Origin of the sequence: Caulobacter endophyticus, assembly GCF_003116815.1 — a bacterium.
Taxonomy (GTDB): domain Bacteria; phylum Pseudomonadota; class Alphaproteobacteria; order Caulobacterales; family Caulobacteraceae; genus Caulobacter; species Caulobacter endophyticus.
Genome location: NZ_QDKQ01000067.1, coordinates 1 through 55,171, shown reverse-complemented (window position 1 = coordinate 55,171; position 55,171 = coordinate 1). Strand labels below are relative to the sequence as shown.

56 protein-coding genes and 1 other RNA gene (1 of these 57 cut by a window edge) are annotated in these 55,171 nt (G+C 69.5%); 30 read left to right on the top strand and 27 right to left on the bottom strand.

The window, feature by feature from the left end; genetic code table 11:
* On the bottom strand, window positions 1-1,029 hold the beginning of the coding sequence (locus DDF67_RS20225; RefSeq protein ID WP_199229289.1) for a TonB-dependent receptor. It extends 1,818 nt beyond the left edge of the window; only the first 1,029 of its 2,847 coding nucleotides appear in the window; its start codon is at window positions 1,027-1,029; the stop codon falls past the left edge of the window.
* Between the two features lie 476 nt (window positions 1,030-1,505).
* Between DDF67_RS20225 and DDF67_RS20220 the strand changes: the two genes are divergently transcribed.
* Window positions 1,506-2,630, top strand: a complete 1,125-nt coding sequence (locus tag DDF67_RS20220; RefSeq protein WP_109102633.1) for an NADH:flavin oxidoreductase/NADH oxidase — start codon at window positions 1,506-1,508, stop codon at window positions 2,628-2,630.
* 170 nt (window positions 2,631-2,800) lie between these two features.
* On the opposite strand, the gene DDF67_RS20215 is transcribed toward DDF67_RS20220, so the two are convergent.
* Window positions 2,801-3,124 carry a DUF6881 domain-containing protein gene (locus DDF67_RS20215; protein ID WP_058349169.1) on the bottom strand — a complete coding sequence of 108 codons (324 nt, stop codon included), beginning with the start codon at window positions 3,122-3,124 and terminating at the stop codon, window positions 2,801-2,803.
* 81 nt (window positions 3,125-3,205) lie between these two features.
* Between DDF67_RS20215 and DDF67_RS25805 the strand changes: the two genes are divergently transcribed.
* Entirely contained in the window at window positions 3,206-3,751 is a 546-nt protein-coding gene (locus DDF67_RS25805; protein WP_199229291.1) for a TetR family transcriptional regulator, read from the top strand.
* A 30-nt stretch (window positions 3,752-3,781) separates the two neighbouring features.
* On the opposite strand, the gene DDF67_RS20210 is transcribed toward DDF67_RS25805, so the two are convergent.
* The 4 genes from DDF67_RS20210 to DDF67_RS20195 form a co-directional block, all read right to left on the bottom strand.
* Window positions 3,782-4,510 carry an NlpC/P60 family protein gene (locus DDF67_RS20210; RefSeq protein ID WP_109102632.1) on the bottom strand — a complete coding sequence of 243 codons (729 nt, stop codon included), beginning with the start codon at window positions 4,508-4,510 and terminating at the stop codon, window positions 3,782-3,784.
* Between the two features lie 125 nt (window positions 4,511-4,635).
* Window positions 4,636-5,979, bottom strand: a complete 1,344-nt coding sequence (locus DDF67_RS20205) for an ATP-binding protein (RefSeq protein ID WP_109102631.1) — start codon at window positions 5,977-5,979, stop codon at window positions 4,636-4,638.
* A gap of 158 nt (window positions 5,980-6,137) precedes the next feature.
* Entirely contained in the window at window positions 6,138-6,839 is a 702-nt protein-coding gene (locus tag DDF67_RS20200) for a response regulator (protein WP_109102630.1), read from the bottom strand.
* The gene (locus DDF67_RS20195; protein ID WP_109102629.1) at window positions 6,836-7,327 is read right to left on the bottom strand and encodes a MarR family winged helix-turn-helix transcriptional regulator; all 492 of its coding nucleotides are present in this window, start codon (window positions 7,325-7,327) and stop codon (window positions 6,836-6,838) included. Before DDF67_RS20195 ends, DDF67_RS20200 begins: the two co-directional genes overlap by 4 nt.
* 80 nt (window positions 7,328-7,407) lie before the next feature.
* Here DDF67_RS20195 and DDF67_RS20190 point away from each other — a divergent pair, with 80 nt between their 5' ends.
* Window positions 7,408-8,298 carry a branched-chain amino acid aminotransferase gene (locus DDF67_RS20190; protein WP_109102628.1) on the top strand — a complete coding sequence of 297 codons (891 nt, stop codon included), beginning with the start codon at window positions 7,408-7,410 and terminating at the stop codon, window positions 8,296-8,298.
* Window positions 8,299-8,515: 217 nt separating this feature from the next.
* On the opposite strand, the gene DDF67_RS20185 is transcribed toward DDF67_RS20190, so the two are convergent.
* From DDF67_RS20185 to DDF67_RS20170, 4 genes are all read right to left on the bottom strand, one after another.
* The gene (locus DDF67_RS20185; RefSeq protein ID WP_109102627.1) at window positions 8,516-9,172 is read right to left on the bottom strand and encodes an SAM-dependent methyltransferase; all 657 of its coding nucleotides are present in this window, start codon (window positions 9,170-9,172) and stop codon (window positions 8,516-8,518) included.
* Between the two features lie 83 nt (window positions 9,173-9,255).
* On the bottom strand, window positions 9,256-10,230 hold the full coding sequence (locus DDF67_RS20180) for a tetratricopeptide repeat protein (protein WP_109102626.1): 975 nt from the start codon (window positions 10,228-10,230) through the stop codon (window positions 9,256-9,258).
* 139 nt (window positions 10,231-10,369) lie between these two features.
* On the bottom strand, window positions 10,370-10,774 hold the full coding sequence (locus DDF67_RS20175) for a DUF4870 family protein (protein WP_109102625.1): 405 nt from the start codon (window positions 10,772-10,774) through the stop codon (window positions 10,370-10,372).
* A gap of 5 nt (window positions 10,775-10,779) precedes the next feature.
* Window positions 10,780-11,151: a DUF4870 family protein gene (locus DDF67_RS20170; protein ID WP_109102624.1), complete on the bottom strand. Its 372-nt coding sequence runs from the start codon at window positions 11,149-11,151 to the stop codon at window positions 10,780-10,782.
* 181 nt (window positions 11,152-11,332) lie between these two features.
* Between DDF67_RS20170 and DDF67_RS20165 the strand changes: the two genes are divergently transcribed.
* Together DDF67_RS20165 and DDF67_RS20160 are read left to right on the top strand one after the other, a co-directional pair.
* Window positions 11,333-11,881: a hypothetical protein gene (locus DDF67_RS20165; protein ID WP_109102648.1), complete on the top strand. Its 549-nt coding sequence runs from the start codon at window positions 11,333-11,335 to the stop codon at window positions 11,879-11,881.
* The gene (locus DDF67_RS20160; protein WP_109102623.1) at window positions 11,881-12,507 is read left to right on the top strand and encodes a hypothetical protein; all 627 of its coding nucleotides are present in this window, start codon (window positions 11,881-11,883) and stop codon (window positions 12,505-12,507) included. The genes DDF67_RS20165 and DDF67_RS20160 overlap by 1 nt, the downstream gene beginning before the upstream one ends.
* Here DDF67_RS20160 and DDF67_RS20155 read toward each other — a convergent pair.
* From DDF67_RS20155 to DDF67_RS20140, 4 genes are read right to left on the bottom strand one after another with little or no spacing between them, the layout of a single operon-like run.
* Window positions 12,437-12,874 (bottom strand): acetyltransferase, encoded by a 438-nt coding sequence (locus DDF67_RS20155; protein WP_109102622.1) that lies wholly within the window; start codon window positions 12,872-12,874, stop codon window positions 12,437-12,439. The genes DDF67_RS20160 and DDF67_RS20155 overlap by 71 nt on opposite strands.
* Window positions 12,875-12,878: 4 nt before the next feature.
* Window positions 12,879-13,433 (bottom strand): hypothetical protein, encoded by a 555-nt coding sequence (locus DDF67_RS20150; RefSeq protein WP_109102621.1) that lies wholly within the window; start codon window positions 13,431-13,433, stop codon window positions 12,879-12,881.
* Window positions 13,430-13,837: a dihydroneopterin aldolase gene (folB, locus tag DDF67_RS20145; protein WP_109102620.1), complete on the bottom strand. Its 408-nt coding sequence runs from the start codon at window positions 13,835-13,837 to the stop codon at window positions 13,430-13,432. The genes DDF67_RS20150 and folB overlap by 4 nt, the downstream gene beginning before the upstream one ends.
* Before the next feature lie 12 nt (window positions 13,838-13,849).
* Window positions 13,850-14,626: an SDR family oxidoreductase gene (locus tag DDF67_RS20140; RefSeq protein WP_109102619.1), complete on the bottom strand. Its 777-nt coding sequence runs from the start codon at window positions 14,624-14,626 to the stop codon at window positions 13,850-13,852.
* A 479-nt stretch (window positions 14,627-15,105) separates the two neighbouring features.
* Here DDF67_RS20140 and DDF67_RS20135 point away from each other — a divergent pair, with 479 nt between their 5' ends.
* The 10 genes from DDF67_RS20135 (at window position 15,106) to DDF67_RS20090 (ending at window position 22,180) form a co-directional block, all read left to right on the top strand.
* On the top strand, window positions 15,106-15,525 hold the full coding sequence (locus DDF67_RS20135) for a GreA/GreB family elongation factor (RefSeq protein WP_158278076.1): 420 nt from the start codon (window positions 15,106-15,108) through the stop codon (window positions 15,523-15,525).
* Window positions 15,515-16,081: a hypothetical protein gene (locus DDF67_RS20130; protein WP_109102617.1), complete on the top strand. Its 567-nt coding sequence runs from the start codon at window positions 15,515-15,517 to the stop codon at window positions 16,079-16,081. Before DDF67_RS20135 ends, DDF67_RS20130 begins: the two co-directional genes overlap by 11 nt.
* A 227-nt stretch (window positions 16,082-16,308) precedes the next feature.
* A complete protein-coding gene (locus DDF67_RS20125; protein ID WP_109102616.1) occupies window positions 16,309-16,779 on the top strand; it encodes an NUDIX domain-containing protein in 471 nt (156 codons plus the stop codon).
* A gap of 94 nt (window positions 16,780-16,873) precedes the next feature.
* Window positions 16,874-17,974 carry a redox-regulated ATPase YchF gene (gene ychF / locus DDF67_RS20120; RefSeq protein ID WP_109102615.1) on the top strand — a complete coding sequence of 367 codons (1,101 nt, stop codon included), beginning with the start codon at window positions 16,874-16,876 and terminating at the stop codon, window positions 17,972-17,974.
* Between the two features lie 69 nt (window positions 17,975-18,043).
* Window positions 18,044-18,877 (top strand): hypothetical protein, encoded by an 834-nt coding sequence (locus DDF67_RS20115; protein WP_146198064.1) that lies wholly within the window; start codon window positions 18,044-18,046, stop codon window positions 18,875-18,877.
* A complete protein-coding gene (locus DDF67_RS20110; protein ID WP_109102613.1) occupies window positions 18,874-19,755 on the top strand; it encodes a hypothetical protein in 882 nt (293 codons plus the stop codon). The genes DDF67_RS20115 and DDF67_RS20110 overlap by 4 nt, the downstream gene beginning before the upstream one ends.
* Window positions 19,752-20,270, top strand: a complete 519-nt coding sequence (locus tag DDF67_RS20105) for a L,D-transpeptidase family protein (RefSeq protein ID WP_109102612.1) — start codon at window positions 19,752-19,754, stop codon at window positions 20,268-20,270. The genes DDF67_RS20110 and DDF67_RS20105 overlap by 4 nt, the downstream gene beginning before the upstream one ends.
* Complete coding sequence (locus DDF67_RS20100) at window positions 20,267-20,752, top strand: hypothetical protein (RefSeq protein WP_109102611.1); 486 nt, start codon at window positions 20,267-20,269, stop codon at window positions 20,750-20,752. Before DDF67_RS20105 ends, DDF67_RS20100 begins: the two co-directional genes overlap by 4 nt.
* Window positions 20,753-20,816: 64 nt before the next feature.
* Complete coding sequence (locus DDF67_RS20095) at window positions 20,817-21,500, top strand: dienelactone hydrolase family protein (protein ID WP_109102610.1); 684 nt, start codon at window positions 20,817-20,819, stop codon at window positions 21,498-21,500.
* Window positions 21,497-22,180 carry a dienelactone hydrolase family protein gene (locus DDF67_RS20090; protein WP_109102609.1) on the top strand — a complete coding sequence of 228 codons (684 nt, stop codon included), beginning with the start codon at window positions 21,497-21,499 and terminating at the stop codon, window positions 22,178-22,180. Before DDF67_RS20095 ends, DDF67_RS20090 begins: the two co-directional genes overlap by 4 nt.
* A gap of 4 nt (window positions 22,181-22,184) precedes the next feature.
* Here DDF67_RS20090 and DDF67_RS20085 read toward each other — a convergent pair whose 3' ends face one another.
* Together DDF67_RS20085 and DDF67_RS25600 are read right to left on the bottom strand one after the other, a co-directional pair.
* Complete coding sequence (locus DDF67_RS20085; RefSeq protein WP_109102608.1) at window positions 22,185-23,072, bottom strand: hypothetical protein; 888 nt, start codon at window positions 23,070-23,072, stop codon at window positions 22,185-22,187.
* Between the two features lie 89 nt (window positions 23,073-23,161).
* A complete protein-coding gene (locus tag DDF67_RS25600; protein WP_158278075.1) occupies window positions 23,162-23,323 on the bottom strand; it encodes a hypothetical protein in 162 nt (53 codons plus the stop codon).
* A gap of 271 nt (window positions 23,324-23,594) precedes the next feature.
* Between DDF67_RS25600 and paoA the strand changes: the two genes are divergently transcribed.
* From paoA to DDF67_RS20060, 5 genes are all read left to right on the top strand, one after another.
* Window positions 23,595-24,218, top strand: a complete 624-nt coding sequence (gene paoA / locus DDF67_RS20080; RefSeq protein ID WP_109102607.1) for an aldehyde dehydrogenase iron-sulfur subunit PaoA — start codon at window positions 23,595-23,597, stop codon at window positions 24,216-24,218.
* The gene (locus tag DDF67_RS20075) at window positions 24,215-25,165 is read left to right on the top strand and encodes an FAD binding domain-containing protein (protein ID WP_109102606.1); all 951 of its coding nucleotides are present in this window, start codon (window positions 24,215-24,217) and stop codon (window positions 25,163-25,165) included. Before paoA ends, DDF67_RS20075 begins: the two co-directional genes overlap by 4 nt.
* 3 nt (window positions 25,166-25,168) lie before the next feature.
* Window positions 25,169-27,367, top strand: coding sequence for an aldehyde oxidoreductase molybdenum-binding subunit PaoC (gene paoC, locus DDF67_RS20070; protein ID WP_109102605.1), 2,199 nt, complete (start codon window positions 25,169-25,171; stop codon window positions 27,365-27,367).
* A 323-nt stretch (window positions 27,368-27,690) separates the two neighbouring features.
* Complete coding sequence (locus DDF67_RS20065; protein WP_109102604.1) at window positions 27,691-30,027, top strand: TonB-dependent receptor; 2,337 nt, start codon at window positions 27,691-27,693, stop codon at window positions 30,025-30,027.
* Window positions 30,028-30,107: 80 nt separating this feature from the next.
* Entirely contained in the window at window positions 30,108-31,598 is a 1,491-nt protein-coding gene (locus DDF67_RS20060) for an esterase-like activity of phytase family protein (protein WP_109102603.1), read from the top strand.
* Window positions 31,599-31,801: 203 nt separating this feature from the next.
* Here DDF67_RS20060 and DDF67_RS20055 read toward each other — a convergent pair whose 3' ends face one another.
* Both DDF67_RS20055 and DDF67_RS20050 read right to left on the bottom strand, forming a co-directional pair.
* Entirely contained in the window at window positions 31,802-31,927 is a 126-nt protein-coding gene (locus DDF67_RS20055) for a hypothetical protein (RefSeq protein ID WP_058349058.1), read from the bottom strand.
* A 154-nt stretch (window positions 31,928-32,081) separates the two neighbouring features.
* Window positions 32,082-33,524: a protein adenylyltransferase SelO gene (locus DDF67_RS20050; RefSeq protein ID WP_109102602.1), complete on the bottom strand. Its 1,443-nt coding sequence runs from the start codon at window positions 33,522-33,524 to the stop codon at window positions 32,082-32,084.
* 265 nt (window positions 33,525-33,789) lie between these two features.
* Between DDF67_RS20050 and DDF67_RS20045 the strand changes: the two genes are divergently transcribed.
* Window positions 33,790-36,396 (top strand): TonB-dependent receptor, encoded by a 2,607-nt coding sequence (locus tag DDF67_RS20045; protein WP_109102601.1) that lies wholly within the window; start codon window positions 33,790-33,792, stop codon window positions 36,394-36,396.
* A gap of 131 nt (window positions 36,397-36,527) precedes the next feature.
* Here the strand turns inward: DDF67_RS20045 and DDF67_RS20040 are convergent, their stop codons facing one another.
* The 3 genes from DDF67_RS20040 to DDF67_RS20030 form a co-directional block, all read right to left on the bottom strand.
* Window positions 36,528-38,024, bottom strand: coding sequence for a hypothetical protein (locus DDF67_RS20040; RefSeq protein ID WP_146198062.1), 1,497 nt, complete (start codon window positions 38,022-38,024; stop codon window positions 36,528-36,530).
* 184 nt (window positions 38,025-38,208) lie between these two features.
* Complete coding sequence (locus tag DDF67_RS20035) at window positions 38,209-39,510, bottom strand: MFS transporter (protein WP_109102599.1); 1,302 nt, start codon at window positions 39,508-39,510, stop codon at window positions 38,209-38,211.
* 87 nt (window positions 39,511-39,597) lie between these two features.
* On the bottom strand, window positions 39,598-39,954 hold the full coding sequence (locus DDF67_RS20030) for a DUF3060 domain-containing protein (RefSeq protein ID WP_109102598.1): 357 nt from the start codon (window positions 39,952-39,954) through the stop codon (window positions 39,598-39,600).
* Window positions 39,955-40,151: 197 nt separating this feature from the next.
* Here DDF67_RS20030 and DDF67_RS20025 point away from each other — a divergent pair, with 197 nt between their 5' ends.
* Both DDF67_RS20025 and DDF67_RS25595 read left to right on the top strand, forming a co-directional pair.
* Window positions 40,152-42,578, top strand: coding sequence for a M20/M25/M40 family metallo-hydrolase (locus DDF67_RS20025; protein WP_109102597.1), 2,427 nt, complete (start codon window positions 40,152-40,154; stop codon window positions 42,576-42,578).
* A complete protein-coding gene (locus DDF67_RS25595; protein ID WP_158278074.1) occupies window positions 42,575-42,745 on the top strand; it encodes a hypothetical protein in 171 nt (56 codons plus the stop codon). Before DDF67_RS20025 ends, DDF67_RS25595 begins: the two co-directional genes overlap by 4 nt.
* 191 nt (window positions 42,746-42,936) lie before the next feature.
* Here DDF67_RS25595 and DDF67_RS20020 read toward each other — a convergent pair whose 3' ends face one another.
* Entirely contained in the window at window positions 42,937-44,376 is a 1,440-nt protein-coding gene (locus DDF67_RS20020; protein ID WP_109102596.1) for an aldehyde dehydrogenase family protein, read from the bottom strand.
* Window positions 44,377-44,599: 223 nt separating this feature from the next.
* Between DDF67_RS20020 and DDF67_RS20015 the strand changes: the two genes are divergently transcribed.
* On the top strand, window positions 44,600-46,003 hold the full coding sequence (locus tag DDF67_RS20015) for a glycoside hydrolase family 28 protein (protein WP_109102595.1): 1,404 nt from the start codon (window positions 44,600-44,602) through the stop codon (window positions 46,001-46,003).
* A gap of 154 nt (window positions 46,004-46,157) precedes the next feature.
* On the opposite strand, the gene DDF67_RS20010 is transcribed toward DDF67_RS20015, so the two are convergent.
* Both DDF67_RS20010 and DDF67_RS20005 read right to left on the bottom strand, forming a co-directional pair.
* Window positions 46,158-48,002, bottom strand: a complete 1,845-nt coding sequence (locus DDF67_RS20010) for an arginine--tRNA ligase (protein ID WP_109102594.1) — start codon at window positions 48,000-48,002, stop codon at window positions 46,158-46,160.
* On the bottom strand, window positions 47,999-48,700 hold the full coding sequence (locus DDF67_RS20005) for a Tat pathway signal sequence domain protein (RefSeq protein WP_109102593.1): 702 nt from the start codon (window positions 48,698-48,700) through the stop codon (window positions 47,999-48,001). Before DDF67_RS20005 ends, DDF67_RS20010 begins: the two co-directional genes overlap by 4 nt.
* 175 nt (window positions 48,701-48,875) lie before the next feature.
* On the opposite strand from DDF67_RS20005, the gene ispH reads away from it, so the two are divergent.
* Window positions 48,876-49,850 (top strand): 4-hydroxy-3-methylbut-2-enyl diphosphate reductase, encoded by a 975-nt coding sequence (gene ispH / locus DDF67_RS20000; protein ID WP_109102592.1) that lies wholly within the window; start codon window positions 48,876-48,878, stop codon window positions 49,848-49,850.
* Between the two features lie 3 nt (window positions 49,851-49,853).
* Here the strand turns inward: ispH and DDF67_RS19995 are convergent, their stop codons facing one another.
* On the bottom strand, window positions 49,854-50,246 hold the full coding sequence (locus tag DDF67_RS19995) for a type II toxin-antitoxin system death-on-curing family toxin (protein ID WP_109102591.1): 393 nt from the start codon (window positions 50,244-50,246) through the stop codon (window positions 49,854-49,856).
* Window positions 50,247-50,252: 6 nt separating this feature from the next.
* A complete protein-coding gene (locus tag DDF67_RS19990) occupies window positions 50,253-50,474 on the bottom strand; it encodes an AbrB/MazE/SpoVT family DNA-binding domain-containing protein (RefSeq protein WP_109102590.1) in 222 nt (73 codons plus the stop codon).
* 93 nt (window positions 50,475-50,567) lie between these two features.
* Here DDF67_RS19990 and thrB point away from each other — a divergent pair, with 93 nt between their 5' ends.
* The 3 genes from thrB to DDF67_RS19975 all read left to right on the top strand — a co-directional run bounded on the left by thrB (window position 50,568) and on the right by DDF67_RS19975 (window position 52,464).
* The gene (gene thrB, locus DDF67_RS19985; protein WP_109102589.1) at window positions 50,568-51,530 is read left to right on the top strand and encodes a homoserine kinase; all 963 of its coding nucleotides are present in this window, start codon (window positions 50,568-50,570) and stop codon (window positions 51,528-51,530) included.
* Window positions 51,527-51,973, top strand: a complete 447-nt coding sequence (gene rnhA, locus DDF67_RS19980; RefSeq protein WP_109102588.1) for a ribonuclease HI — start codon at window positions 51,527-51,529, stop codon at window positions 51,971-51,973. Before thrB ends, rnhA begins: the two co-directional genes overlap by 4 nt.
* Before the next feature lie 74 nt (window positions 51,974-52,047).
* The gene (locus DDF67_RS19975) at window positions 52,048-52,464 is read left to right on the top strand and encodes an MAPEG family protein (RefSeq protein WP_109102587.1); all 417 of its coding nucleotides are present in this window, start codon (window positions 52,048-52,050) and stop codon (window positions 52,462-52,464) included.
* Window positions 52,465-52,486: 22 nt separating this feature from the next.
* Here the strand turns inward: DDF67_RS19975 and nudC are convergent, their stop codons facing one another.
* Window positions 52,487-53,431 (bottom strand): NAD(+) diphosphatase, encoded by a 945-nt coding sequence (nudC, locus tag DDF67_RS19970; protein WP_109102586.1) that lies wholly within the window; start codon window positions 53,429-53,431, stop codon window positions 52,487-52,489.
* 145 nt (window positions 53,432-53,576) lie between these two features.
* On the opposite strand from nudC, the gene ffs reads away from it, so the two are divergent.
* An RNA gene (gene ffs / locus DDF67_RS19965) (signal recognition particle sRNA small type) lies at window positions 53,577-53,675 on the top strand.
* Between the two features lie 82 nt (window positions 53,676-53,757).
* The coding region (locus DDF67_RS19960; RefSeq protein WP_109102585.1) for a DNA polymerase III subunit gamma/tau at window positions 53,758-55,171 on the top strand (1,414 nt) is incomplete at its 3' end.

Genomic DNA, 55,171 nt, shown 5'->3' with positions numbered 1-55,171 from the left:
TTGCAGGTTGTTGAAGGTGGTGTTGCGGTAGCCGTCGTAGAAGAACTCGAAGGTGTATTCGGCGCGGTCGTTTGGCGCCCATTGCAGGGCGGCGTTGACGGCCGGACGCTTGCGATCGCCCAGCAGGTCCGACTGAAACACCGCGTCGCGCGACAGCAGATAGGGAACCTGCACGCCGTTGATGGTCAGGGTCGAGCCCGCCGCCGTCGGCAGGCCTTCGTTCAAGCCCGGCCGCCAGAGGGTCTGCAGGCTTCCGTCGGGATTGGGCGCGCGGCCGTCGGTGACCTGGATCCGCTCCAGCGGAACCCAGCCGGCCGGCGGGTTGTCGGCGGTGGCGAACGGCACCAGCGCCCCGGCGGTGACGCTCTGGTCCCGATAGCGGGTGCGGGCGTAGCTGACGTTCAGCAGGGCGCCGATCTCGCCGGCGCCGGTGTCCCAGCGGTTGGCGACCAGGGCGCTGACGTTCGGATTAAACCTGTCGGCCTGCTCGTGCCAGATGCCCCGGCTGGCCAGCGAGAAGGTCGGCCCCTTGAAGTCGAACGGCCGGCGCGTGAACACGTCGACCTGGCCGGCGATGCCCGTCTCGATCTGGTCGGCGCTACGCGTCTTGTAGACGTCGATACGCTTGACCAGGTTGGCCGGAATGTCCTGCAGGGCGAACTGCCGGCCCGAGGCGGTGAAGACGTTGCGACCGTTCCAGGTGGTGGTGATATCGGGCAGGCCGCGGATCGAGATGGCCGTGGCTTCGCCGCCGGAGCGGTTGGTCACCTGCACGCCGGTGACCCGTTGAAGGGCCTCAACGACGTTATTGTCCGGCAACTTGCCGATATCCTCGGCCACCACGCTCTCGACCACCTGGGTCGACTCGCGCTTGATCGCCAGGCTCTGGCCGACGCTGGCGCGAATGCCGCGAACCACCACCTCCTCGACGGTGTTGGGTTCGATGGTGTTTCCGGAAGCCGCTGAATTGTCTTGGGAAAAGGCCGGGGTCGAGAAGCTCGCGGCCAGGGCGGCCGTAGCCGCCGACACCAGCCAGAAACGCCGGGCGCGCCCGGACCTCGAAACGGTAGACGCCGTCTCCACGCGCATTCATCCCTCCATAAGTTCCGGCGCCGATGTGATCCCGGCTGCCATGGAGGAAATCTTGTCTGACAATTAATCGCCACGCAATGGGGTAACATCGGTGGGCGAACGCTTTTCGACGAATGCGCCGCTACTCGAAATCCTGGCCTTGCCTGGGAGATCGCGCCCAGCTTGCCAGAAGACACCGCTGCCATGGCCGCATAGCGCCGCGTCCGCCGCCCCGCCTCACCGGGTGGGAATCGCCAGAACTAGTCGGACAAATGAAGCTGCGCGCTTAGCGCCCGCTCGCGAGGACCGCTCGGATAACCGGCATTGTGCCTCCAAGGCACAGGTCTTGAGCCCCGGCGCCCCTTGAGCCCGGGGCGCCCAGCCTACACCTCTGCCGCCTCAGTTTCCTTTCCTCCCCGAAAGAGCCCGCCCTCATGTCCGCCCTGTTCACGCCCTTCCGCCTGAAGGACGCCCAGCTTCGCAACCGCATCGCCATTCCGCCGATGTGCCAGTACAGCGCCGAGGACGGCCTGGTCACCGACTGGCACCTGCCGCACTACGCCGGCCTGGCGCGCGGCGGCGCGGGCCTGGTGATCGTCGAGGCCACGGCCGTCTCGCCGGAAGGCCGCATCAGCCCCGGCTGCACCGGCATCTGGACCGACGAGCAGGCGCAGGGCCTGGCCAGGATCGCCGCGGCCATTAAGGCGGCCGGCGCCGTCCCCGGCATCCAGATCGCCCATGCCGGCCGCAAGGCCAGCGCCAACCGTCCGTGGGAAGGCGACGACCACATCGCCGACGGCGATCCGCGCGGCTGGGAGACCATCGCGCCCTCGGCCATCGCCTATGGCGCCGGCCTGCCCAAGGTTCCCCGCGAAATGACCCTGGCCGACATCGAGCGGGTCAAGGCCGATTTCGCCGCCGCGACCCGCCGCGCCCGCGAGGCCGGCTTCGAGTGGCTGGAGCTGCACTTCGCCCACGGCTACCTGGCCCAGAGCTTCTTCTCGCACCACTCCAACCATCGCACCGACCAGTACGGCGGCGACGCGCTGGCTCGCGGCCGGTTCATGGAAGAGACCCTGGCGGCTGTCCGCGCCGAATGGCCCGAGAACCTGCCGCTGACCGCCCGTTTCGGCGTTCTGGAATATGACGGCCACGACGAGGAGACCCTCGCCGAGTCGATCGACCTGACGCGTCGCATGAAGGCCGGAGGCCTTGACCTGCTGAACGTCAGCGTCGGCTTCACCATCCCTGGCACCAGCATCCCGTGGGGCACGCCGTTCCTTGGCCCCATCGCCAAGCGCGTGCGCGAGGAGGCCGGCCTGCCGGTCGCCTCGTCCTGGGGCCTGGACGCGCCGAAGCTGGCCGAAAGCCTGGTCGCCAGCGAGCAGATGGACCTGGTCATGATCGGCCGCGCCCACCTGGCCAATCCCCACTACCCTTACGAACTGGCCCAGGAACTGGGCGTCGACCGCCCCACCTGGACCACCCTGCCGGCGCCGTACGCGCACTGGCTGGAGCGATATCGCCCGGCGACCGAACTGGCGGCGGCGGCGGAGTAAGGAAAACCTTCTCCCATAGGGAAAAGGAGGGTCCCACGCCTTCTGCGTGGGACCCATGGCTGCGTGCTGATCGCGGTGACCGCCGCACTTCGCCTCGCTCTCGCCTGCCGATGCTGGCCGTGGCGCCGATCGGCTTCGTCGCGGCGGCCGGCTGCTGGGCTGAAACCCGATCAGGCGTCCAGCCGCCAGGCCGCCTCGAACACCGAGGCCTCCACGGGGGTCAGCGACAGGCGGTCCTCGCCCTCGACGACGTCTTCATCGTCGAGCAGGGCCTCGACCGAGTCGTGGAAGTCATCTTCCGACAGGCTGTCCACGCCAGGCAGTTCGTGTTCGCGCCCGACATAGTTGGCGACGGCGTCGCGCTCGCGGCTGCCATCGCGGAAAACGTCGATCAGGCGCAGCACCCGGCCCTCGTCGTCGACCTCGTAGAAGATCGACACGGGCTCTTCGGCGCTCTCGTGGGCCCAGTCGCAACGGAAATAGGAAAGGCTCATGGCCGCCCCTTTCCCCGAACTACGGCCGCGAGGCAAGCGCCGACCTTGCCAGGCGGACCTCGCACGGCCATGTCTTTGGCCATGACCACGCCCGCCGAAGACCTGCTCGACCGCGCGGCCGCAGCCGCCCTGTCCCTGGCCGCCGACCGTCCCTGGACCCAGATCGCCCTGCGCGACATCGCCGTGGCGGCGGGCGCGCCGTTCGCCGAGCTATACGTCCGGGCCGACAGCAAGGCCAAGGTGCTCTCCCACCTGTCGCGCCGCTTCGACCAAGCGGCGCTGAACGCCGACGCTGGCGCAGGCGCAGCCGCCCATGACCGCCTGTTCGACGCGGCCATGGCCCGGGTCGAGGCCATGGAGCCGCACCGCCACGCCCTGATCGCCATCGGCAAGTCGGAAGGCCTGCCGCGCGCGGCCGCCCGCTTCCCCCGGACCGCCCGGGCGATCCTGGAGGCCGCCGGCGTCGAAGCCACACCCGTGCGCCTGGCGGCCATGACCGCCGTCTGGGCCCGCACCCTGCAGGTCTGGCGCGACGACGAGGGCGCGCTGAACCGCACCATGGCCGAACTCGACAAGCGCCTGAAGCAGATGGCCGAGCAACTGGGCAAGGTCGGCGCGGGGTTCTGATCCTGCCGTTCCCAGCTGGGCGCGCGCTGCTCAGGCCTCGTTCCACGAAAGGCTGGAGGTTCGCGCGACCTTGATCGGGCGCGGCGAGGGCGGCGGGACGGTGGCGGGCCAGCGGGCGCCCAGGAAGCGGTCCTTGCCCAGCCAGGCCAGCGAGACGCTGTCGGACTGGTTGCCGCCCAGGATGCGGAACGCGCCGGCGTCGTCCTCGCCCGCATAGAAGCCCACATGGCCCAGGCCGCTGGTGCGCGAGCCGCGCCAGAACACCATCACCGCGCCCGGCGTCGGGGCGATCGGGATGCCGAAGCGCTCCCAGGCCCGGGCCGAGAGCAGGCTGGCCGGCGTGGCCTCGCGATCCAGGGTGCTGCTGATGCAGTGGCCGACGAAGAGTCCGCACCAGGGGATGTCGTCGCCGGTGTAGCTGTTCTTCAGGCCCTGGTCGCTGGCCCAGTCGAGAATCTCGGCGTTGTTGCCGCTGCCGGGTTTCTCGCGGGTGCCGATCAGGCGACGGGCCTCCTGGAACCAGACGAGGCTGGGATCGTCGAAGCCGGTCAGGGACGACGGCGCCGGGGCGACCGTGGCCGGGCCGCCCTGGAACAGCGCCGCCAGGGTCAGCGGGCCGACCACGCCGTCAGGCTCGAGTCCATGCTTGGCCTGGAAGCGGCGGACGGCGGCGATGGTTTGTCGCCCCCAGACTCCGTCGATCGGCCCCGGCGTATAGCCGCGCGCGGCCAGCTGCTGCTGGATGTCCTTGATCTTCATGGCCCGACCCTTTTGCAGAACGCCGGTATCGGAGACTCACGCGCAGCAGAGAGTCAACCGATAGTGGCATCTCGTGGATTTCGCGGCCATATTGCGTCGGCGGGACGACCGAAGCGGACGCCTCCCTAGCCCGGAAGCCTCATCACCGCTCGCAGCCCGCCCATCGGCGAGCGCTCCAGAACGAGGTCGCCGCCCAGGCCCCGCGCCATGTCGCGGGCCAGGGCCAGGCCCAGCCCGACCCCCTTCTCGTTCTGGTTCCGAGACTCGTCGAGGCGGTTGAAGGGCTTGAAGGCCTCTTCGTAGCGGTCCTCGGGAATGCCGGGGCCGTCGTCGTCGACGACGATGTTCACCCCACCGGTCAGCCGAGCCTCCAGTGTCACCCGCACCGTCTCGCCATGGGCGGCGGCGTTGTCGACCAGGTTGGCCAGGGCGCGCTTGAAGGCGCTGGGGCGCAGGTTGGCGACGAGGTCCTGCTCCAGAACGGTCTCGACCCGGGCCCCGCCGCGCTCGGCCGCGGTGCACACCCCCTCGATCAGCGGGGCCAGCTCGACCGCCTGCAGCGCCTCACCGCCCTCGCCCCTGGCGAAGGCAAGGTACTCGTCGATCATGTGCTCCATTTCGGAGAGGTCGCGCTTGATGGCCTCGACCTGCGGCCCCGGCTCGGAGAGGGCCATCTCCAGCTTCAGCCGGGTCAGCGGCGTGCGCAGGTCGTGGCTGACGCTGGCCAGCAGGGCCGTGCGTTGCTCGATGTGACGCTGGATGCGGGCCTTCATGGCCAGGAACGCCTGGGCCGCCTGGCGCACCTCGCGCGCGCCGTGCGGCTTGAACTCGGGATCCAGCCCCCGCCCGAAGGCGTCGGCGGCGTCGGCCAGGCGCTCGATGGCGCGCACCTGGTTGCGGATGAACAGGATGGCGATCGCCGTCAGCAGCATGGTCGCCACCACCATCCACAGGATGAAGATGTGCCCCTGGGTGGCGAAGGCGCGGTCGCGCGGGGCGAAGATCCGCAGCGTGCCTTCCTTGACCCGCACCCGGATCTCGACGTGGGCGGCGTAGCGGTTGGAGGCGTCGAACCAGAACGGCTCGTCCAGCCGCTCCTCCAGCGCCCGCTGCATCGAGCGGTCGAGCGAAGCGAACATGGCCGGCCGCTTGCCCGTGGGCAGCTCGCGTCCCTTCAGCAAGGCGATGGAGAGGTCCATCGTCTGCTCGGCCCGCTCGGCCATGCGCTCGACGGCGGCGGGGCTGGGATCGTCCTGATAGGTGGCCACGGCCCAGGCGATGTCGCCGGCCAGCCCCTCGGACAGGCGGCTGTTCACCGTCTCCCAGTGGGCGTCGAAGAACCCCCAGGTGACGGCGATCTGCATCACCGCCACGGGCAGCACGATGATCAGCAGGGACCGGCCGAACAGCGAGGTCGGCAGCCAGCGCTTGATCTGGCGCGGAATGAACAGGCGGGTGCGCAGGCGCATCTAGAGCAAACCTCTCCCTTTGGGGGAGGCGGCCGAAGGCCGGTGGGGGGGAATTGTCAGCTTACGCGGCGCTTGGCCGCCCCGGCAGCTACCCCCCCCTCCGATCGCTGCGCGATCGCCTCCCCCATGGGGGGAGGTTCCTTGATGCACGACACCCATCAATCCGGCGCCAGCCGATATCCCACCCCCCGCACGGTCTGCAGGTACCTTGGGTTCTTGGGGTCGGGCTCGATCTTGCGGCGCAGGCGGGTAACCTGGACGTCGACCGCGCGGCCGGTGGCGTCGGCGGTGTCGCGGGCCAGTTCCAGGCGATCGACGGGTTCGTGCAGGGCGCGGGCCAGGCGCCGCAGCAGGGCGACCTCGGCCTCGGTCAGGCGCACCGGCGCGCCGGCCCGGGTGAGTTCCCCCCGGTCGGGTAGGAAGGCGCAGTCGCCCATGACGATCTCCTGCGGCCCCATCGGCTTGGGCGCGGCGCGTCGCAGGATCGACTCGATGCGCAGCAGAAGCTCCTGCGGTTCGAACGGCTTGGCCAGATAGTCGTCGGCGCCATGCGTGAGACCTTCGATGCGGTCGCCAGTGGTGTCGCGCGCGGTCAGCATCAGGATCGGCATGCGGCCGACCTCGCCGCCCTTGGCCCGCACCCGCCGGGTGAAGGCAAAGCCGTCCTCGCCGGGCATCATCACGTCGAGCACCAGCAGGTCGAAGTCCATCACCCCGATCAGGCGGTCGGCGTGGGCGGCGTCGGCCGCGGCGCTGACCCGGAAGCCGGCGCGGCTGAGGAACTGCTTGAGCAGTTCGCGGATGCGGTCGTCGTCGTCGACCACCAGCAGGTGGCGGTCGCGTCTTTCCTCGGGGCTCACAGCGCCTCCCTTCGATTGACGCCCACCCCTTGGCGTGGTCCGGCCAGGGCCGCAAGGATCCGCCGCGCGCCGGGCACCCCGTCCAGCCCGCCGGTGCGATAGGCCCGGCCCAGCAGCGCCCGCAGCCGCTCGCTGACCCGCGCCTCGAAGGCCTTGCCCGCCTCGGTCAGCACGGCGGGCCGCCGCCGCGCGTCGAGATCGCCGGCGGCCTTTTCGGCCAGACCCAGCTTCTGGAGGTCGCTCAGGGTCTTGCTGGCCGCCTGTTTCGACAGGCTGGTGAGCTTGGAAAGGTCCTGCACGCCGATGCCCGGGCGCCGCCGCAGCAGGAAGGCCGCCCGCCAGTGCGAGCGCCCCAGGCCCAGCCCTTCGGTCTCCAGAACGCCGTCGACCGCCGCCCACAGCGCCGCCTCGGCCAGGAGAATCAACTCCAGGCCGCCATCGAGCTCCTCCTCGCGCAGGATCAGGCGGGGATCGGCGTGCGGCGTCATGCGGTCATGTCCATTTTGTTTGACCTTCGGGCTCCTCGGGCGTCTAAGGACCGGGTTCCAAATAAGGAGGTCTTGGACCGATGTCTCTCGTTCCCTTCGATGATCGCGACGGATGGATCTGGCTGGATGGCCAGTTCGTTCCCTGGCGCGAGGCGAAGGTGCACGTACTGACCCACGGCCTGCACTACGCCTCGTCGGTGTTCGAGGGCGAACGCATGTACGGCGGCGAGATCTTCAAGCTGACCGAGCATACCGAGCGCCTGTTCAAGTCGGCCCAAATCCTCGACTTCGAGATCCCCTACACGGTGGAGCAGATCGACGAGGCCTGCAAGGCGACCGCCGCCAAGAACGGACTGTCGGACTGCTATGTGCGCCCGATCGCCTGGCGCGGCAGCGAGATGATCGGCGTCTCGGCGCAACAGACCAAGATCCACGTGGCCATCGCCGTGTGGGACTGGCCCAGCTACTTCGACCCGGCCCTGAAGGCCAAGGGCATCCGCCTGACCTGGGCCAGGTACAACCGCCCCGATCCGAAGACGGCCCCCGTCGCCGCCAAGGCCGCCGGCCTCTACATGATCTGCACCATCTCCAAGCACGCCGCGGAGAAGGACGGCTATACCGACGCGATGATGCTGGACTACCGCGGCTACGTGGCCGAGGCGACCGGCGCCAACGTGTTCTTCGTCAAGGACGGCGTGCTGCACACGCCCAAGCCCGACTGCTTCCTGGACGGCATCACGCGCCGCACGGTGATCGAGATCGCCAAGGGCCAGGGGATCGAGGTGGTCGAGCGCCACATCGAGAAGCAGGAGCTGGCCGGCTTCAGCGAATGCTTCATCGTCGGCACCGCCGCCGAGGTCACCCCGGTTGCCGAGATCGGTGAGTTCACCTTCACGCCCGGCAAGCTGTCGCTGGGCCTGATGGACGCCTACGCCGCCCTGGTGCGCCGCGAGGAAGTCGTTCCGGCCTAAGGCCTGGTTCTGACTGTTGATCTGAAGAACCCCGGGGCGATGCTCCGGGGTTTTTCTTTGGAACCTCAGATCCTCCCCCTGAAGGGGGAGGTGGCCCGGAGGGCCGGAGGGGGAAGTCACTGATGAGGTCAGTGCGCCCCCAACGCCAGCAATCACTTCCCCCTCAGTCGGCTTCGCCGACAGCTCCCCCTTCAGGGGGAGCATCTCATGGCTCGCCTCAGCGAGGAGCCACCGTCGCCACCAGCCAGCCGCCGCCCCACGGGGTGTTGACCACCGCCTCGTCATAGACCTCGCCCATGGCCTTGAGCTCTCGCCACAGGCGCAACGGCTTCAGCGACAGCCACATGGTCAGGCCCACGGCCCCGCCAGGCGCCAGCATCGGCCGGTAGTTGTCGATCAGCGGGCCGACCGCGCCGAGGTGCTCGATGCACTCGGAAAACACCACCACGTCGAAGGTCTCGTCCGCCGCGAAGCTGCGGCCGTCGCCCAGCAGCATCTCGACCTGGCCCGAGGCGATCTCGGCCGACAGGCGCTTGCGCCCCATGACCACCGCCGGCTCGGAGAAGTCGACGCCCACATAGCGGGCCGGCCGGTGATTGCGCAGGGCCTCGAAGAACACCCCCTCGCCGGCCCCGATCTCGAGCACGCGGGGGCTGGGCCAGCGGTCGGCGATCATCGCGGCCAGCAGGCGGTGATGGTGGCGCTGGTCGGAGCGGTGCAGCCGGTCATAGACGCCGTCGCGATACTCCTGGTCCCAGCGCTCGACCGGGGCGGCGCGGAAGGCCTCGCCCTTGCGCTTCTCCATCAGGTCGCCCAGCCACGGACGATCCAGCGACGCCATCTCGATGAAGCGCCGCCAGCGCAGATAGACCATGACTTCCCCCAGGGCGGGGACGCAGCCCCGAAAGCGGCGGATGATGACGGGGAGGAAGCCTGGCTACAAGGCGCCGCTTCCTCCTACCCCGCGACCCGCGCCTCGATCTCTTCAAGCCGCGCACGGGTGGCCGCCAGGTCGAGACCGAACCGGGCCGGATCGGCGGCGGCGAGGCGGGCGGTGACGTCGTAGCTCTCGCGGTAGAGGTCCAGCGCCCGCATGCGGTGGCCGCGGTCCTCGCGCAGGTCGGCCAGCCGCTCCAGCGCCACCGACAGGGCCCGCTGCGCGCCGGGATCGGCGGCTTCGCGGCCGCCGGGCGAGCGGCGCAGGGCCAGGGCTTCCTCGAAGGCGGCCAGGGCTTCGTTCAGGCGCCCCTCGGCCTCGGCGGTGTCGCCGACCCCGGCCAGGGCGCCGGCCAGCAGTTCGTCCGCCGACGGATCGTGCGGCGCGGCCTTCCTGACCATGCGGGCGTAGGAGACGGCCTCCTCATAGGCCTCTGCCGCGTCGTCATGGCGGCCTTGCGCGGTCGCGAAGTCGCCCAGGTCGCGATAGGCGATCGTCCGTTCGCGGTCGCTCTCGGCGGCGCGAACCAGCCGGGCCAGCACCCGGGCGGCCGGGTTCCAGGCCTCCGAGCCGCACAGGGCCAGCATCTCGGCCCGCAGGCTCTCGAACTCGGTCGCCCCGACGGGAGCGGGGGCCGGGGCGGCTTGAACGGAAGGCGCGATGGTCATGACGGCGGGCGTCATAGCGGGAGTCGGCGCGGCCGGCTCGGATGCGTCCATGTCGAACGGCTTGGTCAGGGAACGCTCGCCCCCGCGAGCGCTCCCTTTCCTGCGTCGCATCCCCCGACGCGACATCCCCATGCGGGGTAGCAGGGCGGCGACGAGAAGGATTCCCCCCAACGTCATCGCCGCCCAACCGGCGGTCGTCCGATGCGGCTCGAACGGACCGAGATCCCAGCCTATGGCCCACGTCCCCAGCGTGCCCAGGCCTGAGATCACATATCCCGACGTCGTCAGGATCAGCCCCAGGATGATCCCTACGATGCGAGCCAGCATGTCGCCCCCTCCACGACTTACTTCCGCCAGGGGCGGAAAGTCATAGGACCGGGCGACCGGCGTCGAGCATACTCGCCTGTCAGGGGAACGTTGATAACCTGGAAGTCGCCGAGGCGGGCGCCGACGGCTCCTCCTGCCTCTAAATCAACCACGTGCGCGGCCTGGGATAGGCCTCGCCGCGCACGAGGAAGGCGATTCCCGCAATGCAGCGGACGACGAACCAGAGACTGATCGCCGAGATGATAACCACGCCCGCGATGATCATCGGCACGCCGATCAGCACCAGCGACAGCGGGATGCCGAACAGCACCAGCGCCCCGCCGACCAGGAACCAGGCGATCGACAGCCAGAAGGTGCGGATCGCGAAGGTGTAGTGGCTCTCGTTGATCGGCCCTGCCTGGCCGCGCTGCACATAGGCCACGATCAGGCCGATGAAGAAGGTCAGCCCGTTGCTGAAGCCGAGCAGATAGAGGCCGTAGACCACCGCCGGAACGATCTTGTCCTCGGAGTGGCGCTCGGCGACGGGGTGGGCGAGATCGGTCATCGGGGTCAGAGCATCCAGTTGCGGGGCGTCGGATAGGCCTCGCCCTTCAGGAGCCAGGACAGGCCGACGATCGCGCGCACGGTCACCCAGACGCCCACGGCGATCAGGATCAGCGCGCCGATGCCGATGATCAGGGTCAAGCAGCCGATCACCCCGCCCAGCAGCGACAGCCAGAAGGTGCGGATCGCGAAGACATAGTGGCTCTGCAGCCATTCCGGCGCGGACGCCTTCGACACATAGGCCAGGATCAGGCCGACGATCGACGAGACCCCGCCCGTCACCCAGCCGGCGATGTAGCAGGCATAGACGATGATCGGCATGGTCTTGTCGTCCTGCAGGGCGGGCGGGACGGCGGGATCGGGCGGAACGTCGGTCACGGGCTTCCTTGATCGAAAAGCGATGTTTCCACGATGCTCGCCAAAAACGGGCGGCGATGCAAATGAAGCTTCGGAAAGGCGCCCCGCGTCGCTTTTCAGCGCGCCCTCACCTTCCGCTCATGCCGCTCATCGCGCCGCTCGCCAGTCTGGCCGCCTCGCTATCAGGCAAGGAGGCATGGCGATGACGGGCACGACCCACGGAAGGATGCGGCGGGGAAGCCGCTGGACGCTGCTGGTCTGGGGCGGGGCTGCGGGCCTGCTGGCCCTGCCGGCGATCGCCATGCGCTTCACCGCCGAGGTGAACTGGACGGCCGGCGACTTCCTGGCCATGGGCGCGATGTTGCTGGTCGCCGCCGGCCTGGTCGAACTGGCCGTGCGGCTGTCGGGCGACATCGCCTATCGCCTGGGCGCCTGCGTGGCCGTCGCGGCCAGCTTCCTGCTGATCTGGATCAACCTGGCGGTCGGGATCGTCGGCTCGGAGGACAATCGGGCCAACCAGCTGTTCGCCGGCGTTCTGGCCACGGCGCTGCTGGGCGCGGTGCTGGCGGGCTTCAGGCCGGCCGGCATGGCCCGGGCGATGGTCGCCGCCGCCGTGGCCCAGGGCCTGGTCTGCCTGACGGTGTTCGCCATGGGCCAGGGCCTGATCCTGGCCGCGACGGGCGTGTTCGCGGGCCTGTGGCTGGCGGCCGCCGCGCTGTTCGCCCGCGCCGCCAGGAAGGACGCCGCCTGATGGACCCGTTCAAGGCCGTCTGCGCGGTCCTGCTGCTGGGTCCGCCGGGCGCGTGGCTGGCGCTGCTGGCCGTCCAGCGGCTGGGCGCGCGCTCAACGCGGACGACGCTGATCGCCGCCGCGATCCTGTTGGCGGCGATCGTGCTGGCAGGTCGGCTCGGGGTCGGCTTTCGCGATCCGGCCCTAAACATCCTGGCGATCTGCGCGGCTTATCTGGCCTATGCCCTGCTGGCCTTCGCCGCGCCGCTGGCAGGCCAGAGCCCCCGCCTTCGCCGCCGCCCCATGGTCCTGGCCGTGGGACTGTTGGCGGCCTTCACGCCGATGGTCCTGGGTTATTTCCTCGGCAGCGTCGGCCTGCTGGCCCTGGCCTTCACGATCGGCGACGCTGCCCGGGCGCCCGAACTGCGCCGGGTGCGCGCCGACGGCCTGACCTGCGAGATCCGCCGCTGGTCGGGCGGTCCCAGCCAGGACGGCTTCAGCTACGCCCTCTATCTGGAACGGACACCCCTGCCCTTGCGGCTGCGGACCGCCCATGGCCCGCTGTCCCAGGCCGAGGTCAGTCGCCTCTACGCAGGTGGATCAGCGGATAGCTGCGGCCCTGGCCGTCGGTCTCCGAACGGCCGGTAGGGACGAAACCCATCCGCGCGTAGAAGCCCACGGCCTGGCCGTTCTGCTCGTTGACGTCGGTGGTCAGCACCGGATGCCGTTCGAGGGCCAGGGTCACCAGGCCGCGTCCGACACCGGTTCCGCGCCGGTCCGGATCGACGAACAGCGCCTCCATGTGCGCGCCGTCCAGCAGCATGAACGCCGCCGCGACGTCGTTCTCGTCGACCGCCAGCCACAGCGGGGCGGTCGGCAGGAAGCCCTGCACCTCGGCCTCGATGGCGGCGCGATCTTCAGGTGACAGAAAGTCGTGGGTGGCGTCGACGGCGCGGCGCCAGATCTCGACGACTCGATCGCCGTCCGCGGGCGTGGATTGTCGGTAACGGGTCATGGCTCTAGGGCAACCAGCGGGCGGGCAGGTCGTGGGGGTCCAGCGCCTCGCCCCTGGGCAGCCAGGGCAGGGCCGCGAAGATCAGCAGCAGCAGGAAGATCATGCGGGCGGCCAGGTCTATGGCCATGCCGCGCATCGACGACGAGATCGCCAGCAGCAGCAGGGCCCCCGCGCCCACCGCAAGCAGGCCGGTGACCAGGGTGGTGGCGTCGCGCAGCTTGAAGCCGGCGGTCTCGAACCGGGCGTGGGGCGACAGGTCGGCGCCCACGGCGGCGATCGCCCGCGCCAGCAGGGAAAAGCTCTCCAGCCGGTCCTCGTAGACGCCCGGGCCGCGCCAGCTCTGCGAGGCGATGGCGACGCGCTGGCGGCCGAAGCTCAGCATCAGGGCCCGTCGGCGACCGCCGCCGCGCGGCATGGCCAGGCGGAAGCGGCGAAGATGGGCCAGGTCGAAGCGGCGTTCGCGCGCGCCGCGGCGCTCCACCAGCGTCCCGCCCTCCAGCGTCCAGGCCGTCTCGGGCTGGAACGGAGCCAGGCGGGCGCTGTGGGAAAGCCCGGTCACCCGCGGACGGCGGTGATCTCGACGCCGGCGGCGGCGGCGTGCGGGGCCAGGGCCAGGGGCTTTTCGACCCGCACCCGGGCGCGGGTGACGCGATGGTCGTCGAAACAGGCCTGGGCCAGGCGCTCGGCGAAGGTTTCGACCAGGTCGATGTGGCCGGCGGCGGCGATGTCCTGGGCGGCGGTGCGGATGGTCTCGTAGTTCACCGTATCGCCCAGCTGTTCGCAGTGGCTGGCCGCGACGTCGAGCTCGACATCGATGACCAGCGGCTGCACGCGGCCGTGCTCGTGACCATAGACGCCGATCTCGGCTTCGACCTTGAGGCCGCGCACGAAGACCTTCGTGACGATGATCTTGGCCAGGACAGGCGCCGGGAACGGCGTTTCGGAGAGGGGGGAGGCGGACAAGGGCGAGGGCCTTCAGGAACCAAGGACGTCGGGCGTGCGCCAGGCCAGATGCTGGCCGCCGTCGACCGCGATCATCTGGCCCGTGACCGACGGCGCGTCAATGAGATAGCGCATCGCGGCCGCCAGTTCGGACGGATCGACAGGGCCGCCCAGAGGCGTGGCGGCGGCCTCGGCCTCGAACTCGCCGGGCGCCTGGTGCACCGAGGCCAGCACCGGCCCGGGGCCGATCGCATTGACGCGAACGGCGGGCGCCAGGTCCTGGGCCAGGGTGCGCGTCGCCCACCACAGACCGGCCTTGGAAACGCTGTAGCTGAAGAACTGCGGGTTGGGCTTCAGCACTCGCTGGTCGACCAGATTGACCACCAGCCCCCTGGCGTCCGCCGGCAGGGCGGCGGCGAAGGCCTGGGCCAGCAGCACCGGCGCACGCAGGTTGGCGTCCATGTGGCGGTCCCAGCTGTCGGCGCTCAGCGTGGCGATCCGGTCGTCCTCGAAGGTCGAGGCCGAGTTGACCAGCAGGGTCAGCGGCCCGATCGCCGCCGACGCCGCCCCGACCAGGGCCGCGCCGATCTCCGCATCGGCCAGCTCGCCCGGGATCGCGACAGCCCGGCGGCCCAGGGCCGCGATCTCGGCGACCACCGCCTCGGCCTCGTCGCGCGCAGTGCGGTAGTGCACCGCCACGTCATGGCCCGACCGCGCCGCCTCCAGCGCCAGCACCCGCCCGATGCGACGGCCCGCGCCGGTGACGAGCGCGCCGCCGCGCGAGAGCTTGGGGTCGGAAGGCGTGGGCATGCGGGATCCTGGCGCGGTATGTCGCCGGTGTTCATAGCGAGGTATCCGCGCATTTACGACGCCGGAACGCCCTGCGTCCTTCGAGGCTCGCACTTCAGGATGACGAGCCAATGCACCGGTCCTCATCCTGAGGCGCCCGCGCGAGCGGGCCGCGCGCGAACGGCGCTCGCCGCCGATTGCCTGATTTGACAGCAGCGCTGCCTGACATATGATGCCGCCACCATGTATCGCATCGAATTCTTCAATCGCGAGCAGCATAGGGCGGGCCACCTCATCGCAGGAGCCTAGTCCCGAGCCCCTATCGACGCGCCTGCGCCGGGCTCGGGACGAAAACCACATCGACAACAGCGTTGCGCAAGACTTCGACACATAACCGGTCGAGGTCCAGAAAACTTGCGCCCCTATCCCCATTACTACGGCGCGCGGCCATGGCTGCGACGCCGCGCCATGCCGCATGGCAAAACGCCAGGAGCGCCCCGATGCCCGCCTCCCCGCCCCTTCCCGCGCGCACCGCCAAGCGCGACCCGCGCCCGCCGATCACCGTCAGCGCCGAGGACTACGACGCCCTCGCCGCCCTCGTGGCCCACCCCAGCGCCGCGCCCGGCCATGCCTTGCTGGCCGTCGAGCTCGAGCGCGCCGCCGTGGTCGAAGGCGCCCCGGCCGCCAACCGCGTGCGCCTGGGCTCGGAGGTCGACTATCACGACCTCGATCGCGACCGGCTGCGCACCATCCGCCTGTCGCTGCCGCGCGAGGCCAGCATCGACGAGCGCCGGGTGTCGGTCACCGCCCCGATCGGCGCGGCCCTGCTGGGCCTGAAGCCGCGCCAGCGCTTCACCTGGACCGAGCCCGGCGGCCGTACGCGGTCGATCCTGGTGCTGGCGGTGCGCAATGACGCCTGACGACGCGCTGGGGCCCTGCCCCAGCCCCGGCCACGGCCTGAGCACCGCCGCCGCCGCCGCCCTGCTGGCGGCCGCCGATCATGTGGAGCAGGCCTGGAGCGGCGTCTCGCCGCGCGAAGCCGCCACGCGTCTTTCGCTGCACGCCGAGGACCTGGCCCATTCGCCGGTGGCCCGCGACCAGCTGCTCAGCCGCGCCCTCGAGCTGGCGGCCGGCGACCTTTCGGAAGGACGCCGCCCCCTGGCGCACTGGCCGCTGTTCTTCGCCGAGGACCTGGCCCCGTCCGCCGAGGCCCGCGAGGACGTGCGCGCCTGGGTGCTGTCGGGGGGAGATCCGATGCTGGCCGACGGCGAGGCGGTGGCCGAGGCGGTAGAGGCCCGGGCCGTGCGCGAGCTGGGCGACGCCTTCGAGACGGCGCGCGGCCTCACCCGCCGCCTGCGCGTCGAGGCCTGGCTGCAACTGGCTCTGTGGGACGATCCCCGCATCCCGGCCAACGCCGAGACCCGCTTCCTGATGCGCGCCGGAGGCCGGCGGCTGATGGCGCGGGTGGGGGACTAGGAAAGGGCGCGGCGGGACGACCGCCGCGCGAGCCCTGTCAGTCGATGCGGCCGAATTCGAAGGCGTTGAGGCCGACGATGACGCCCAGGAAGATGGCGATGATCAGGATCGCGAGCATGTGAGCGCCGCTCCGGCTGTTGTTGTTTCCTCTCTTGCGGCTTTAGCGGCCAATGTTCGGTGGAGCAAGGCCCTGCCGCCGCCCGCCGAAGCAGCCTAGACTTTGTCCCATGCTCTGGCGCCGAAAAGTCGAACCCTACACCCGCCCCTTCGTCTACGCCTGGTTCCGCATGAGCCGGGGCCTGACCCTGGGCGTGCGCGGCCTCGTCACCGACGAGGAAGGCCGCGTGCTGATGATCCAGCACACCTACGTGCCCGGCTGGTACCTGCCCGGCGGCGGGGTCGAGCGCGGCGAGATCGCCGAGACCTCGCTGATCCGCGAGATGCAGGAAGAGGCCGGCGTGCGCGTCATCGGCCGCCCCACCCTGCTGTCGGTGCACAGCAACGAGCCGCGCCACCCCGGCGACCACGTGCTGTTCTATCGCGTTCACGCCTGGGAGCCGTGCGCGGCGGCCGAGCAGGGCGAGATCCACGAGATCGGCTGGTTCCACCCCGACGCCCTGCCCGACGACGTCACCGACGCCACCCGCCAGCGCATCGCCGAAGCCCTGCGGGGGGCCGAGATCGATCCGATGTGGTGAAGGTAAGGAAGCCCTCGCCGTCGCCTGACCCCAGCCCGCGACTTCCCGTCCGATCCGTGCTAAGCGCCCGGCCAACGAAATTCACGAGAGTTCCATGGCCCTGAAAGTCGCCATCGTCGGCCTGCCCAACGTCGGCAAGTCCACCCTGTTCAACGCCCTGACCCAGACGGCCTCGGCGCAAGCCGCCAACTATCCGTTCTGCACCATCGAGCCGAACACCGGCGACGTGGCCGTGCCCGAAGCGCGCCTGAACGCCCTGGCCGCCATCGCGGGCTCCAAGGAAATCATCCCGGCCCGCATCAACTTCGTCGACGTCGCCGGCCTGGTCCGCGGCGCTTCGAAGGGCGAAGGCCTGGGCAACCAGTTCCTGGCCAATATCCGCGACTGCGACGCCGTGGCCTTCGTGGCCCGCTGCTTCGAGGACGGCGACATCACCCACGTCGAGGGCCGCATCGACCCGATCGCCGATCTCGAGATCATCGAGATGGAGCTGATGCTGGCTGACCTGGAAAGCCTGGAAAAGCGCCTGCCCAACGTCGAAAAGCGCGCCAAGAGCGGCGGCGACAAGGAAATGATCGCCACCCTGCGCCTGATCAACCTGGCTTTGGAGCAACTGCGCGCCGGCCGTCCGGCTCGCGCCGCCCAGATCGACAAGGAAGACGCCAAGGCCTGGGCCATGCTGCAGCTGCTGACCTCGCTGCCGGCCCTCTATGTCTGCAACGTCGACGAGGCCAGCGCCGACAAGGGCAATAAGTTCTCCGACCTGGTGGCCGAGCGCGCCAAGACCGACAACGCCAAGAGCGTGGTCATCTCGGCCCAGATCGAGAGCGAGATCGCCCTGCTGGACGAAGCCGAGCGCACCGAGTTCCTCGAGACCCTGGGCCTCGAGGAGCCGGGCCTGAACCGGCTGATCCGCGAGGCCTACAAGCTCCTGGGCCTGCAGACCTACTTCACGGTGGGCCCCAAGGAAGCCCGCGCCTGGACGATCCCCGTGGGCGCCACCGGCCCGCAGGCGGCCGGCGTGATCCACACCGACTTCGAGAAGGGCTTCATCCGCGCCGAGACCATCGCCTACGAGGACTACGTCAAGCTCAACGGCGAAGCCGGCGCGAAGGAAGCCGGCAAGATGCGGTCGGAAGGCAAGGAGTACGTCGTCAAGGACGGCGACGTGATGCACTTCCGCTTCAACGTTTGATTGCGCACTTGAAATAGCACACCGCATGGCCGAGCTTGCCGCAGCGATGCGGGGGGGCTCGGCTTTAGCGTGACGATCAGAGTATTCGGTATAGCCGCCCTGGCGGGCGGCGCGCTTATCGCGGCGGCGTCGCCGTCCCTGGCGCAGAGCCAGACCCAGTCCATATCCACTTTCGTCATCCTGTCGGGCGAGGCGCCGACAGGCGAACAGACGGCCCGCCGCTTTGCGCCCCTTTGGCGGCAGACGGCCGTCGGCATGGAAGCCGCGCGCCTGGAGGAAAAGACCGCGACCGGAGCGGACGGCCTGCCGGCGGGCACGCCGATGTTCGCCGTCCGCTCATCCAGGGGCTGGGCCTATTGCGCCGCTCCGCCGGTCCAGGCCGAGAAGACCGAATGGTGGCGCGCCAAGGCCTTCACCTGCTTCGAGGACCATGACGGCGACGGCGCCTTCGACCACGCCGCCGTCGCGGACAAGCCATTCCTGGACTCGCCGCTGACGATCTATCTCGACCGCGAGGTCGAGCCGCTGCCCCGCCCCGTCCGCTACGCCCGCGTTCCCCGCCAGGACGGCCCGGCCATGGGCTTCGGCGTCAACTGGGGCCGCCACCCCGACCAGCCCGGCCCCGATGGGGCGCCGGCGGCGCACCTGGTGTTTCAGTCGGTTTTCCTGCGGGGCGACGGCGTCGAGACCATCGTGGGAAAAGGAAGCAACACCCACCTGCTGCTGTCGCCGGGCCAGACCGCCCAGGTGAAGTTCAACGGCGCGCTCATCACCGTGCTGGGCATCACGCCCGGCGGAGATCTGCGCTATCGCGTGGACAAGCCGCTTCCCACGCAGGTGATGACGCTCGAGGCCACGCATCCCTCCCTGCCGCCTCCCCTGACCCAGATCTACGCCCGATGATCCGCACCGTCCTCATCATCGCCTGCATCGCCGCTGTCGCTTCGCCGGTCCTGGCCCAGGACGCGCTGCAGATAATTCAGCGGCCAAGGGCCAGTCAGATCCTCAAGGACGCCCTCAAGGCGACGCCGCCGCCCCTGCAGTCCCTGATCACGGTCGACGCTCCAGTCAGCCGGGGTCCGGCGACGCGGGTGAAGAACGGCGTGGTTCTGGCCGTGCAGACCATCCGTCCCGCGCCCGGCGTCACCCTGGAGGCGGCCCCGCACAAGCAGCCGCGCTATGGCGCGGCCGGGGATGTGCTGTTTCCTGTCGTCGACGACGGCGCCGTTCAATATTGCCGCCGGGAGCCCAATCCCCGGAAACTGTCGAGTCCCCGGCACCGCAACGACGCCAAGGGCAAGCTGCATTGCTTCTCCGATCCCGACGGCGACGGACGGTTCGACCTCATGTCGGAGACCTATCTCAATCAGGCCCTGATCGGCGGCAGCCATTTCCTGGTGAAATGGCTCGCCGCACCCAAGCCCCTGGCCGCGCCGGTTCCCTATGCGCGCTCCGGCGCAGTCGCCCCGTACGCCGAGCAGATCGGCATACGCTACGGCGGCGTCCTGCGCGGCTTTCCGGAAGCGGACGGCGGCGTTCGGGGGGCGCTGGTGATGGTGGCCCTGAGCATCCGTGGCGACAGCGCTCCAGCGCGCGACGACATCGGCTACGCGATCGGGCTGCCGGACGGCGAATCCGGCGTGGTCGAACTGCCGACGGGCCACAGCCTGACCTTGGGCGCGGCGACCATGGAGGATATCCAGGTCGAGGTGACGAGCGCCCTTCCCGCCGGAGAAACCCTGCTGTTTCCAGGATCGCAGGGTCGCGAACCGGTTCAATGACGCGAACGATCCCGCATGGCGGCATCGCCGCGACGATCCTCCTGCTCGCCGGCTGGGGCGCCGCCACGGCCCAGCCGCCGGCCATCGAGGGCTCGGTCGACATGATCGTCGTCGAGAAGGCCGCCCATCGCATGACCCTCTACAAGGGCGACCGGCTGGTGCGGACCTATCGGATCTCGCTGGGCGGCGGCGGCCTGGCGCCCAAGGTCCGCGCTGGCGACCGGCGAACGCCCGAGGGCGACTACCGCATCACCGGCCGCAATCCGAACAGCCGCTTTCACCTGTCCTTGCGCATCGGCTATCCGACCCCGGCCCAGATCGCCGCCGCCCGCGCCAAGGGGATCGATCCCGGCGGCGACATCATGATCCACGGCCTGCCCAACGGGCGCGGCGCCCTGGCCGCGCTGTACCAGGGCCGCGACTGGACCGACGGCTGCATCGCGCTCACCGATCCCGAGATCGAGGAAGTCTGGAAGCTGGTGCGCGACGGCGCGCGGGTCAGGATCACGCCGTGAAGCACGACGCCGACTGGACGGATCCGCCCACTTCGCCGCCGGCCTTGCCGCTGGAGGTGCGGATCTCGATCGTCCAGACCTGGATCGGCGTGCTGGTCTTGCTGGCGCTGACCGCCTTCATGACGGCCAAGGCGCCGGAAGGACTGCGCGGCCTGGTGCTGGCGCTGACCGGCGGCATGACCGCCCTCTCGCTGCTCGGCGCGATCGGCGACACGCTGGACCGCCGCCGGCGGCTGGTGCTCGACCATGACGGCATCCGCTGGCGCTGCGGCTTCATGGGCCTGGTGCGCGGCCGGGCGGCCTGGAGCGAACTGCGCGCCGTCGCCCACAAGTCGATCTATCGGCGGCCCGACCGCCTGCTCCTGACGCTCGACGGCCGCCGCACCGTCAGCATCCCGGTCGACGGCCTGACCGTCGCCGGCGAGGACCTGCCCCGCCTGATCCGCGCCGTGGCTCCTCACGTGGAGATCTCTCTCCAATAGCCGCCTTGACCGCGAGGGCGGCGCGGTTCTTGGATGCCCGGCCATACCGAGCCGGGAGCCGTCCATGTCGCAGACCATCACCCTGACCTCCGCCATAGACGGCTTTGAGTTCACCGCCGGCCACGTCCAGCCGCAGGGCCCGCGCAAGGGCGGCGTGGTGGTGATCCAGGAGATCTTCGGCCTCGACCAGTACGTCCAGGCCGACCTCGCCCGCTGGTCCGAGCGCGGCTACGAGGCGATCGCGCCGTCGCTGTTCGATCGCGTCGAGCGCGGCTACGTCGCCGAACACGATCCGGAAGGCTTCCAGAACGGCGTCGCCGCCGTCGGCAAGGTGGGCATGCCGGCCATGCTGTCGGACATCCAGGCCTGTATCGACGCCCTGAAGGACAAGGGTCCGGTGTTCGCCGTCGGCTACTGCATGGGCGGTTCGCTGGTGTGGCTGGCGGCTTCGAAGCTGGAAGGCCTGGCGGCCGGCTCGGCCTATTACGGCAGCCAGATCGCCGCCAACGCCGCCCTGCCGCTGAACTGCCCGGTGATCGTCCACCTCGGCGCCAAGGACGCCCATATCCCGGCCGAGCAGGCCAAGGCCGCCATCTGGACGTCGCATCCCGAGCTGGGAGTCTATGTCTACGAGGCCAGCGGCCACGGCTTCAACAACGACGGCCGTCCCGACAGCGACCTGGCCGACGCCGAGCTGGCCCGCCAGCGCACGGTGGAGCTGTTCGAGGCGAATGGAGCCGGCGCATGACCACCGGAACCCGCATCGCGCTGTGCGACCGCGACGGCGGTCCGCTGTCGGCCTTCCATGTGCCGCCCGGCGAGGCGCGGCGCGGCGGGCTCGTCGTCCTGCACGCCATCTGGGGGATCACGCCCCACATCCGCGAGTTCAGCGAAAGCCTGGCCGAGCACGGCTACGAGGTGATCGCCCCCAACCTGCTGGACAGCGCCGACGCGCCCTGGCCTGAGCTCAACACCGAGCCGGCGATCCTCGACCAGCGCATGGCGCTCGGCGAACAGGCCGGCTGGGGGGCGGCGTGCGTGCCGCGCGTACAGGCGGCCATCGACGCCCTGGAGGGTCCGGTGTTCGTCATGGGCTTCTGCTTCGGCGGCACCACCGCCTGGCTGAGCGCGACCCGGGCCCACGGCGTGGCGGCGGTCTCATGCTTTTACGGCGGCGACATCGTACGCTACCGCGACGAGACCCCGAAAGTCCCGACCATCCTGCATTTCGGCAAGACCGACGAGATGATCCCGCCCGCCGACGTGGCGGCCATCGAGGCCGCTCACCCCGACCTGCCGATCCATCAGTACGACGCGGGCCACGCCTTCGTGGCGCCCAGCGGCCATCACGCCGACAGCGCCCGCCTGTCGATGCTGCGTACGCTTCAGCTCTTTCAGCGCTCGGGCGGAAGCAAGGGCGAGGCCTGAGCCTTCAGATCGCCAGCTTGGTCTTGAGCTGCTCCAGGCAGATCTCGCTCCGGCTGGCGATAAGCGCCTTGAGGCCCTCGGCGCCGTTGGCGAGCAGCGCCGTGCGCGAGACGTCGTCGGGCGTGTTATAGGCGTTCACCTTGCATTTGGCCTTGGCCACGACCTCGCCGCTGGAGGCGTCGAACACCCTCGCCTTGGCCCTATAGGCGAGATCGACACGGGAAGGGGCCAGATAGAAGCGCTGCATGTACATGGTGGGTTCTATTTCCACCACGTAGGCCGCGCTCCCCACCTGCGGGCCGCCGCTCGATAGGGACCGTCCATCCGGCCTTTGCGGCAGGGCCTGCCGAACGAGATGGCCATTGTTCGCCGCCGCGAAGGACACGGCGATCTTTCGGGCCATGGCGCCGGAAGAATCATCGATCCCGTAGTTCCGGACGACGTCCCGACCATGGGAGACGCCGATGAGGTGCGCGACGCTCACCCCCAGGACGCCGCCGTTGACCATTGCGATCATGGCCGTGCCGCTGCTCATGTCGTTCAGCTTGGGCGGCCCGGCCCGCAGTACGTAGGCGACGCCCGGCCCTTCCATGTTCTGGGGCGGCAGCACGTCGTCGTCGATGGCCATGAGCGATCCGGCGGACGCCGGAGACCATGCAGAATGGGGACGCATCACGCCCACGGGACCAGCCGCCGGCGAGGCGTAGAGTGAAGTCGTCCGCGCCAGCAGGGCCGCCGTCGACGCTTCCACCGGCCTCAGGGCCGAACACGGCGTCCCCGCCTCGCGGGCGTAGCGGATCTGATCGGCGCTGCAGGTCTCGGCCGCCACGGCCGTCCCGCATGCGGCGCTGCCTGCCAGCAGCGCCAGGACTGCGATCTTGATAGGCGTCATGGAATGGCTCTCTCGTTGCGCCGCGCGCAGAAGATGGGCCATCCCGGTAAACCCAAGGTATAGGTCGGAAGCCTAACTCTCGCTTCAGGCTAGGTCGCTTCCACCGCGTAGAAGGTGTTGAAGCCGATGAACATCGCCACGGCCAGCACGGCGATGACGAGGGCGACCAGGGCCAGCACCTTGACGTGCTTGCGCTTGACCGGCTTGGGCTGCTGGTCGGGGTGGGCGTCGGGCTTGGTGTCGAGGTCCATGGGGTCTCCGAAAGGGGGCTCGCCTCGACAACGCCCCGGCCCGACGATCCGCTCCACGCTTCCAGCCGCACGGGGCCGCCTAACGCGCAAAAGCCGATCTGGATTGTTGAGCAGGACTCAACACCCCATGCACCGCCAGGCGGCTAATCGCTCCTGGCCGGCGCTGCTACGCTTCATCTCTTTCGCTGGGCCGACACCCGCGACGAAACCGCCCGCGCGCCCGGCCGCTTTATCCGCGGACATGACGGCGCGTGGAGGACCGGAGGATGGGATGGCGATACTCGACGACCTTCAGCTTTCCAGGCGCGAAGTGATGGCGACCGGCGCCGCCATCGGCGTGGCGACCGTTCCGGCCGCCGCAGACGCCGCTTCCGGGCAGCCCTCGATCATGAAGGTCTCCTTCACGGTCAACGGCCAACGCCAGACCCTGGAGCTCGACACCCGCACCACCCTGCTGGACGCGCTGCGCGAACACCTGAAGCTGACCGGCAGCAAGAAGGGCTGCGATCATGGCCAGTGCGGAGCCTGCACTGTCATCGTCGACGGCCGGCGGATCAATTCGTGCCTGTCGCTGGCGGTGATGCACGAGGGCGACGAGGTCACCACCATCGAGGGCCTGGGCAGCCCGGAAAAGCTGCACCCGCTGCAGGCCGCCTTCGTCAGGCATGACGGCTACCAGTGCGGCTATTGCACGCCGGGCCAGATCTGCTCGGCCAAGGCGGTGCTCGACGAGATCAAGGCCGGCGTCCCCAGCCACGTCACTGCCGACCTGACGGCGAAGATCCAGTTCAGCGAGGACGAACTGCGCGAACGGATGAGCGGCAACATCTGTCGCTGCGGGGCCTATTCCAACATCGTCGCGGCCGTGGCTGAAGTGGCGGAGGGCAAGGCATGAGAGCCTTCAGCTACGAGCGCGCCAAGAGCCCGCGCGAGGCCGCCGCGGCCGTCGCCGCCGACCCGACCGCTCGCTTCATCGCCGGCGGCACCAATCTGCTCGACCTGATGAAGCTGGAGATCGAGACGCCCGCGCGGCTGGTCGACGTCAACGGCCTGAAGCTGGACGAGATCGCGCCGACCAAGGACGGCGGCCTGCGCATCGGCGCCCTGGTGCGCAACACCGACATGGCCGCCGACAAGCGGGTGCGCAAGGATTACGGCGTGCTGTCGCGGGCCCTGCTCGCCGGCGCCTCGGGCCAGCTGCGCAACAAGGCCACCACCGCCGGCAATCTCCTGCAGCGTACGCGGTGCCCGTACTTCTACGACACCAACATGCCCTGCAATAAGCGCACCCCCGGCGCGGGCTGCTCGGCGATCGGCGGCTTCACCCGCACCCTGGCCGTGCTGGGCGCGAGCGAGGCCTGCATCGCCACCCATCCCAGCGACATGGCCGTGGCCCTGCGACTGCTCGACGCCAAGGTCGAGACCGTCACCCCGGACGGGACCGAACGCTCGATCCCGATCGCCGACTTCCACCGCCTGCCGGGCGACACCCCGCAGGTGGAGACTGCCCTGGCGCGCGGCGAACTGATCACGGCGGTGACGCTGCCCAAGCCGATCGGCGGAACCCACGCCTATCGCAAGGTGCGCGACCGGGCCTCCTACGCCTTCGCGCTCGTCTCCGTCGCCAGCGTCATCCACAAGGACGGCTCGGGCCGCATCGCCCTGGGCGGCGTCGCCCACAAGCCCTGGCGGGTGGAGGCGGCGGAAAGCGCCCTGCCCCGTGGGGCCAGGGCGATCTCCGAGGGCCTGCTGGCCGGCGCCCGCACCACCTCCCAGAACGCGTTCAAGCTGACCCTGGCCGAGCGCGCCATCGGCGCGGCCTTGGCGCAAGCGAGGGCCTAAGCAATGAAGTTCGACACCCCCGCCACGACCAATCCGATCGACCAGCTGAAAGTGGTCGGCAAGCCGGTCGACCGCATCGACGGTCCGATGAAGACCACCGGCCGCGCCCCCTACGCCTATGAGCGCCACGACGCGATCCCCGATATCGCCTACGGCTACGTGGTCGGCGCCTCGATCGCCAAGGGCCGCATCGCGTCGATGGACCTCTCGCGCGCCAAGGCCGCGCCAGGCGTTCTGGCCATCGTCACCGCCGCCGAGGCCGGCAAGCTGACCAAGGGCGACTTCAACACCGCCATGCTGCTGGGCGGCCCGGAGATCCAGCACTACCATCAGGCCGTGGCCGTGGTGGTGGCGCAGACCTTCGAGCAGGCCCGCGCCGCGGCCAACCTGGTGAAGGTGGAGTACGTCCGCTCCAAGGGCAGTTTCGACCTGGCCTCGGCCAAGGACGGCGCAACCAAGCCAAAGGACGGCGGTCCAGACAGCGCGGTCGGCGACTTCGACGCCGCCTTCGCCGCCGCGCCGGTGACGCTGGACGAGACCTACACCACGCCCGATCACGGCCACGCCATGATGGAGCCGCACGCCAGCATCGCCGCCTGGAAGGGCGACAAGCTGAGCCTGTGGACCTCGAACCAGATGATCGCCTGGGGCGCCGGCGACGTCGCCAAGACCCTGGGCATCCCGCGCGAAAACGTGCGCCTGATGTCGCCCTTCATCGGCGGCGGCTTCGGCGGCAAGCTGTTCGTGCGCGCCGAGGCCATACTGGCGGCCCTGGGCGCCAAGGCGGCGGGACGGCCGGTGAAGGTGGCCCTGACCCGGCCGCTGATGTTCAACAACACCACCCACCGGCCGGCCACGATCCAGCGCATCCGCATCGGTACCGACCGCGACGGCAGGATCACCGCCATCGGCCACGAGAGCTGGTCGGGCGACCTGCCCGGCGGCGGTCCGGAAACCGCCGTGCAGCAGACCCGCCTGCTCTATGCCGGCGCCAACCGCATGACCAGAACCAGGCTGGCCGTGCTCGACCTGCCCGAGGGCAACGCCATGCGCGCGCCCGGCGAGGCCCCCGGCCTGATGGCGCTGGAAGTGGCCGTCGACGAAATGGCCGAGAAGCTGGGCATGGACCCCATCGACTTCCGGATCCTCAACGACACCCAGGTCGATCCGGAAAAGCCCAGTCGGCCGTTCTCGCAGCGGCGGCTGAACGAGTGCCTGCGCACCGGCGCCGACAAGTTCGGCTGGAGCCGGCGCTCCAGAACGCCCGGCCAGACGCGGGATGGCCGCTGGCTGGTCGGCATGGGCGTGGCCGCGGCCTTCCGCAACAACCTGGTCATGAAGTCGGCCGCCCGCGTGCGGCTGGAGACCAGCGGCGTCGTCACGGTCGAGACCGACATGACCGACATCGGCACCGGCAGCTACACCATCATCGCCCAGACCGCGGCCGAGATGATGGGCGTGCCCCTGACCCGGGTGAACGTGCGGCTGGGCGACTCCAGCTTCCCGGTATCGGCCGGTTCCGGCGGCCAGTGGGGCGCCAACAGCTCCACCGCCGGGGTCTACGCCGCCTGCATGAAGCTGCGCGAGGCGGTGGCCGGCAAGCTCGGGCTCGATCCGGCGACCGCCGAGTTCGCCGACGGCCGGGTCAGGGTCGGCAATCAGAGCCTGCCCCTGGAGAAGGCCGCCGCCCAGGGCCCGGTCACGGCCGAGGACTTCATGGAGTACGGCGACCTCACCAAGACCCACCAGCAGTCGACCTTCGGCGGCCACTTCGTCGAGGTCGGGGTCGACGCCGACACCGCCGAGATCCGCATCCGCCGGATGCTGGCCGTCTGCGCGGCCGGCCGGATCCTCAATCCGAAATCGGCCCGCAGCCAGGTGATCGGGGCCATGGTCATGGGCGCCGGCGCGGCGCTGATGGAGGAGCTGGTCGTCGACAAGCGCATCGGCTTCTTCGCCAATCACGACCTGGCCGGCTACGAGGTGCCCGTCCACGCCGATATCCCGCACCAGGAGGTCATCTTCCTGGACGAGACCGATCCCATGTCCTCGCCGATGAAGGCCAAGGGCGTGGGCGAGCTGGGCATCTGCGGCGTCGGCGCGGCGGTGGCCAACGCCGTCTACAACGCCACCGGCGTGCGGGTGCGCGAGTATCCGGTGACGCTGGACAAGCTGCTTGAGGGCATGCCGGTCCTGGCGTGACGCGCTAGAACCAGCCGGTATCCCTCAGCACGCCATCGTCGTCCCGCCGGTTACCTGGATCGCGGTGAACGTCCTGGGCTGGCGCGCCGCCGTGCAGGGCCGGCCGCGCCATTTTCCTTCCTGGCCTGGGGTCCCCAACCTGATCGTCGCCGAGCTGTGGCTGCGGCGCCGGAGCGCGCGTGGCTGAACGGCGACAGTTGTCACACGGCCGTCGCCGTTGCGGAAAAACTGTCATCAACGTGTGAAATAGACGCGGGCGCTGAAAACAACCGGCGCCGTCGAGGAAAGTAACCCGCGGCGCTCGATATCGGGGGATATCCGAAATGCTGCTCAGGTCCGCCAGCGCCGCGGCGATCGCCGCCTGCCTCATGCTCGCCTCCCAGGCCCAGGCGGCCGACGCCCCGGCGCCCGCCGCCGACGCCAGCGAGGTTGACGGCGTGATCGTGGTCGGCAGCGGCCAGACCCGCTCGGTCTCGACCCTGACCCCGGCCAGCCTCGAAGTGCTGCCCCCGGGCACGAGCGTGCAAAAGGCCCTGAACTTCCTGCCGGGCGTCATGGCCCAGTCGATCGACGCCCTGGGCGTCAACGAGCAGTCGCTGTCGCTGCAGGTGCGCGGCTTCAACACCACGCACCTGGGCTACACGCTGGACGGCATGCCGCTCGGCGACGGCGCCTACAACAACTACAACGGCCTGACGATCAGCCGCGCCCTGATCTCCGAGAACCTGGGCCGCGCGGACCTGGCCACCGGCATCGCCGGCCTGTCGATCCCCTCGACCAGCAACCTCGGCGGCGCGCTGATCTACACCTCCAGCGATCCGAAGAAGGACATGGGCCTGTCGATCAGCCAGAGCTTCGGCAGCGAGGACACCCTGCGCACCTTCGCCCGCTTCGACACCGGCGAGCACAACGGCTGGTCGGCCTATCTGTCGGGCCAGTACAGCCAGCAGGACCTGTTCGTGAACCAGCCGGTCTACAACAAGTCGACCGGCAAGCAGTTCAACGGCAAGCTGACCTACAAGGGCGAGCGCGGCCAGGTCACGGCCTTCGCCGACATCTCGCGCACCAACCAGGCCGACGACGCCTACCTGTCCAAGGACATGCTGAACCGTCTCGGCTGGGACTGGGGCGGCTATGCGCCCGACTGGAACGCCTATGTCAGCCGCGCGGCGTGCTCGGTGGCGTCGCTGGCCTCCAAGTGCGTGACCTCGACCGCGCCCGAGAAGCTGTCGGACGTGACCTTCACCAACGGCCAGATCCTGCGCAACGACGACCTGTTCTACATCGCGGCCGACTTCGACGTCACCGACAGCCTCAAGGCCCACGGTCAGGTCTACAAGCATAAGAACAAGGGCGCGGGGAACAACTTCATCACCGGCCTGTCGACCCAGGGCACGGCGTCGACCGCCGACGACCTGCCGGTGCAGATCCGCGACACGCGCTACACCATCGATCGCGACGGCGTGGTCGCCAGCCTCGCCTGGACCCACGGCGTCCACCACGTCCAGGCTGGCCTCTGGCTTGAGCAGAACACCAGCAGCGCCGCACGCTATATCTGGACCAACGTCACCGGCCCGTTCAGCCTGGCCCAGTACCTGAAGGGCCGTCCGGACACGGCCCAGTGGGTGCAGAAGACCGACTGGACCACCCAGCAGTTCTACGTCCAGGACACCGTCACCCTGTTCGACGACGCCCTGAGCATCGACTTCGGCTTCAAGAGCACCAACGCCAAGTCGACCGCCACGGCCCTGCCGGGCATCGCCAAGGCCCCGGCTGCGGCCTCGACCCAGTTCGCCAGCGGCTCGCTCAAGGCCGCCGACAACTTCCTGCCGGAAGCCGGCGCACGCTGGCGCATCGCCCCCGGCCACGAGGTGTTCGCCAGCTACGCCGAGAACATGGCCATGTTCCAGGGCGGCTTCAAACTGGGTCCGCAGTCGGTCAGCCAGGCCGTCTGGGACGCCCAGGGCAAGTACCTGGAGCCGGAAACCTCCAAGAGCTTCGACGCCGGCTACCGCTATGTGGGCGAGACCCTGCAGGTGTCGGTGTCGGCCTATGAGGTCGACTTCAACAACCGCCTGCTGCAGTACAACCCCTGCCCGACCAACCAGCAGCAGAACCCCGGCTGCGGCAACTCCTTCCACAACGCCGGCAGCGTCACCAGCAAGGGCGCCGAAGTGGGCGTGCTGTGGAAGCCGCTGTCGTGGCTGAACTGGTACAACTCGGCCTCGTACAACAAGTCGACCTATGACGAGGACCTGAACTGGTGCTCGGGCGCGACCTGCGTGGTCAAGAAGACGGCCGGCAAGCAGCAGGTCGACACGCCCAAGGAGATGTTCTCCAGCGTCGTCAGCCTCAAGCGCGGCCCGTTCTCGGCCTCGCTGCAGGGCAAGTACACCGGCCGCCGCTACTACACCTACACCAACGACCAGAGCTTCGCCGGCTACACCACCTTCGATCTGGGCGTCAGCTACGCCTTCGGCGACGTGGGCTTCATGAAGGGCGCCAAGGCCTCGCTGAACGTCACCAACCTGACCGACAAGCGCTACGCGTCGAACTTCGACAGCAGCGTGTTCGCGCCGGACGACGCGACGGGCAGCATCCTGGTGTTCCACTCGTCGGCGCCGCGGCAGTTCTTCGCCACCATCGGCTTCGACTTCTAGGGCGCTGTCGCCAGACCAGTAAGCTCGCATCGGCGGGCGGCCCCAGCGGTCGTCCGCCGAACTGCGTCAAGGAGACCCCGATGCGCCGTCCGATCCTGCAGGCCCTCGCGATCGCCGCCCTTGCAACCGGGAGCCAGGTCCAGGCCCAGCCTCACCTGGTCAAGCACTGGAGCCAGGCGCTGGGCGACGAGACCGTGACCTTCCAGGGCAAGATCTTCGTCAACCACGGCCTGGTCGCCGTGGGGCGCCTGGACGGCGCTGCGCGCGACTTCAAGGGCGACACCCTGGGTTCGTTCTCCGGCATGGCCCTGCGGTCGTGGCGGCGCCTCCCCGACGGAAGCTACGAGGGCGAACTGCTGACCCTGCCGGACCGCGGCCCCAACGGCGTCGGCTCGGTGGCCGGCACGGTCGACTACGCCAACCGCCTGCACGCCCATCGCCTGACGCTGGAAGGCGGCAGGCTGACGATCGCCCCGACCGGCGGCTTCCTGCTGAAGGACGAGACCGGCCAGCCGTTCACCGGCAAGGACCCGGGCGCCAACGTGCTGAGCCGCCGCGGCATGCGCTATCCCTCGCCGGCCGCCGGCGAGGGCGCGGGCCGGATCAGCCTGGACTCCGAGGCCGTGGCCTACCTGCCGGACGGCGCGTTCTACGTGTCGGACGAGTACGCCGCCGGCATCTATCTGTTCGACGCCGAGGGCCGCCAGACCGGCGCGATCCAGGCCCCGCCGGCCCTGCTGCCGATGCACGAGGAAAGCCAGCTCGACTTCACCGCCGAGCGCGCCCCCGACACCGGCCGGCGCAACAACCAGGGGCTCGAGGCCCTGGCGGTCAGCCCCGACGGCCAGCGCCTGCTCGCCATGCTGCAGAGCGCCGCGGTGCAGGACACCACCGGCAAGAACGCGGCCACGCGCAACGTCACCCGCATCCTGGTCTACGACATCAGCCAGACCCGCACGCCCAAGGCGCCGATCGGCCACTACCTGCTGCAGCTACCCACCCTGCGCGAGGCCGGCGACGGCGGGCCCGCCGACGTCACGGCCGCCCAGTCGGAAATGCTGGCCCTCAGCGACCACCAGTTCCTGGTGCTGGCCCGCGACGCCAACGGCCGGGGCAAGGGCACGACCAACGGCCCGGTGTTCAAGAGCGTGCTGCTGGTCGACACCGAAGGCGCGACCAACCTGGCCGGCACGCCCTACGAGCTGACCGCCAGGCCGGTGGCCAAGGACGGCGCGCCCGTCGCCGGCCTCAAGCCCGCGGCCCAGGCCGAACTGGTGAACCTGCTCAATCCTGTCCAGCTGGCGAAGTTCGGCATGAACCTTTCGACAGCGCCGTCCGACCGCTTCAGCCTGTCGGAGAAGTGGGAAGCCATGGCGCTGGCCCCGGTCATGGACGCGTCCGCGCCCGACGACGTCTTCCTGCTGGTCGGCAACGACAACGACTTCGCCACGGCCAGCGGCCAGGTCAACGGCCAGGCGTTCGACGCGGGCCTGGCCAGCGACAAGGGAACCGGCGGCGGCGACAACGACAGCGTCATCCTGGTCTATCGCCTGACCCTGCCGCCCCGATAGGACGGTAGGCTCCCTACGCGAGAACGCCGCGCCAGGGGACGGGCGAGCGGTGCGCGTGGAAGTTGGCGTGATAAATCCTCTCCCTCTGGGAGAGGCGCCGGCGAAGCGGACGAAGAGGGTGCGGCGCAGAAACAAAGGACGTCAGCGGAAGCTGAAAGCGTCCCCCTCTCGGCTACCTCCCCAGAGGGGGGAGGCGCTATTTTCTAGGCCAGCTCCGGCTTGTCCGAGAGCGCTTCGCCGATGGCGCGCGCGCAGCCCGGCAGGCCAAGGGCGCCGATGAACGACAGGGCCACGGCGCAGACCAGCATGATCGGTTGGAAGATGCGCATGCGTTATTCTCCACCTTGTCCCACCGGTCCCGTGCAGGGGTCGGCCGCGGGGTTGATAGACCGCCGTCCAGCACGCTTAAATCGCAAGCTTGACGTTGGTTCCGGTTGCGACTCCGGAAAACTCAGCATGCGGCATAAATGCCTCAAACTTATGTCAGTGGTCCAGGCCATAGGCGCTTCTGGCGGCTTCTATCCTCGACAATTTCGCGTTCAGCGGCGCCCAGTCGTCGGCCTGGTCGATCGGCGTCCACAGGGCCTCGACCTCCTCGATCAGCAGCTCCTCGGGCTGAGACCGTCCGAACACGGGATTTTCCAGCCGCTCGGGACGATCCGGCTCGAACGCCGCAAGCCGTGAGCGGAAGTCGGCGAAGACCCCATCCTCGTAGAGCGCGCCGCGCGGCCCCTCCAGCGCCCGACGCTCAGACGCCTCGCCGCCGAACCAGTCGAAGAAGAACGGCTCCCAGCGCAGGGCCTCGCCGCCGGCGATCCTGGTCCCCTCGGCCAGGGCCTTGAAGGCGGCGTTGACCAGCTCGACGTCGGCCTCGGCGCCCTGGCTCCTGACCGCCAGCCGGGCGATCATCGCCTCGCGCAGGCTGTCCTTGTAGGCGTCCGAGAAGCGGTTGAGCGCGGCGATCAGGCCCGACTGATCGGGGCTGACCAAAACCAGGCAGGCGGCCAGCTGCTGCAGGTTCCAGAACCCCGCCTCCGGCTGGCGGCCGAAGCTGTAGAGGCCCGAATGGTCGAAATAGGCGGCCGTGAAGTTGGGATCGTTCCCGGGCAGGAACCGCCAGGGGCCGTAGTCGAAGCTCTCGCCCGTGACCACCATGTTGTCGGTGTTGAGCACCCCGTGCACGAAGCCGGCCGCCATCCAGCGGGCCACGAGCCTGGCGGTGCGGGTCACCACTTCCTCGAACATCGCCGTCGGCCGGTCCGGCGCGTTGGCCAGGTGCGGGAAGTAGGTCTCGACCACGTGGTCGACCATCGCGGAAATCAGGTCGGCGCGCTCGAAATAGGCCAGGCGCTGGAAGGTCCCGAAGCGGATGTGGCTGTGCGAGAGGCGCGTCAGCACCGCCGAGCGGGTCGGGCTGGGCTCGTCGCCGCGGGTCAGGGCCTCGCCGGTCTCGATCAGACTGAACGCCCGCGAGGTCGGAACGCCCAGCGCCTCCAGCAGGCCGGCGGCCAGGATCTCGCGCATGCCGCCCTTCAGGGTCAGGCGGCCGTCGCCGTGACGCGACCACGGCGTCTGGCCCGAGCCCTTGGTGGCCAGGTCGAGCAGGCGATCGGTTCCGGCCTCGCGCACTTGCGCGAACAGGAAGCCCCGGCCGTCGCCGAGCTCGGGATTGTACGAGCGGAACTGGTGGCCGTGATAGCGCATGGCCAGCGGGCTGGGCTGGGCGCCCGGCAGGGAGGCGAACCGCCCGAAGTGGGCGATCCACTCGGCGTCGGTCAGGCCTTCGAGCCCGATGGTCGCGGCGGCTCGATCGTTGCGGAATCGCAGGATCGTCTCGGGAAAATCGGCGGCCGCCACCGGGTCGGCGAACTCGCTCCCCAGCGGGGCGAAGCGGGAATCGGGGCGATAGCGTGCGGAGACCGGCATGGACGCCAGATGCGCCCGCCGCCCCTCGCGCGCAAGGGAAGGGCCCTTGATCGGCTTTTTAAGAAGCCCGGCATGTTCGCATAACGCTGTCGCAGTTTCGCAACAGGAACCTTCGAACCGTTCCACAGCAAGGTTTTCGCTTGCCGAGTATACGGAGCGCCCATAACCATTGGCTGTCCGTTCGAACGATCGTTCGAGCGAAGGCCAATCAAAAAACCGGCGGGGGCGGTGCAAGCGCTCTCGTCATAACGAACCGAGGTAGGAAATGCGCTTTACCCAGGTGCTTCGCGGCACGGCCTCCGCCGTCGTGCTCGCGGGCGTCGCCGCCGTCGGCGTCGCCCATGCTCAGGACCCGGCCGCGGCGGCCGCCCAGGAGCCCGAAACCCTCACCGTCGACAGCATCATCGTCACCGCCCAGAAGCGCGAGCAGAACCTGCAGGACACCCCGGTGGTGGTTACGGCGGTCGGCGCCAAGCTGCTGCAGGACACCGGCGTGCGCGACATCAAGGACCTGACGATCCTGACGCCGGGCCTGACCGTCACCTCGACGACGTCGGAAGCCTCGACCACCGCCCGCATCCGCGGCGTCGGCACCGTCGGCGACAACCCCGGCCTGGAAAGCTCGGTCGGCGTGGTGATCGACGGCGTCTACCGTCCCCGCAACGGCGTGTCGTTCGGCGACCTGGGCGAAATGGACCGCATCGAGGTTCTGAAGGGTCCGCAGGGCACCCTGTTCGGCAAGAACACCTCGGCCGGCGTCATCAACATCATGACCAAGGAGCCGGAGTTCGGCTTCGGCGCCAACGCCGAGGTCACCGCCGGCAACTACGGCGCCAAGGGCGCGTCGGCCTCGGTCACCGGTCCGCTGTTCGGCAGCGACAAGTGGGCGGGCCGCCTCTACGCCGCCGCCCGCCAGCGTGACGGCTTCAACGACGTGGTGACCGGCAAGGGTCCGAGCACCGAGAAGGAAGACGCCGACCAGAACTTCTACACCGTGCGCGGCCAGCTGCTGTTCGTGCCGGACGACAACTCGACCTTCAAGATCATCGCCGACTACACCAAGCGCGACGAAAACTGCTGCGGCGCCGTGCAGATCCGCACCGGCCCGACGGCGGCGATCATCAACGCCCTGGCCGGCGGCGTCGGCATCGCCAACCCCGCCAAGCCGTTCGACCGCGTGGCCTACTCCAACCGCGGCGCGCCGCAGGAGATCGAGGACAAGGGCATTTCGCTGCAGGCCGACATCGACCTGCCGATCGGCACGCTGACCTCGATCAGCGCCATCCGCAACTGGCGCATCGACAGCGGCCAGGACGCCGACTTCACCACGGCCGACATCACCTATCGCGCCAAGGACGGCACCAACTACGCCGAGTTCACCACCTTCAGCCAGGAACTGCGCCTGGCCGGCAGCACCGAGCGCCTGAACTGGCTGGTCGGCGCCTTCCTGGCCGACGAGCGCCTGGACAACGAGGCCAACTTCCGCTTCGGCAGCGACTACGAAGCCTACATGTCGACGATCGTCCTGTCGGGCGTCGCCGGCGCCCTGGCCCCGGCCGGCATCACGGTCAACCAGGCCAACAGCGCGCTGTTCGCCTCGCAGGTCACCGCCCTGCCCTATGGCAGCTCGTTCACGGCGGGCACGGGCCTGCACGACACCTACAAGCAGCGCTCCAAGACCATCGCGCTGTTCACCAACAACACCTTCAAGGTCACCGACGCCTTCGACATCACCGTGGGCCTGCGCTACACGGCCGAAGAGAAGGACCTGTCGACCTACCAGACCGGCGCCTCCAACGCCTGCGGCGTGCTGCTGACCCCGGCGGGCCAGGCCCGCGTGGCCTCGACCCTGGTGGGCCGCGGCGTGCCGGCCGCCCTGTTCGGCACCGCGACGGGCGCCAGCATCGTCTCGACCGTCGTCGGCAACATGTGCCTGCCCTGGGCCAACCCGCTGTTCAACGGCCGCGGCACCGAGCAGAGCCTGAGCGAGCGTGAGTGGACCGGCACGGTCAAGGCCAGCTACCGCCTGAACCCGTCGGTGTTCGCCTACGGTTCGTACGCCCGCGGCTACAAGGGCAGCGGCTTCAACCTCGACCGCACCCAGTCGTCGAACGGCACGCCCTCGGGCGGCGTCGGCGTCGTGCCGATCACCGACACCTCGTTCCCGGCGGAGTTCGTCGACAGCTACGAGCTGGGGCTGAAGAACACCCTGTTCAACCGCACGGTGCTGTTCAACGTCACCGGCTTCTACCAGAAGTTCTCGGACTTCCAGCTGAACACCTTCCTGGGCACCTCGTTCGCGGTGCGCTCGGTCGAGGAAGTGACCTCCAAGGGCGTCGACGTCGACTTCCTGTGGTTCACCCCGGTGCGCGGCCTGACCGTCCAGAGCGGCCTGACCTACGCCAAGACCGAGTACGGCGACCAGCTGGTGGCCAACGATCCGACCAACGCCCTGGCCCTGCTGCCGGGCTCGCAGATGTCGTTCGCCCCGGAATGGTCGGCCTCGGGCTCGATCACCTACGAGCACACGGTCGGCGGTTCGCTGAAGGCCAAGTACAACATCGGCGCCAAGTATTCCTCGGAATACAACACCGGTTCGGACCTGTTCCCCTTCAAGATGCAGGACGCCTTCACCCTGGTGAACGCCCGCGTCGGGATCGGCGACGCCGACGACAAGTGGGCCGTCGAGCTGTGGGCCCAGAACCTGTTCGACGAGGACTACTACCAGGTGGTGTTCAACGGCCCGCTGCAGGGCTCGTCGGGCCTGTCGGCGACCAACAAGGTCTACAACCCCGCCGCCGACACCCTCACCTACGACGCCTTCCTCGGCGCGCCGCGCACCTACGGCGTCACCCTGCGGGCGAAGTTCTAATCGACAAGGCTAAGGGGCCCGGCGACGGGCCCCTGGGGCAGGGAAGGGGCGGCCTTGGCGGGCCGCCCTTTTTCTTTGGGCCAATGACGCCAGCAGACCAAATTGGCCACCGGCGTCGCAGACGGCGCGCCTTATCCGGCGCGCCATTTCGCCCCGTCGCAGAAGGCCGGAGTCGTGGCCCCGCCCCCGCCGACAAGGACGCCCAGGAAGGTCGGATTGGCCGCATCGCCAACCATGACGCGCTTGCCGTAGGCGTTGACGTCACAGGCCGGGAGACCAGCGACGCTATAGCCTGCGTAGGTCTGGATCGCCGATGCGTACATCGAACCGTCCACCCGCGTGCCGCTGGTCACCGAAGTCTCGCTGGCCGACGTCGTGTAGATCATGAAATCGGACGGCGCGGCGCCGCTGGTGGGCGTCAGAACCACGTGGCCCTTGGGCAGCCCCGTGACCTTCAGGCCGACGGCGCCCGCCGAAGCGGCCGTCGTGCCGCCGGGGCCGGCCCCGTCGACGAGCATCGCCGCCTTGTCGAAGGAATAGATCGTCTGGCCATAGATGTAGGGCGCGCCGCCCCCGACACGCGCTATGTTCAGACCCGTGGCCGGCTTGTACTGCCCGACGCCGTTGATCGTCATGCCATAGCCCCGGCCATCCGGCCCGGAATGGGTGTTGAGATCGACCTCGAGACCAATGGCGTTGCCCGTACCGCCCAGCACCGAGCCCGCCTCCAGGTTGGCCAAGATGTTGGCGCCCCAAACCGTGCCCGGAAACGAGCCCGAGGGCGACCGCGCGCCAGCGTAGAGGCCCACCGCGCTACCGCCGTAGCCGGCGGACGGCTCCATTTCAGCCGTGATGACGGCGTCGCCAGGGACGCCGGCGAACGGAAGCGGCGCGGTGCGCCCCTCGGGGCTGGCGTAGAAGTAGTTGAAACGGCTCTGTTGGGAGATGTTGCTCCGGATGCTCGGCATGGCCCCCGAACCCGAATAGGTCGTACCGGGGTCGACCAGCAACTGGGCCGGAGGCGAGGGCTGCTGAACGTTGCTGAGCAGGCGGTAGCTGACCGCCGGTTTTCTCAGAATCAGCGTCTTGCCCGAAGCCGCGTTCAGGGCGGCCTGCATGGCGGGTGCATCGTCGGTTACGCCGTCGCCGGCCAGGCCTCTGGCGACGATCGGATAGAGTTGCTGCTGGCGCACCGCTTGGTGCGGCAGCGTCGCATCCTCATCCAGAGCGACCGGACCGGCGAACACCGTACCGCCCCCCGGCGGCAGGGTGATCTGCGACTTCTCGCCCAGCGTCGTCTGACCGCCTGCGGTCACGGTGAGGGGAAACTTCTGGTTTGTCGCGTCATAGAGGAAGAACGAGTTGTCGCTCTGGCGTCCGAACTGCCACTTGCCGACGCCGGCGCTGAGGAAGTTGATCGTGGACTGATTGCCCGAGGACTGCGCGTCCAGGGTCAGCGCCGAATTGCCCGAGGAGGGCGACACCGACGTGCTGCCGAACGTCGCCGACGGTCCGTTCAGCGGACCGGTCAGGGTTCCGCCTGTGGTGGGCAGATAGGATTGGGCAAGGGCGGGCCCGATGGCGCACGAGGCCATCAGAGCGGCCACGAGCATGGTCGCTTTCTTCATATTGGATTCCTAGAAATTTGAATTAATTTAAATATTTAGCTCGAACAAGAAGTCGGCGCGCCGCCAAGACGGCTTGGAGCCGGTTTGGCGGGTGGAGCTCCTCTTGAACGTGAAAGAGCTTATGCTTCTGTCACGACAGAATCGGTCGGATCGCCCAGGCGTCGCCCCCTAGGAGCGCGCCCCTTCACCCCGCCGCATACGCCGCCTTCAGCTGCCGGTAGGGCCGTGAGTTGAACGCCGCCACGGTGGCCAGCACGCCGACCGCCCCGGCCGCGGTGAACACCAGGGCGATGCCCCGGTCGGGGCCCCGTCCGAACCAGTCGCCGATGGTCGCCGCGCCCGCGCCGTTCGTCATGAACGGGATCACCACGAACTGGGTCAGCGGACCGATCAGGAAGGCGGTCAGGGGCGAGGCCGCCTGCTCCACCGACTGGGCGAAGCCGAACACCCTGCCCTGGCGCTCCAGCGGCACCACCTTCTGCAGGGTGGTCTGCTCGGCGGCCTCGGCATAGGGACCCAGCAGCATCCAGACGAAGCAGCCGCCCGCCAGCAGCCAGATCGACGACTGCAGCGTGAAGACGCAGCAGACGGCCCAGGTGATCAGGTTGACCAGCAGCAGCGTGCGCAGGGGGCTCGGCCCCAGGCCCGTGCGGGTGATGACGATCCCGCTCAGGATGAAGGCCGTCGACAGCACGCCGAACAGCAGCCCCCAGACCTGCACCGACACCAGCGACAGGCCATAGGCGTCGAGCAGGGCCATGAAGATCCCGCCCAGGAAGTTGTTGAAGCTGGCGAACAGGATCAGCGCGAAGAGGCCCGGCACGGCGGCGATCACCCGCACGGTGCCGGCGATGTCGACGCGGCGCGGGGCGGCGTGCTCGCCGTCCTCGGCGGTCGCGCGCGGCTCGTCCACCCGGACGAGCGCCAGGTGCGCAAAGGCCGCCATGGTGAAGGCCAGGGCGAAGACCAGGGTGAACAGCATGCCGCCCCAGGCCACCAGGAAGCCGCTGATCACCGAGGTGGTCAGGAAGCCGACGCCGGTGACCATGCCCACCAGGCCGTTGGCCTTGTCGCGCCGGTCCTCGGGCACCAGGATCGTCACCAGGGTGGGCAGGGCCACGGCCCGGATGTTGCCGGCGATCACGCCCAGCATGGTCAGGCCGATGAAGATCCACAGCCACGGCCGCGAGACGTCGGCGATCGCGCCCTTCGGCGACAGCTCCAGCACCGACAGGGCCACGGCGTAAAGGCAGAACGAAGCGATGCTCGACCCCAGCATCGCTGTCTTCTTGCGATAGTGGTCGACGAGGCTGCCGAACCAGAAGCCGCAGCCCGCCGTCAGCACCAGATAGACCCCCGCGATCATGCCGGTGGCGAACACCGAACGGGTCTCCAGGTAGACGTAGAAGGTCAGGGCGAACCAGACCGTGAAGTTGGTGATGTTGGCCACCAGGTTGTTGGCCAGCAGGTGGTGGAACGGGGTCACGTTGCGCCTCCGCGCGGCGCCGAGGACCGCTCGGCGGCCACCGTGCCAGCGGCGGGTGACAGGCGCAACGGCGGGAGGACGAAGGCCCTACTTCTCCCGGACCACCTGGTTGTCGACCCCGCTGACGCTGCGGCGGACCTCGCCGGCGGAGCGCCAGCGCACCTTCTGGTCCGTGCCGGTGACCGACAGCACGCCGCCCGGCGCGATCGTGGCGCTGACCGTGTTGCCGCTGCCCGAGATCTCGACGCTCTTGCACACGCCGGTCAGGGTGACGGTGTTGTCGACGCCGGTGATCGCCACGGCGCGGCCCTCGCACGACAGGGTCTCGACATGGTCGGTCCCGGAGATGGCGATCGCCTTGCCGCTGGCCTCGACCGGGCCCGTGGCCTGGGGCGGGGCTGCGGCCAGCATGGCCAGGATCGCGAAGGCGGGAACGATGATCATCGATGACCTCGAAGCACGTGGCAGGGAAGCGCAGGCATAGCGCGGCCGTGGCCCGCCGCCATGCTGGGGAAAACCCTAGCGCCGCCGCGCCCATTTTCGTTCCGCTTCCTCGCCTTTCCCGTTCCCCCCGCGCGCGAACACCCGCACCCTCGACGAGGGGGCGAATCGCCGGGGATGGACGCGAGGGCGAGCCGCGCATGAAAGCGATCAGACTTCTGGGCTTCTGGATCTGCCTGCTGCTGGGCCTGGCCCTGGCCGCCCTGGCGCAGAGATCGCCGCCGGTCGTTCCCGCCAGCGCCCCGCCCGACGCCTTCTCCGCCGAACGGGCCATGGCCGACGTGCGGACCATCGCCCTGCGCCCCCACCCCACCGGCTCGACCGACATCGTGCGGGTGCGCGAACACCTGATGGCCCGCATCGCCGCGCTGGGACTGGAGCTCTCCGTCCGCGCCGACGAGGGCTATGCCGGCACGCGCAACGACGGCCGCTGGCTGGCCGCCGGCACGGTGCAGAACGTCATCGGCGTGCTGCCGGGCGCCGACCGTTCCAAGCCCGCCGTGCTGATCATGAGCCACTACGACTCGGTGGCCAACTCGCCCGGCGCGGCCGACGACGCCGCCGGCGTGGCCGCCGCGCTGGAGGTCGCCCGCGCCCTGAAGGCCGGCCCCAAGCCGGCCCGCGACGTCATCTTCCTGTTCACCGACGGCGAGGAGCAGGGCCTCCTCGGCGCCGACGCCTTCTTCGCCCGCGACCCGCTGCGCCAGAAGGTCGGCGTTGTCATCAACATGGAGGCGCGCGGCGACAGCGGCCGGGCCGCCATGTTCCAGACCGGCCCGCAGAACGGCGCCCTGATGGCCCTGTTCGCCCGCGAGGCCCGCCGCCCGGCGGCCAACTCGCTGGCCGCGGCGGTCTACGACAAGATGCCCAACGACACCGACTTCACCCACGCGGTGAAGGCTGGCCTGCCGGGACTGAACTTCGCCTTCATCGACGACCAGCTGGCCTATCACACGCCGCTGGCCAAGGCCGACCACCTCGACCAGGGCAGCCTGCAGCATTTCGGCGACCAGGTCCTGCCCACCGCTCGCGCCCTGGCCAGCGCCGCCGACCTGCCCGGCAAGGCGCCCAACGCGATCTATTCCGACGTCTTCGGCCTGTTCCTGGTCAGCTATCCGATCGCGGTCGCCTGGGGTCTGCTGGCCCTGGCAGGGGCGCTGGTGCTCTACGCCCTGGTGCGCGGCCTGCTGATCCGGGGGACCAGCGCCGTCGAACTGCTGAAGGGCCTTTGCGGCTTCCTGCTGGTGGGAACCTCCGGAGCGCTGGCCCTGCACCTGACCGGCAAGCTGCTACACGTCGCCGACCTGCAGGCCCACTATGCGCTCCTGGGCCGGTTCGACCCGCTGCTGCTGGGCTGCACGGCGATCCTGGTAGGCGTGGCCCTGGCCGTGGTCATCGGCCAGGCCAAGGGCGCGGCGCGGATCTGGCCCAGCCTGCTGGCCCTGCTGGCCGGGGGCGCGACCGGCCTGGTCGGCGGGCCGCCGGCGCTCGACCCGGTGGGCGCAGGCCTGGGCGCAGCCAGCGCCGTGCTGGTCTGGGCCGCGCTGGGCAAGCCGGTCGGCGTGCTGGGGGCCTGGATCGGCGCCCTCGTCGGCCTGCTGGCCGTCGCTGTCGCCGCCATGATCCTGCTGCCCGGCGGTTCGGTGATGGCCGTCTGGCCGCTGCTGGTCGCCGCCCTGGCCGCCGTGCTGGTGCTGGCCAAGGGCGGCACCCGCGACCGCCGGGTGGCCTGGGCCCTGACCGCCTGCGTCGCCCTGGCGGCGGTGATCGTCGTCACCCAGGTCGGCGCCTGGGGCGGCTGGACCTTCGCGGGGCTGGGCGTGGGCCTGCCGGCGATCCTGGCGGCGTTCGGCCTGCTGGCCCTGCCGGCCCTGATCCCCCTGGCCCACGACTTCTCCGCGCTGAAGCTGGCGGCCATACCCGCCACCCTGGTCGCCCTGGTCGGCGCGGGCCTTACGGCCTACGCCGTGCTGGCCGGCGCCACGCCCGCCCGTCCGGAGCTGACCGAGGCCGCCCACCTGTCGGACCTGTCGACCGGCCAGGCGTGGCGGATCTCGACCCTGCCGCGCCTGGACGCCTGGTCGCGCGGCGCGCTGACGGCGCAGGGCGGCGCCCCGGCGCTCAAGGAACTGGCGCCGTTCTTCAAGTCCAAGGCCTGGATGGCCGAAACCCGGCCCGTGCCGCTGGATCCGCCCCAGCTCACCGTCGAGCAGGCCGGCGAGCGCCTGCTCGTGCGGGTGATCCCCGGCCCCGGCGCCGAATACGTCACCCTGCGCATCAAGCCCGACGGCATGCTGGCCGGCGCCCGCCTCAACGGCCGCCCCGTGCCGCTGGTCACCAAGCGCGGCGAGTGGACCAGCCTGACCTACCACGCCCCCGATCCCAACGGCGTGACCCTCAGCTTCAGCCGCCTGAACGGCAGCGGACACGTCGAGGCCGCCGCCCTGGAAGTCCGCGAAGGCTGGCCCCGCGCCGCCCCCTCGCCGGGCGCCAAGCCCGACGGCCTGATGGGCTGGGGCCTCTCGGACAAGACCCTGGTCCTGACCCGGGCAAGCGTGCGCTGGTGAGCGACGACATCGCCCTCGCGCTGACCGAGGACGAGGCCCTGGTTCTGTTCGAATGGCTGTCTGATTTCGAGGCGGCCGACCTAGGGGCCGGCCGAACGGACGGCGATCGACAGCCTGGTCGCGGTGCTGGAAAAGCAGCTCACAGCGCCGTTCGCGGCGGACTATGACGAGCAGGTCCTCGCGGCGAGGGCGCGGCTCTCCGAGTAACCTCTCCCATGGGGAGAGGGAGGGGCCAGCCGCGGAGCGGTGGGAGGGTGAGGGGGTAAACCCTCACCGCCGTAACCCCTCATCCTCCCACGCCTAAGGCGCGGGCCCCTCCTTCTCCCTCTGGGAGAAGGTGAGCTGAGCGGGAGAAGGTTTACTCCGCCGCCTGCTTGGGCGCGTAGCCGAGGATGGCCTTGGTCTCCAGGAACTCGCCGAAAGCGTGGTCGCCCCATTCGCGGCCGTTGCCGCTCATCTTGTAGCCGCCGAACGGGGCCATCAGGTCGGGGCTGGCGCCATTGAGGTTCACCTGGCCGGCGCGCAGCTTGGCGGCGACCTTGCGCACGCCTTCCGGATCACCGCCCGACACATAGGCCGCCAGGCCGTACTCGGTGTCGTTGCCGATCGCCACGGCCTGGTCGACGCTGTCGTAGCCGAGGATCGACAGCACCGGGCCGAAGATCTCTTCCCTGGCGATGGTCATGTCGGGGGTGACGTTGGCGAAGACGGTCGGCTTGACGTAGTAGCCGGTCTCCAGGCCTTCCGGCTTGCCCGGACCGCCGGCCACCAGGGTCGCGCCCTCGTCGACGCCCTTCTGGATCAGGCCCTGGATCTTCGTCCACTGCGCTTCGGAGACGACCGGACCCAGCTTGGAATTGCCGCTGGGATCGCCGACCGTGTGGGCCTCGGCGGCGGCCCTGGCGATGGCGATCACCTCGTCCATGCGCTTGGCGGGCACGAGCATGCGGGTGGGCGCGTTGCACGACTGGCCCGAGTTCATCATCACCGAAGCCACCCCGCCGCCAACGGCGCGCTGGAAATCGGCGTCGTCGAGGATGATGTTGGGGCTCTTGCCGCCCAGTTCCTGGTGCACGCGCTTGACGGTCGGGGCGGCGTTCCTGGCCACCTCGATGCCGGCGCGGGTCGAGCCGGTGAACGACACCATGTCGACTTCGGGATGGCTGGACAGGGCCGCGCCGACGGTCGGACCATCGCCGTTGACCAGGTTGAACACCCCCGCCGGCACGCCGGCAGCTTCCAGGATCTCGGTCCACACCCAGGCCGAGAACGGCGCGATCTCCGAGGGCTTGAGCACCATGGTGCAGCCGACGGCCAGGGCCGGCGCGACCTTGCAGGCGATCTGGTTCACCGGCCAGTTCCACGGCGTGATGAAGGCGCAGACGCCGATCGGCTCCTTCACCAGGCGCGTCGTGCCGCGATCTTCCTCGAACTTGTAGTCCTTCAGCACCTGCAGCGAGGTCTGGACGTGGGCGATGCCCATGGCCGCCTGGGCGCGCTGGGCCAGCCAGGCGGGGGCGCCCATCTCCTCGGTGATGGCCTTGGCCATGTCCTCGAAGCGCTTCTGGTACTCGGCGATGATCCGCTCGAGCAGGTCGATGCGCTCCTCGCGGCTGGTCTGGGAATAGGTGGGGAAGGCCTTGCGGGCGGCGCGGACGGCGAGATCCACGTCTTCCACCGAACCCAGGGTCACCCGGCCGGCGACGGCCTCGGTGGCGGGGTTGATGACGTCCACCGTCTTGTCGGACTTCGCCTCGACCCACTGGCCGTCGATGTAGAACTTCAGGTAGTCGCGCATGGGTTCCTCCTGCCGGGCCGCTCTAACCTGGGACGGGGGCGGCGCTCTTTCAAACGCTCATTCTAATTATCGGCGATCACGTGGGAAGGGCCTTCCCTCGCCCGCGCGTACGGCATGATCGTCGGCGCCAGACAGCAACTCCCGAATATTGACTTCGAATTCCAACATGTGAGGAATGAGCGCGATACGGGCGCTCGACGCCCGACGCCAGGGGAGACGCCGCATGACCTTCGACCTTCCCACGCGCCGCGCGGCGCTGGGCGCCGGGATCGCCGCGCCGCTGCTGGTCCCGGCGCTGGCCTTGGCGGCTCCCCTGCCCCGCCGGCTGGTGCGCCCGACCGCGCCGTTCGACATGCCCTCGCTCGGCGTGCCGGACTTCGGCGAAGCCCGGCGCTTTCCCATCACCGACTTCGGCGCCGACCAGGGCGACCAGGGCAAGACGAGCGCCGCCATCGCCGCGGCGATCACGGCCGCCAACGCCGCCGGCGCCGGCGTGGTGGTCGTGCCGCAGGGAACCTGGCCGACCGGCAAGGTGCATCTGAAGAGCAACGTCGCCCTGCACCTGGCCAGGGGCGCCACCCTGCTGTTCTCCGAAAAGCCCGCCGACTACCTGCCGCCGGTCCAGACGACCTGGGAGGGGCTGGAGTGCTGGAACTACTCGCCGCTGGTCTACGCCTTCGACTGCGAGAACGTGGCGATCACCGGCCCCGGCAAGCTGAAGGCCAGGCTGGACGTCTGGCGCGAGTGGTACAAGCGGCCCAGGCCGCACATGGACGCTCTGGTGGCGCTCTATCATCAGGCCGCCAGGGGCGAGCCGGTAAGCCAGCGCCAGATGACCGCGGGCGAGGCCAACCTGCGCCCGCAGTTCATCCAGTTCAACCGCTGCCGCCACGTGCTGATCGAGGACGTCAGCATCGAGGACAGCCCGTTCTGGGTGATCCACCCGTTCCTCTGCACCGACGTCGTCATCCGCCGGGTGAAGATCCGCGCCCATGGCCACAACAACGACGGCGTCGATCCGGAGATGAGCCAGAACGTGCTGATCGAGGACTGCGTCTTCGACCAGGGCGACGACGCGGTGTCCGTGAAGTCGGGCCGCGACCAGGATGCGTGGCGCTTGAGGGCTCCCACCCGCAACGTCGTCATGCGCGACTGCAAGATCAGGAACGGCCACCAGCTGATGGCCGTGGGCAGCGAGCTGTCGGCGGGGATCGAGAACGTCTTCGTCGACAACTGCCACTTCGTAGGCGACGGGAAGGGCGAAGACGGCTGGGCCGTGCCGATCGCCAACCTGCTGTTCATCAAGACCAACGAGCGGCGCGGCGGCTTCGTGCGGGGCGTCCACATGCGCAATGTCAGCGCCACGAAGATCGCCGGCAGCGTGCTCGCGGTCGACACCGACGTCCTCTACCAGTGGCGCACCCTGGTGCCGACCTACGAGCGCCGGCTTACCGCGATCGAGGGGCTGCGGGTTTCCGACGTACGCGTGACCGAGGCCGGCTCGCTGTGCAGCATCAAGGGCGAGAAGGACCTGCCCGTGCGCGACGTGCGGCTGCGCGGGGTGACCGCCGGCAAGGTGGCCGAGGCGGTGAGGACGGAGAACGTGGTGGGGTTCGAGTTGGGCTAATCCCTCCCCCTTGATGGGGAGGGACAGGGGTGGGGGTGAGTGCGGCGGCCAGGCTTGCGCCGGGTTCTGAACCGCTGTCACCCCCATCCCCGGCCCTTCCCCCATCAAAGGGGGAAGGGAGAAGAGCGAGCCGAAAGGCCCGCCCCCCTCAATCTTACATCCGCTCCGGCGTCTCGACGCCCAGCAGGTCGAGCGCCAGCTCAAGCTGCTTCAGCGCCGTCTGGGCGAGGGTCAGGCGCGAGGCGCGCACGGCCGGATCGTCGGCGCCCAGGATCGGGCAGGCGGCGTAGAACTTCGAGAAGCCCTGGGCCAGCTTGTAGGCGTGCTCGGCCACGAAGTTGGGGGCCTTCTTGTCGTACGCTTCGCTCAGCGCGCCCTCGAAGGCGTCCAGCAGCAGGGTCAGGTCGCGTTCGGCCTGTTCGGCCACGATCACCGGACCACCTTGGGCGCCCTGTTCGGCCGCCTTGCGCAGGATGCTCTTGATACGGACGGTCTGGTACAGCAGGTACGGACCGGTCTTGCCCTCGAAGCTGGTGAAGCGGTCGAGGTCGAAGACGTAGGAGGTGCCGCGGAAGTTCTGCAGGTCGGCGAACTTCAGGGCGGCGACGCCCACCTTGTGCGCGGTTTCCTCGAAGGCTTCCGGCGACAGTTCCGAACCGAGGCCGGCTTCACGCAGGCGCTCGCGGGCCTTTTCGCGGGCCATCTCGATCAGGTCGTGCAGCTTCAGCACGCCGCCGGCGCGGGTCTTGAACGGCTTGCCGTCGGCGCCGTTCATGGTGCCGAAGCCGATGTGCTCCAGGCCGCCCGGCTGGGCGTAGCCGGCCAGGTAGGCGGCGCGGAACACCTGCTCGAAGTGGTCGGCCTGACGCTGGTCCACGCAGTAGAGAATCAGGTGCGGGTCGAACGACTGGCGGCGATCCAGGATCGTGGCAAGATCCGTCGTGCCGTACATGGCCGAGCCTTCCGACGAGACCACCAGCAGCGGATCGGGGCTTTCGACCTCGATCACCGAGCCGTCGGGCAGCTTCTTCTTCTTCTTGGTCTCGCCCGGACGGGCCACGCGGACGATACGGGCGCCCTGGTCCTCGACCAGCAGGCCCTTGTCCTCCAGCTGGCGCACCATCGGCGCGATCAGCGGGTCGGCGTCGCTCTCGCCCTTCCAGAGGTCGAAGTCGACGCCCAGGGCATGGAACTCGCGTTCGAGGGCCACGCGGCTGACCTCCACGAAGTGCCTCCACAGCAGGCGGTAGCCGAAGCGGCCGTTCTGCAGGTCGGCGGTCGCCTTGCGGGCGCGGTCGCGATACTCGGCGTCTTCCTTGGCGCGCGCGGCGGCGGCCGGATACAGGCGGTCGAGGTCGGCCAGGGTCACCCGGCCGGCGAACTCGGCGCGCACCTTGGCGGCGTCGGCGTCGGAGAAGTCGCGCGGGGCGTCCGGCAGCTTGTCCATCAGGGCCGCGATGAAGGCGTCCTCGTCCATCACCGCGGTGATGAGCAGGCCCATCTGGAAGCCCCAGTCGCCGAAGTGGGCGTCGCCCACCACCTGGTCGCCGCGGAAGCGGTACAGGCGCTTGATCGACTCGCCGATGATCGAGGCCCGCAGGTGGCCCACGTGCATCGGCTTGGCCACGTTCGGGCCGGCATAGTCGACCAGCACGCGGCGCGGATCGGCCAGCAGGCTGGCGCCGGCGCGCTCGTCGGCGGCGATCTCGTCGGCGCGGGCGGCCAGGGCCGCGGGGCTGACGCGCATGTTGATGAAGCCGACGCCGGCGATCTCGACCGAGGCCAGACGCGGGTCGGCCTTCAGCTGTTCGACCACCTGGACAGCGATTTCGCGGGGGTTACGCTTGGCGCTCTTGGCCGCGGCGAGGGCGCCGTTGCACTGGAAGTCGGCCAGGTCGGGCCGGTCGGACGCCGTGACGCGCCCGAAGTCGGGAGACAGTCCGGCGGCCTGGAAAGCGGCCGCGGCCGCCTCGCTCAAGGACCGCTTCAAATCGTTCATTGCTTAGGAGGAGTCCCTGCTTGCTGGGCTTGGGCGGCCTGGCCGGCGTTGACGCGGAAGCGCTTGCCGTCGCGGTTGAAGGCGGCCATTTCCGGGGTGACGTCGAAGCCGATCAGGACTTCGAAATTGCTGCCGCTCGTCGTGGCGTCGGCGCGCGGGATGGTGATGGTCTGCAGCTTCTCGGTGGCGTAGACGCGGTCGCCGCTGGCCGGGAAGGTGATGGGCAGGTCGAAATATTCCTTGGCCAGCACGTCCTTGTTGCGCTCGGTGACGGCCACCCAATAGCGGTAGGTCTTGCGAGACTCGGTCCCCTCGGGGCCGCGGCCCAGTGCGAACAGCACCTCGACCTGCATCTTGATCGGGTCGTCGCTCTTGTAGGCGCAGCCCGAGGACACGCCCTGGATTTCGCCGGTGTAGGCGGTGGCCGCGGCGCTTTCCTTGCCGCCCTTGAACTCGACGAAGCGGCTGGCGTCGTACAGCACCTTGACGAAGGGGCACGGGCCGGCGTTGCGCAGCTGGGCCAGCGGAGCCTTGGGCTGGTTCCACTCTTCGTCGCGCTTCTTCTTCTTGGCACCGCCGTCGTCCTCCTGGCCGCCGCCCTGACCGCCGCGGCCGCCCTGGGCATAGGCGCTGGTGGCGGTGACGGCGATCGACAGGGCCATCAGGGCGCTGAAGGCGACGGAAAGCGTGCGGCGCATGAAACGTCCGGTTCGAGAAGGATTGCCAGAAAGGGAAAGGCCCCAACCGGCGTCAATGCAGCCTGATAAAGGCATATGCGTGACCTCGCAACGGGCGCACGTTGCAGCCTGGTCGTCAAAACGCTACGCGCGGCACGTCTGGCGCATGGACGCGCGAACGCTTAGGTTCCGCGCCATGACCACGCCCGCCCCGATCCGTCCCCCGGTCCGCCCAAAGCTCCGCCTGTACCTGGCCAGCCCGCGCGGCTTCTGCGCCGGGGTCGACCGGGCCATCCAGATCGTCGAGCGGGCCATCGAGAAGTTCGGCGCGCCGGTCTATGTGCGCCACGAGATCGTCCACAACCGCCACGTGGTCGATCGGCTCAAGGCCTTGGGCGCGATCTTCATCGAGGAGCTGGACGAAGCGCCCGACGACCGCCCGGTGGTGTTCTCGGCCCACGGCGTGCCCAAGTCGGTGCCGGCCGAGGCCAAGTCGCGGCAGATGATCTATCTGGACGCCACCTGCCCGCTGGTCTCGAAGGTTCACGTCGAGGCCCAGAAGCACTTCGACAACGGCCGCGAGATCGTGCTGATCGGCCATGCCGGCCACCCCGAGGTGGTCGGCACGATGGGCCAGTTGCCCGAAGGCACGGTGGCCCTGATCGAGGACATCGACGATGCGCGCGCCTGGCAGCCCAAGAACGCCTCGAACGTGGCCTTCCTGACCCAGACCACCCTGTCGGTCGACGACACCGCCGACATCGTGGCCATGCTCAAGGAGCGCTTCCCCGGCATCGCCGCGCCCCACAAGGAAGACATCTGCTACGCCACCACCAACCGCCAGGACGCGGTGAAGATGCTGGCGCAGGCTTCCGACCTGATCCTGGTGGTCGGCTCGCGCAACTCGTCCAACTCGGTGCGCCTGAAGGAAGTGGGCCTGAAGGCCGGCGCCAAGGCCGCCTACCTCATCGACGACGCCTCGGGCCTGGACTGGAGCTGGTTCGAAGGCGTTTCGAGCATCGGCCTGACCGCAGGCGCCTCGGCGCCTGAAGACCTGGTGCAGGGCGTCATCGACGCCATCAGCGGCCACTTCGACCTGGAGATCGAGGAACTGGTCGAGGCCCGAGAGACGGTGACCTTCAAGCTGCCGAGGCTGCTGACGACGGCTTAGGGATCAGGGCGCGTCGATGACGCGCGGACGGAGCCATTCCGCGAGTTCGGGAATGCCTATCTCGCCGGCGGCTACAGCGAACATCACCGTCGTTGCATCGTCGGGCTCGGCCGCGAGCCAAAGGCCGTTGTCCTCCAGGAACATGCCGAGCGCCATGAACGCCGCGCGCTTGTTGCCGTCGACGAAGGGATGGTTCGAGGCGATCGCCACGGCGTAGGTGGCGGCAAGCTCGATCAGGTCCGAAAGGCCTTCATAGACGTAGCGATTAGTCGGACGCGCCAGGGCGGAGTTCAGCAACCCCGCGTCCCGCACTCCGCTCGCGCCTCCCGTCTCGGCCAGAACCAGGTCGTGCCAACTGATGAGCAGTGCTTCGTCCAGCCAGACGGGCTCACTCATTGCCAACTACTTCGCCAACGCCTCGAAGGTGGACCGGTAGCGATCAAGGAAAGCTCGACCGCGCTCGAAACGCTCGTCCGTCGATCGAGCGGCCAGCGTGAACGGGCCGCCGGCCTCGCCGTCGATAACCAGTGTGTCGCCGGCCTTGGCGCCGAGCAAAGCAAGCAGTTCCTCGGTCAGTTCGACCTTAACCGCCTCGCCTTGTTGCTCGATCCTGAGTTCGATCATGGAGCGCTCCTTGCGGCAAAAACCATAGCACGCCGCTCTCGCCGCCGACAGGAGCCGCTTGACCGCCAGCGCGCGGCGCCGCATCCCGCGACCATGGCCGTCTATACCGACATCACCGACCAAGAGCTCGAAGGCTTCCTGGCCGACTACGACCTGGGCGCCCCGCTGGCGTTCAAGGGCATCGCCGAGGGCGTGGAGAACTCCAACTTCCTGCTGGAGACGGAGAAGGGCCGCTACATTCTCACGGTCTACGAGCGCCGTGCCCGGCCCGAGGACCTGCCCTATTTCCTGAACCTGCTGGGCTGGCTGGCCGATCGCGGCTATCCGTCGGCGCGGCCGGTTCCCGACCAGGCGGGCAGGACGCTCAAGACCCTGCGCGGCAAGCCGGCCGCCATCGTCGGGTTCATGCCGGGCCTGTCGGTACGCAAGCCCAGCCCCGCCCACTGCCGCGAGGCCGGCGAGGGCCTGGCCTGGCTGCACCTGGCCGGCGAAGGCTACGAGGGCCGCCGCGCCAACGACCTGGGCCAGCCGCACTGGGCCCCGCTGTTCTCCAAGCACCGCCAGGCCGCCGAGGACCTGAAGCCTGGCCTGGCCGCGACGATCGACAAGGACCTGGCCGAGATGGCCCTGGCCTGGCCGCGCAGCCTGCCCAGCGGCACGATCCACGCCGACTACTTCCCCGACAACGTCTTCTTCAGGACCGACGGCAAGTTCGCGGCGACCATCGACTTCTACTTCGCCTGCGACGACGCCTACGCCTATGACGTGGCCGTGACCCTGAACGCCTGGTGCTTCGAGGCCGACGGCAGCTTCAACGTCACCGCCGCGCAAGGACTGATCGCCGGCTACGAGCGCCGCCGTCCCCTGAGCCCGGCCGAGCGCGACGCCCTGCCGATGCTGGCGCGCGGCGCGGCCATGCGCTTCTTCCTCACGCGCCTGGCCGACTGGAACGCCACGCCCGCCGGCGCCCTGGTGCGTCCCAAGGACCCGCTGGAGTACGAGCGCAAGCTGGCCGTCCACCGCGAGGGCCTGTCGCTGTTCGGGGGCCGCGCGTGACCCCCAAGCTCGTCATCTACACCGACGGCGCCTGCCGCGGTAATCCCGGCCCCGGCGGCTGGGGCGCGGTTTTGATGTACGGCGACAAGCGCAAGGAGATCTGCGGCGGCGAGCTGGCGACGACCAACAACCGCATGGAGCTGATGGGCGCGATCATGGCCCTGGAGGCGCTGAACCGCCCCACCAAGGCCGAGCTGCACACCGACAGCCAGTACGTGATGAAGGGCGTCACCCAGTGGATCCATGGCTGGAAGGCCAAGGGCTGGAAGACCGCCGACAAGAGTCCCGTCAAGAACGTCGACCTGTGGCAGCGCCTCGATGCCGCCCGCCTTCGCCACGAGGTCGACTGGCGGTGGGTCAAGGGGCACGCCGGCCACGAGCACAATGAACGCGCCGACGAACTGGCCCGCCGCGGCATGGAAGAGACGCTGAAGAAGCGCTGACGAAACGGCAGGCTTCGCGCAACGCCGCTTCGCCGATAGCCTCCCCCCGAAACACGACCTGGGGAGGCAAGGCCATGGATACGATGATCGCGCCGGTGCTGGCGCTGGTGAGCTGGTCGCTGCTGGTGTGGGCGTGGATGTACGCCCAGCGCCTGCCGGCCATGATCAAGGCCGGGATCAAGCCGCAGGACGCACGCTTCCCCGGCGCGCTGGACGTGCTGCCCGACAAGGCCCGCCAGGCGGCCCACAATTACAACCACCTGATGGAGCAGCCGACGATCTTCTACGCGGCGGCCCTGGCGATCTTCGTCGCGGGGCACGGGGATGCGACGGCGATCGCCCTAGCCTGGGCCTATGTCGCCCTGCGGGTCGTGCACAGCATCGTCCAGGCCGGGATCAACATCGTGATGGCGCGGTTCGCCGTGTTCTGCCTGAGCACGATCGTGCTGGCGGTGATGGTCGTACGGGAGTGGGGGCGGCTGCTGGGGTGAGGGTTCAGGAACCGCAGCCTCGTCAGTCTTCAGACTCGCACCAGGTCTTGATCAGCTGGTGCGCGATCGCCAGCGTCGGGGGCGCGAAGGCGTCTTCGATCTCGCCGCGGATCAGGGCTTTGGCCTCGTCCTTGTCGAACCAGCGGACGGCTTCCAGCTCGGTCTGGTCGGGGGCGGCCTGGTCGCTGTCGACCTCGGCGATCATGCCCATCATCAGCGAGGCGGGGAACGGCCAGGGCTGGCTGGAGTGATAGCGGACCTTGGTGGCGACCAGGCCCGCCTCCTCCTTCAGCTCGCGGGCGCAGGCCTCCTCGATGGTCTCGCCCGGCTCGACGAAGCCGGCCAGGGCCGAGAACATGCCGGCGGGCCAGGCCGCCTGGCGGCCCAGCAGGCACTTGCCGCCATGGACGGCCAGCATGATCGCCACCGGATCGGTGCGCGGGAAGTGCTCGGCGTGGCAGGACGGGCAGATGCGCTTCCAGCCGCCGTCGGCGACGTCGCTCCTGTTGCCGCAGTTGGCGCAGAACGGGTGCTTGCGCCGCCATTCGAACATCGACTTGGCGGTGGCCAGTATGCCGGCGTCGGGCGCGGGCAGGGTCGCGGCCGCGCCGCGCAGGTCCTCGAACCGGCCAAGCCCGGCAAGCGCGCCTTCCGACGGATCGGCCGCGCCCTCCAGGTCGACGGCGAAGACGGCGATATCCTTCCACAGGCCCATGAACAGCAGGCGCTCGTCGGTGCCCGCCAGGTCCTTGGCCATGTCGGCGCGCAGATAGGCGATCTGGACGCCGGTGGGCTGGTCATCCGCGGACGGGGCGTCCTCGACCAGGACCTTGCCGTTCCAGACGGCCACGGCCAGGGACTGGGCGTCCTCCAGCTTCTCGGCGATCCAGCTGGCGTCGCCTCGGCGCTCGCTGGCGCGGTCCAGCGGGTTGCCCGCGAAGATGTTGACGATCTCGGAAAGCGGCATGGGCGAATCTGTAGAGGCTGGGCGCCGAAAGTGTAAGGGGTTTCGGCGCGCGGCGCCCGCCCAGCGACGGACGGCGGTGAAGAGTCGTCATCACCCGGAGCGCTTGGCGCTTGCATATCGATCGATGAGTCGCGATATACGCCCTCGGAGATCGGCGACGGACGATGGCCTCGCCAACCTGGTCAGGGCCGGAAGGCAGCAGCCACAACGAGATCACCCTCGGGTCGCCTGCCGGTCTCCACCTTCCCCCAAAATCAGTCAGCATCGGCTAATGCAAACGCGCCGCGAGCCTTTTGCCGCGCCGTCCGACGCTCTAGACTGCACCCATGGCCGACCACGACCTCACGCCCGATTCCGCGCCCCCCTGGGATGAGCCCGCCTTCGCCTCCCAAGGGCGTGAGGAGGAGGAAGCTCCCGAGCGCGACGAGAACACGGCCGACATCTTCGGTGAGGCGCCCGCCCCGGCCGCCGTCCCCGCCACGACCAAGCCCCTGCCCGAGCCGGAAGCCGAAGAGGCCGGCGCGGCCTACACCGTGCTGGCCCGCAAATACCGCCCGCGCACCTTCGAGGACCTGATCGGCCAGGAGGCCATGGTCCGCACCCTGGCCAATGCGTTCACCACCGGCCGCATCGCCCACGCCTTCATGCTCACCGGCGTTCGCGGGGTCGGCAAGACCACGACCGCCCGCCTGCTGGCCCGCGCGCTGAACTACGAGAGCGACACGGTGCACGGTCCCAGCGTGGACCTGACCACCGAGGGCCGCCACTGCCGCGCCATCATCGAGGGCCGGCACATGGACGTGCTGGAGCTCGACGCCGCCAGCCGCACCAAGGTCGATGAGATGCGCGAGCTGCTGGACGGGGTGCGCTACGCCCCGGTCGAGGCGCGCTACAAGGTCTACATCATCGACGAAGTGCACATGCTGTCGACGGCGGCGTTCAACGCGCTGCTGAAGACGCTGGAAGAGCCGCCGCCGCACGCCAAGTTCATCTTCGCCACCACCGAGATCCGAAAAGTTCCGGTGACGATCCTGTCGCGGACCCAGCGCTTCGACCTGCGCCGGATCGAGCCGGACGTGCTGGCCAGGCACTTCGACCGCATCTCCCAGCGCGAAGGCGCCAGGATCGATCCAGACGCCCTGGCCCTGATCGCCCGCGCGGCCGAGGGCTCGGCCCGTGACGGCCTGTCGCTGCTCGACCAGGCCATCGTCCAGACCGAGAAGGGCCAGACCGTCACCGCCGCCGTGGTGCGCGACATGCTGGGCCTGGCCGACCGCAGCCAGACCATCGCGCTCTTCGAACAGGTGATGAGCGGCAAGCCGGGCGAGGCCCTGACCACCTTCCGCCAGCTGTGGGGCTTCGGCGCCGATCCGGTGGTGGTGATGCTCGACCTGCTCGACCACTGCCACGCCTCGTCCGTGGCCAAGGCCCTGGGTCCCGACGCCCTGTCGATGCCCAAGGAGCAGGCCGCCCGCCTGACCTCGGTCGGCGCCCAGACCAGCGCCGGGACCATGGCCCGCCTGTGGCAGATGCTGCTGAAGGCCCATGACGAGGTGCGCCGTGCGCCCGACGCCATGGCCGCCGCCGAGATGGCCCTGATCCGCCTGTGCTACGCCGCCGACCTGCCTGGTCCGGAAGAGGCGCTGAAGGTGCTGCGCGACGGCGGCAATCCGGGCGCGGGCCCGGGCGGCGGCGTCGCGGTGGGCGGAGGCGCCGCCCCGGGCGGCGCCGTCTCGGCCG

Coding starts and splice junctions, on each gene's coding strand:
- DDF67_RS20220 (WP_109102633.1), top strand. CDS start 1,506: ATGTCCGCCCTGTTCACGCCCTTCCGCCTGAAGGACGCCCAGCTTCGC.
- DDF67_RS20045 (WP_109102601.1), top strand. CDS start 33,790: ATGCGCTTTACCCAGGTGCTTCGCGGCACGGCCTCCGCCGTCGTGCTC.
- DDF67_RS20105 (WP_109102612.1), top strand. CDS start 19,752: ATGACGCGAACGATCCCGCATGGCGGCATCGCCGCGACGATCCTCCTG.
- paoC (WP_109102605.1), top strand. CDS start 25,169: ATGAAGTTCGACACCCCCGCCACGACCAATCCGATCGACCAGCTGAAA.
- DDF67_RS20110 (WP_109102613.1), top strand. CDS start 18,874: ATGATCCGCACCGTCCTCATCATCGCCTGCATCGCCGCTGTCGCTTCG.
- DDF67_RS20180 (WP_109102626.1), bottom strand. CDS start 10,230: ATGCTGGCTCGCATCGTAGGGATCATCCTGGGGCTGATCCTGACGACG.
- DDF67_RS20015 (WP_109102595.1), top strand. CDS start 44,600: ATGACCTTCGACCTTCCCACGCGCCGCGCGGCGCTGGGCGCCGGGATC.
- DDF67_RS19975 (WP_109102587.1), top strand. CDS start 52,048: ATGGATACGATGATCGCGCCGGTGCTGGCGCTGGTGAGCTGGTCGCTG.
- DDF67_RS19995 (WP_109102591.1), bottom strand. CDS start 50,246: ATGAGTGAGCCCGTCTGGCTGGACGAAGCACTGCTCATCAGTTGGCAC.
- DDF67_RS25600 (WP_158278075.1), bottom strand. CDS start 23,323: ATGGACCTCGACACCAAGCCCGACGCCCACCCCGACCAGCAGCCCAAG.
- nudC (WP_109102586.1), bottom strand. CDS start 53,431: ATGCCGCTTTCCGAGATCGTCAACATCTTCGCGGGCAACCCGCTGGAC.
- DDF67_RS20140 (WP_109102619.1), bottom strand. CDS start 14,626: ATGCCCACGCCTTCCGACCCCAAGCTCTCGCGCGGCGGCGCGCTCGTC.
- DDF67_RS20030 (WP_109102598.1), bottom strand. CDS start 39,954: ATGATCATCGTTCCCGCCTTCGCGATCCTGGCCATGCTGGCCGCAGCC.
- DDF67_RS20055 (WP_058349058.1), bottom strand. CDS start 31,927: ATGCGCATCTTCCAACCGATCATGCTGGTCTGCGCCGTGGCCCTGTCG.
- DDF67_RS20195 (WP_109102629.1), bottom strand. CDS start 7,327: ATGACGCCGCACGCCGATCCCCGCCTGATCCTGCGCGAGGAGGAGCTC.
- DDF67_RS20165 (WP_109102648.1), top strand. CDS start 11,333: ATGACGGGCACGACCCACGGAAGGATGCGGCGGGGAAGCCGCTGGACG.
- DDF67_RS20025 (WP_109102597.1), top strand. CDS start 40,152: ATGAAAGCGATCAGACTTCTGGGCTTCTGGATCTGCCTGCTGCTGGGC.
- DDF67_RS25805 (WP_199229291.1), top strand. CDS start 3,206: ATGACCACGCCCGCCGAAGACCTGCTCGACCGCGCGGCCGCAGCCGCC.
- DDF67_RS20065 (WP_109102604.1), top strand. CDS start 27,691: ATGCTGCTCAGGTCCGCCAGCGCCGCGGCGATCGCCGCCTGCCTCATG.
- DDF67_RS20005 (WP_109102593.1), bottom strand. CDS start 48,700: ATGCGCCGCACGCTTTCCGTCGCCTTCAGCGCCCTGATGGCCCTGTCG.
- DDF67_RS20185 (WP_109102627.1), bottom strand. CDS start 9,172: ATGGTCTATCTGCGCTGGCGGCGCTTCATCGAGATGGCGTCGCTGGAT.
- DDF67_RS20205 (WP_109102631.1), bottom strand. CDS start 5,979: ATGCGCCTGCGCACCCGCCTGTTCATTCCGCGCCAGATCAAGCGCTGG.
- DDF67_RS20210 (WP_109102632.1), bottom strand. CDS start 4,510: ATGAAGATCAAGGACATCCAGCAGCAGCTGGCCGCGCGCGGCTATACG.
- thrB (WP_109102589.1), top strand. CDS start 50,568: ATGGCCGTCTATACCGACATCACCGACCAAGAGCTCGAAGGCTTCCTG.
- paoA (WP_109102607.1), top strand. CDS start 23,595: ATGGCGATACTCGACGACCTTCAGCTTTCCAGGCGCGAAGTGATGGCG.
- DDF67_RS20160 (WP_109102623.1), top strand. CDS start 11,881: ATGGACCCGTTCAAGGCCGTCTGCGCGGTCCTGCTGCTGGGTCCGCCG.
- DDF67_RS20040 (WP_146198062.1), bottom strand. CDS start 38,024: ATGAAGAAAGCGACCATGCTCGTGGCCGCTCTGATGGCCTCGTGCGCC.
- ychF (WP_109102615.1), top strand. CDS start 16,874: ATGGCCCTGAAAGTCGCCATCGTCGGCCTGCCCAACGTCGGCAAGTCC.
- DDF67_RS20010 (WP_109102594.1), bottom strand. CDS start 48,002: ATGAACGATTTGAAGCGGTCCTTGAGCGAGGCGGCCGCGGCCGCTTTC.
- DDF67_RS20130 (WP_109102617.1), top strand. CDS start 15,515: ATGACGCCTGACGACGCGCTGGGGCCCTGCCCCAGCCCCGGCCACGGC.
- DDF67_RS20060 (WP_109102603.1), top strand. CDS start 30,108: ATGCGCCGTCCGATCCTGCAGGCCCTCGCGATCGCCGCCCTTGCAACC.
- DDF67_RS20155 (WP_109102622.1), bottom strand. CDS start 12,874: ATGACCCGTTACCGACAATCCACGCCCGCGGACGGCGATCGAGTCGTC.
- DDF67_RS20190 (WP_109102628.1), top strand. CDS start 7,408: ATGTCTCTCGTTCCCTTCGATGATCGCGACGGATGGATCTGGCTGGAT.
- DDF67_RS20090 (WP_109102609.1), top strand. CDS start 21,497: ATGACCACCGGAACCCGCATCGCGCTGTGCGACCGCGACGGCGGTCCG.
- DDF67_RS20020 (WP_109102596.1), bottom strand. CDS start 44,376: ATGCGCGACTACCTGAAGTTCTACATCGACGGCCAGTGGGTCGAGGCG.
- DDF67_RS20135 (WP_158278076.1), top strand. CDS start 15,106: ATGCCCGCCTCCCCGCCCCTTCCCGCGCGCACCGCCAAGCGCGACCCG.
- DDF67_RS20215 (WP_058349169.1), bottom strand. CDS start 3,124: ATGAGCCTTTCCTATTTCCGTTGCGACTGGGCCCACGAGAGCGCCGAA.
- DDF67_RS19990 (WP_109102590.1), bottom strand. CDS start 50,474: ATGATCGAACTCAGGATCGAGCAACAAGGCGAGGCGGTTAAGGTCGAA.
- DDF67_RS20075 (WP_109102606.1), top strand. CDS start 24,215: ATGAGAGCCTTCAGCTACGAGCGCGCCAAGAGCCCGCGCGAGGCCGCC.
- DDF67_RS20175 (WP_109102625.1), bottom strand. CDS start 10,774: ATGACCGATCTCGCCCACCCCGTCGCCGAGCGCCACTCCGAGGACAAG.
- DDF67_RS20125 (WP_109102616.1), top strand. CDS start 16,309: ATGCTCTGGCGCCGAAAAGTCGAACCCTACACCCGCCCCTTCGTCTAC.
- DDF67_RS20050 (WP_109102602.1), bottom strand. CDS start 33,524: ATGCCGGTCTCCGCACGCTATCGCCCCGATTCCCGCTTCGCCCCGCTG.
- DDF67_RS20095 (WP_109102610.1), top strand. CDS start 20,817: ATGTCGCAGACCATCACCCTGACCTCCGCCATAGACGGCTTTGAGTTC.
- DDF67_RS20085 (WP_109102608.1), bottom strand. CDS start 23,072: ATGACGCCTATCAAGATCGCAGTCCTGGCGCTGCTGGCAGGCAGCGCC.
- ispH (WP_109102592.1), top strand. CDS start 48,876: ATGACCACGCCCGCCCCGATCCGTCCCCCGGTCCGCCCAAAGCTCCGC.